This window comes from Agromyces albus, from assembly GCF_004134825.1.
GTDB classification, from domain to species: Bacteria; Actinomycetota; Actinomycetes; order Actinomycetales; family Microbacteriaceae; genus Agromyces; species Agromyces albus.
Map to the genome: position 1 here is coordinate 112952 of NZ_SDPN01000005.1, position 43434 is coordinate 156385.

General features: G+C 69.8%; 44 protein-coding genes (1 of these 44 running past the window's edge). 21 read left to right on the plus strand and 23 right to left on the minus strand.

The features are described from left to right. From ESP51_RS04485 to ESP51_RS04500, 4 genes are all read left to right on the plus strand, one after another. Window positions 1-295 carry the 3' end of a Cof-type HAD-IIB family hydrolase gene (locus ESP51_RS04485; RefSeq protein ID WP_206737203.1) on the plus strand. Its footprint begins 638 nt before the window's first position, so 295 of the gene's 933 nt are visible here — the last part of the coding sequence; the start codon falls outside the window, past its left edge; its stop codon occupies window positions 293-295. Between the two features lie 183 nt (window positions 296-478). Then, window positions 479-1987, plus strand: a complete 1509-nt coding sequence (locus ESP51_RS04490; protein WP_129519690.1) for an ABC transporter permease — start codon at window positions 479-481, stop codon at window positions 1985-1987. Window positions 1988-2018: 31 nt separating this feature from the next. After that, entirely contained in the window at window positions 2019-2687 is a 669-nt protein-coding gene (locus ESP51_RS04495; RefSeq protein WP_129519691.1) for an ABC transporter ATP-binding protein, read from the plus strand. Window positions 2688-2987: 300 nt separating this feature from the next. Then, the gene (locus ESP51_RS04500) at window positions 2988-3746 is read left to right on the plus strand and encodes a class I SAM-dependent methyltransferase (protein ID WP_129519692.1); all 759 of its coding nucleotides are present in this window, start codon (window positions 2988-2990) and stop codon (window positions 3744-3746) included. A gap of 30 nt (window positions 3747-3776) precedes the next feature. Here the strand turns inward: ESP51_RS04500 and ESP51_RS04505 are convergent, their stop codons facing one another. Continuing rightward, the gene (locus ESP51_RS04505) at window positions 3777-4115 is read right to left on the minus strand and encodes a cupin domain-containing protein (RefSeq protein WP_129519693.1); all 339 of its coding nucleotides are present in this window, start codon (window positions 4113-4115) and stop codon (window positions 3777-3779) included. A 72-nt stretch (window positions 4116-4187) separates the two neighbouring features. Here ESP51_RS04505 and ESP51_RS04510 point away from each other — a divergent pair, with 72 nt between their 5' ends. Then, window positions 4188-4913 (plus strand): amidase domain-containing protein, encoded by a 726-nt coding sequence (locus ESP51_RS04510; RefSeq protein ID WP_129519694.1) that lies wholly within the window; start codon window positions 4188-4190, stop codon window positions 4911-4913. Window positions 4914-4944: 31 nt separating this feature from the next. On the opposite strand, the gene ESP51_RS04515 is transcribed toward ESP51_RS04510, so the two are convergent. The 7 genes from ESP51_RS04515 to ESP51_RS04545 all read right to left on the minus strand — a co-directional run bounded on the left by ESP51_RS04515 (window position 4945) and on the right by ESP51_RS04545 (window position 13108). Further along, on the minus strand, window positions 4945-5982 hold the full coding sequence (locus ESP51_RS04515; protein WP_129519695.1) for a sugar phosphate isomerase/epimerase family protein: 1038 nt from the start codon (window positions 5980-5982) through the stop codon (window positions 4945-4947). Continuing rightward, entirely contained in the window at window positions 5979-6848 is an 870-nt protein-coding gene (locus ESP51_RS04520) for a sugar phosphate isomerase/epimerase family protein (protein ID WP_129519696.1), read from the minus strand. Before ESP51_RS04520 ends, ESP51_RS04515 begins: the two co-directional genes overlap by 4 nt. Before the next feature lie 180 nt (window positions 6849-7028). Beyond that, window positions 7029-8234, minus strand: a complete 1206-nt coding sequence (locus ESP51_RS04525; RefSeq protein WP_129519697.1) for a substrate-binding domain-containing protein — start codon at window positions 8232-8234, stop codon at window positions 7029-7031. Beyond that, entirely contained in the window at window positions 8234-9361 is a 1128-nt protein-coding gene (locus ESP51_RS04530) for an ABC transporter permease (RefSeq protein WP_129519698.1), read from the minus strand. The genes ESP51_RS04525 and ESP51_RS04530 overlap by 1 nt, the downstream gene beginning before the upstream one ends. Continuing rightward, window positions 9358-10491 (minus strand): ABC transporter permease, encoded by a 1134-nt coding sequence (locus ESP51_RS04535; RefSeq protein ID WP_129519699.1) that lies wholly within the window; start codon window positions 10489-10491, stop codon window positions 9358-9360. Before ESP51_RS04535 ends, ESP51_RS04530 begins: the two co-directional genes overlap by 4 nt. Continuing rightward, the gene (locus ESP51_RS04540; RefSeq protein WP_129519700.1) at window positions 10488-12002 is read right to left on the minus strand and encodes a sugar ABC transporter ATP-binding protein; all 1515 of its coding nucleotides are present in this window, start codon (window positions 12000-12002) and stop codon (window positions 10488-10490) included. Before ESP51_RS04540 ends, ESP51_RS04535 begins: the two co-directional genes overlap by 4 nt. Then, entirely contained in the window at window positions 11999-13108 is a 1110-nt protein-coding gene (locus tag ESP51_RS04545; RefSeq protein WP_129519701.1) for a Gfo/Idh/MocA family protein, read from the minus strand. The genes ESP51_RS04540 and ESP51_RS04545 overlap by 4 nt, the downstream gene beginning before the upstream one ends. A gap of 117 nt (window positions 13109-13225) precedes the next feature. Here ESP51_RS04545 and ESP51_RS04550 point away from each other — a divergent pair, with 117 nt between their 5' ends. The 3 genes from ESP51_RS04550 to ESP51_RS04560 all read left to right on the plus strand — a co-directional run bounded on the left by ESP51_RS04550 (window position 13226) and on the right by ESP51_RS04560 (window position 16686). Then, the gene (locus ESP51_RS04550) at window positions 13226-14413 is read left to right on the plus strand and encodes an ROK family transcriptional regulator (protein WP_129519702.1); all 1188 of its coding nucleotides are present in this window, start codon (window positions 13226-13228) and stop codon (window positions 14411-14413) included. A 49-nt stretch (window positions 14414-14462) separates the two neighbouring features. Continuing rightward, the gene (locus tag ESP51_RS04555) at window positions 14463-16142 is read left to right on the plus strand and encodes a LuxR family transcriptional regulator (protein ID WP_129519703.1); all 1680 of its coding nucleotides are present in this window, start codon (window positions 14463-14465) and stop codon (window positions 16140-16142) included. A 157-nt stretch (window positions 16143-16299) separates the two neighbouring features. Continuing rightward, entirely contained in the window at window positions 16300-16686 is a 387-nt protein-coding gene (locus ESP51_RS04560) for a cupin domain-containing protein (protein ID WP_129519704.1), read from the plus strand. A 28-nt stretch (window positions 16687-16714) separates the two neighbouring features. Here the strand turns inward: ESP51_RS04560 and ESP51_RS04565 are convergent, their stop codons facing one another. Further along, a complete protein-coding gene (locus ESP51_RS04565) occupies window positions 16715-17929 on the minus strand; it encodes an aminotransferase class I/II-fold pyridoxal phosphate-dependent enzyme (protein WP_129519705.1) in 1215 nt (404 codons plus the stop codon). 289 nt (window positions 17930-18218) lie between these two features. Between ESP51_RS04565 and ESP51_RS04570 the strand changes: the two genes are divergently transcribed. The 4 genes from ESP51_RS04570 (at window position 18219) to ESP51_RS04585 (ending at window position 22548) form a co-directional block, all read left to right on the plus strand. Then, window positions 18219-18788: a YqaJ viral recombinase family protein gene (locus tag ESP51_RS04570; RefSeq protein ID WP_241842979.1), complete on the plus strand. Its 570-nt coding sequence runs from the start codon at window positions 18219-18221 to the stop codon at window positions 18786-18788. 110 nt (window positions 18789-18898) lie between these two features. Beyond that, window positions 18899-19873 (plus strand): NADP-dependent oxidoreductase, encoded by a 975-nt coding sequence (locus ESP51_RS04575; protein WP_129519707.1) that lies wholly within the window; start codon window positions 18899-18901, stop codon window positions 19871-19873. A gap of 78 nt (window positions 19874-19951) precedes the next feature. After that, entirely contained in the window at window positions 19952-20980 is a 1029-nt protein-coding gene (locus ESP51_RS04580) for a nitroreductase family protein (protein WP_129519708.1), read from the plus strand. Next, window positions 20977-22548 (plus strand): phenylacetate--CoA ligase family protein, encoded by a 1572-nt coding sequence (locus ESP51_RS04585; protein WP_241842971.1) that lies wholly within the window; start codon window positions 20977-20979, stop codon window positions 22546-22548. Before ESP51_RS04580 ends, ESP51_RS04585 begins: the two co-directional genes overlap by 4 nt. Before the next feature lie 6 nt (window positions 22549-22554). Here ESP51_RS04585 and ESP51_RS04590 read toward each other — a convergent pair whose 3' ends face one another. Continuing rightward, window positions 22555-23514, minus strand: coding sequence for an ArsR/SmtB family transcription factor (locus tag ESP51_RS04590; protein WP_129519709.1), 960 nt, complete (start codon window positions 23512-23514; stop codon window positions 22555-22557). A gap of 56 nt (window positions 23515-23570) precedes the next feature. Here ESP51_RS04590 and ESP51_RS04595 point away from each other — a divergent pair, with 56 nt between their 5' ends. Next, window positions 23571-25004 carry an MFS transporter gene (locus ESP51_RS04595; RefSeq protein WP_241842972.1) on the plus strand — a complete coding sequence of 478 codons (1434 nt, stop codon included), beginning with the start codon at window positions 23571-23573 and terminating at the stop codon, window positions 25002-25004. Between the two features lie 5 nt (window positions 25005-25009). On the opposite strand, the gene ESP51_RS04600 is transcribed toward ESP51_RS04595, so the two are convergent. From ESP51_RS04600 to ESP51_RS04640, 9 genes are all read right to left on the minus strand, one after another. After that, window positions 25010-25909: a bifunctional helix-turn-helix transcriptional regulator/GNAT family N-acetyltransferase gene (locus tag ESP51_RS04600; protein ID WP_129519710.1), complete on the minus strand. Its 900-nt coding sequence runs from the start codon at window positions 25907-25909 to the stop codon at window positions 25010-25012. A 43-nt stretch (window positions 25910-25952) separates the two neighbouring features. Continuing rightward, on the minus strand, window positions 25953-26564 hold the full coding sequence (locus tag ESP51_RS04605) for a GNAT family N-acetyltransferase (RefSeq protein ID WP_241842973.1): 612 nt from the start codon (window positions 26562-26564) through the stop codon (window positions 25953-25955). A 58-nt stretch (window positions 26565-26622) separates the two neighbouring features. Beyond that, window positions 26623-28320 carry a malate synthase A gene (gene aceB / locus ESP51_RS04610; protein ID WP_241842974.1) on the minus strand — a complete coding sequence of 566 codons (1698 nt, stop codon included), beginning with the start codon at window positions 28318-28320 and terminating at the stop codon, window positions 26623-26625. Between the two features lie 120 nt (window positions 28321-28440). Then, window positions 28441-29763, minus strand: coding sequence for an isocitrate lyase (gene aceA, locus ESP51_RS04615; protein WP_129519711.1), 1323 nt, complete (start codon window positions 29761-29763; stop codon window positions 28441-28443). Window positions 29764-30002: 239 nt separating this feature from the next. Then, window positions 30003-30488 carry a nucleoside deaminase gene (locus ESP51_RS04620; protein WP_129519712.1) on the minus strand — a complete coding sequence of 162 codons (486 nt, stop codon included), beginning with the start codon at window positions 30486-30488 and terminating at the stop codon, window positions 30003-30005. Window positions 30489-30566: 78 nt separating this feature from the next. After that, a complete protein-coding gene (locus ESP51_RS04625) occupies window positions 30567-31046 on the minus strand; it encodes a hypothetical protein (protein ID WP_129519713.1) in 480 nt (159 codons plus the stop codon). A 121-nt stretch (window positions 31047-31167) separates the two neighbouring features. Beyond that, window positions 31168-31737 carry a DUF3618 domain-containing protein gene (locus ESP51_RS04630; protein WP_129519714.1) on the minus strand — a complete coding sequence of 190 codons (570 nt, stop codon included), beginning with the start codon at window positions 31735-31737 and terminating at the stop codon, window positions 31168-31170. After that, the gene (locus tag ESP51_RS04635) at window positions 31734-32165 is read right to left on the minus strand and encodes a phage holin family protein (RefSeq protein ID WP_129519715.1); all 432 of its coding nucleotides are present in this window, start codon (window positions 32163-32165) and stop codon (window positions 31734-31736) included. Before ESP51_RS04635 ends, ESP51_RS04630 begins: the two co-directional genes overlap by 4 nt. After that, window positions 32165-32947 carry a hypothetical protein gene (locus ESP51_RS04640; RefSeq protein ID WP_129519716.1) on the minus strand — a complete coding sequence of 261 codons (783 nt, stop codon included), beginning with the start codon at window positions 32945-32947 and terminating at the stop codon, window positions 32165-32167. Before ESP51_RS04640 ends, ESP51_RS04635 begins: the two co-directional genes overlap by 1 nt. Before the next feature lie 248 nt (window positions 32948-33195). Between ESP51_RS04640 and ESP51_RS04645 the strand changes: the two genes are divergently transcribed. The 6 genes from ESP51_RS04645 to ESP51_RS04670 all read left to right on the plus strand — a co-directional run bounded on the left by ESP51_RS04645 (window position 33196) and on the right by ESP51_RS04670 (window position 38530). After that, entirely contained in the window at window positions 33196-34149 is a 954-nt protein-coding gene (locus ESP51_RS04645) for a TIGR03557 family F420-dependent LLM class oxidoreductase (protein ID WP_129519717.1), read from the plus strand. A 97-nt stretch (window positions 34150-34246) separates the two neighbouring features. Then, entirely contained in the window at window positions 34247-35761 is a 1515-nt protein-coding gene (locus tag ESP51_RS04650; protein ID WP_129519740.1) for a helix-turn-helix transcriptional regulator, read from the plus strand. Between the two features lie 97 nt (window positions 35762-35858). Next, window positions 35859-36773, plus strand: coding sequence for a phosphotransferase (locus tag ESP51_RS04655; protein ID WP_129519718.1), 915 nt, complete (start codon window positions 35859-35861; stop codon window positions 36771-36773). A 65-nt stretch (window positions 36774-36838) separates the two neighbouring features. Beyond that, window positions 36839-37249: a hypothetical protein gene (locus ESP51_RS04660; protein WP_129519719.1), complete on the plus strand. Its 411-nt coding sequence runs from the start codon at window positions 36839-36841 to the stop codon at window positions 37247-37249. Window positions 37250-37340: 91 nt separating this feature from the next. Next, entirely contained in the window at window positions 37341-38003 is a 663-nt protein-coding gene (locus tag ESP51_RS04665) for a hypothetical protein (RefSeq protein ID WP_129519720.1), read from the plus strand. Continuing rightward, a complete protein-coding gene (locus ESP51_RS04670; RefSeq protein ID WP_129519741.1) occupies window positions 38003-38530 on the plus strand; it encodes an RNA polymerase sigma factor in 528 nt (175 codons plus the stop codon). Before ESP51_RS04665 ends, ESP51_RS04670 begins: the two co-directional genes overlap by 1 nt. A gap of 17 nt (window positions 38531-38547) precedes the next feature. On the opposite strand, the gene ESP51_RS04675 is transcribed toward ESP51_RS04670, so the two are convergent. After that, window positions 38548-39336, minus strand: coding sequence for a glycoside hydrolase family 16 protein (locus tag ESP51_RS04675; protein ID WP_129519721.1), 789 nt, complete (start codon window positions 39334-39336; stop codon window positions 38548-38550). Window positions 39337-39478: 142 nt separating this feature from the next. Between ESP51_RS04675 and ESP51_RS04680 the strand changes: the two genes are divergently transcribed. Both ESP51_RS04680 and ESP51_RS04685 read left to right on the plus strand, forming a co-directional pair. Beyond that, the gene (locus ESP51_RS04680) at window positions 39479-40921 is read left to right on the plus strand and encodes an NAD(P)/FAD-dependent oxidoreductase (RefSeq protein WP_129519722.1); all 1443 of its coding nucleotides are present in this window, start codon (window positions 39479-39481) and stop codon (window positions 40919-40921) included. Continuing rightward, complete coding sequence (locus ESP51_RS04685; RefSeq protein WP_241842976.1) at window positions 40918-41277, plus strand: cupin domain-containing protein; 360 nt, start codon at window positions 40918-40920, stop codon at window positions 41275-41277. The genes ESP51_RS04680 and ESP51_RS04685 overlap by 4 nt, the downstream gene beginning before the upstream one ends. 255 nt (window positions 41278-41532) lie before the next feature. Here the strand turns inward: ESP51_RS04685 and ESP51_RS04690 are convergent, their stop codons facing one another. The 3 genes from ESP51_RS04690 to ESP51_RS04700 form a co-directional block, all read right to left on the minus strand. Next, on the minus strand, window positions 41533-42252 hold the full coding sequence (locus ESP51_RS04690; RefSeq protein ID WP_129519723.1) for a winged helix-turn-helix transcriptional regulator: 720 nt from the start codon (window positions 42250-42252) through the stop codon (window positions 41533-41535). Window positions 42253-42264: 12 nt separating this feature from the next. Further along, the gene (locus tag ESP51_RS04695) at window positions 42265-42723 is read right to left on the minus strand and encodes a VOC family protein (protein WP_129519724.1); all 459 of its coding nucleotides are present in this window, start codon (window positions 42721-42723) and stop codon (window positions 42265-42267) included. A gap of 93 nt (window positions 42724-42816) precedes the next feature. Continuing rightward, the coding region (locus tag ESP51_RS04700) for a PucR family transcriptional regulator (RefSeq protein WP_164990402.1) at window positions 42817-43434 on the minus strand (618 nt) is incomplete at its 5' end.

Consider the following 43434-nt stretch of genomic DNA (forward strand, 5'->3'; position numbering starts at 1 on the left):
CAAGGATCTCGGCGCGCGGCGGGCGATCGAGTGGCTCGAGCGTCACGGCACCCTGCCGATCGCGTGGCGCACCGTGGGCGATTCCCGCACGGACTACGCGATGGCGGACTGGCTGCACGAGCACGGCTTCGACGTCGCGCACGTCGACGTGCGACCGGCCGACGGCATTCCCGAGAAGCCCTACCCGGTGCTCACCGCCGACGAGCTCATCCACGACGAGGCGGGCGCCGCATTCCTCTCGCGCTGGGTCGACATGGTCGCCGGGGTCGCAGACCACGACCGCGACGTCGCATAGCGCACGGTCTTCTCGTCCGACGTCGGCAGGAGCCCGGGCGCCCGCGCCCGTCGGATGCCGCGCACACGCCTCCGGAAACGCATAGCGACTCCCGTGGCGCGCCATAGGGCGTGCATAGAGCGGGCTCCTAGCGTCGCGATCGACGCCCCGGCCGGTGCGTCGCCACCGACCCAGAGGACCATCATGTTCATCACCTACCTCCGGCGCGAGCTCGCCGGGCGGCGCAGGCAGACCGCGATCATCGCGATCGGCATGGCGCTCGCGATCGCGCTCGTCATGATCGTGAACTCCGTTTCGAGCGGCGTGCGCGACGCGCAGGCCTCAGTGCTCGAGTCCGTCTACGGCGTGGGTACCGACCTCACCGTGTCCGAAGAGCCGGCGGCGCCAGGCGAGGGCGAGGCCGCAGGCCCCGGCCGCTTCGAGTTCGGCGCCGACGCCGGCACCACCGAGGGCGAATCCACCGAAATCAGCCAGTCGCGGCTCACGGCCGGCTTCGGTGCAGCGACGTTCGACCAGTCGGCGCTCGAGACCGCGCAGGACATCGACGGCGTGTCCGCGGCATCCGCGGCCCTCGCCCTCACGAACATGACGTTCGAGGGCGAGCTGCCCGACTTCGCGCAGCGGGTCGAGGGAGGGCCGAGCGACGAGTTCGTCGAGGGCGGCGACACTGCCGATGCGCCGACCGGCGGCTTCGACGGGGCGGGCGGCAGCGCCTTCGACGTCAACAGCTTCTCGGTGCTCGGGATCGACCCCGCGGCCGATGCGGTCGGCCCGCTCTCGTCGGTGGAGCTCGACGAGGGACGTGGGCTCGAGGCATCCGACGCAGGCCAGGCCGTTGCCGTGCTCGACGCGAGCTATGCCACGAGTGCCGAGCTCGCGGTCGGCGACACGATCGACGTGGGCGGTACCGTCTTCGAGATCGTCGGCACCGTCACCTCGACGTCGGCCGATGCCGCGACCGCGGCCAACGTGTACATCCCGCTCGACCTCGCGCAGGAGATCGCCGGCCTCGACGGCCAGGTGAGCGACATCTACGTGCAGGCCGAGTCGGCAGACCTGATCGACGCCGTGCAGTCCGACCTCGAGGAAGCGCTGCCGGATGCCACGGTGTCGACGCAAGCCGACCTCGCCGCCTCGGTGTCGGGGTCGCTCGCGACCGCCTCGAGCCTCATCGCGAACCTCGGACTCTGGCTCTCGCTCGCGGTGCTCGCGGCGGCCTTCCTCATCGCGATCCTCTTCACGATCCAGGGCGTCACGCGCCGCACTCGAGAGTTCGGCACGCTCAAGGCGATCGGATGGTCGAACCGGCGCATCGTCGGCCAGGTCACGGGCGAGTCGCTCGTGCAGGGACTCATCGGCGGGGCGGCGGGTCTCGCGCTCGGCCTCGCGGGCATCTGGGTCGTGAACCTCATCGCCCCGACACTCGGCGGCAGCGCCGGTGACGGTGCACAGCCCGGGGGCGTCCTCGCAGCAGGGCCGCAGGGCGGCGACGGCGCGACCACCGGCGGGCCGTTCGGCGGGCGCGTCGACACCGCGGCCGCCACCGAGGTCGTCCTGAACGCACCCGTGACCGTGAGCGTCATCGTGATCGCGATCGGGCTCGCCGTGCTCGGCGGACTGCTCGCCGGCGCCATCGGCGGATGGCGCGCCGCCCGTCTCCGCCCGGCCGAGGCGCTCCGCAGTGTCGCTTGAAACCCCCACCGACTTCTCGAGAGGAACCACCATGTACACGCTCGAACACGTCTCGAAGACCTACACGCAATCGAAGCGGCGCGTCGACGCGCTGAAGGACGTGACCCTCACGATCCCGTCGGGCCAGCTCGTCGCGATCCAGGGCCCAACCGGCGGCGGCAAGTCGACGCTCCTGCAGATGCTCGGCGCGCTCGACCGGCCGAGCACCGGGAGCATCATGCTCGGTCAGTCGGAGCTCTCGCACCTGCCCGACCGCAAGCTCGGCGGCATCCGTGCCAAGGAGATCGGCTTCGTCTTCCAGGGCTTCAACCTCATCCCCACACTCACCGCCCAGGAGAACGTCGAGACCGCGCTCGAGCCGCTCGGCGTGAGCGGGGAGGAGCGGCGGCGACGCGCCCTCGAGGCGCTCGCCTCGGTGAGCCTCGCCGATCGCGCGAGCCACGTGCCCGGCGAGCTCTCGGGCGGGCAGCAGCAGCGGGTCGCGATCGCACGTGCGCTCGTGAAGGAACCCGAGGTGCTGCTCGCCGACGAGCCCACCGGCAACCTCGACGAGGAGACCCGTGACGAGATCATGGACCTGCTCGAGGGGCTCTGGCGCGACCGGGGTCTCACGCTCGTGATCGTGACGCACGATTCCGCGATCGCGAAGCGGGCCGAGCGACGGCTGCACATCAAGAACGGCACGGTGTCCGAGCGCTGAGCCGGCTCGCTGTTCATTGCCGCAGAAGCGGCAGACCGGCACCTGAGCGTTTGGGATCGACGCTCGAAAAGCGCCCGCTCAGTGCCGGTCTGCCATGGGTCCCCCACGACCCACAACTGTTCTAACCCGTGGTTCGAGAGGGATGAAACCCCTTGACACGGGATGCCGCGCATGCAGGCCGACCAGCTCCGGTGGACGGTGCCGTCGTCGATCAGCCGGAAGGCGAGGCGTCGGGCGCGAGCCGCGGACGAGTGACGCGCGCTAGGTTTGCCGGCATGGGCATACGGATGCATCAGCGATATGAACGGGGCTGATCCCGACCGGTGGTCGGGCGTCGCCGCGAACTGGGCCGAGCTCTGGGGCGGCTTCTCCGATCCGGCGCGGCGGGCGCTCGTCGAGCACGCCGACGTGGGCCCAGGCACGCGAGTGCTCGACGTCGGATGCGGCAGCGGCGAGTTCCTGGCCCTCCTCGCCGACCTCGGCGCCGAGGCGGTCGGGGTCGATCCCGCGCCGGGAATGGTCGCGGTGGCACGACGGTCGCTTCCGGACGCCGACATTCGCGAGGGTGACTTCAGTGCACTCCCCTGGCCCGACGGAACGTTCGACGTCGTCACCGCCGTGAACTCCCTGCAGTTCGCCGACGACATGGTCGCGGCGCTTCGCGAGGCGACGCGCGTGCTTCGGCCGGGTGGGCGCATCGGAATCGCCAACTGGGCGGAAGCCGCCCTGAACGACCTCGACACCATCGAGGACGCGGTGGCGCTCGCGGCAGGTGAGAAGCCGAGGCGGGGCGGCGACTACCGGCGGGCGGGCGGACTGCAGTCGCTCTTCGCGAGGGCCGGCCTCGAGGTCACCGCCGCGGGACTCGTCGAGACGCCCTGGCGGGCTGCCGACGAGGACACGCTCGTTCGCGGCGTGCTCCTCGGCGACGACGCGGCCAGGGTGGCAGCCGTTCGGGATGTCGTCGTCGAGGCGGCGCAGCCGTTCCGCACGGCCGACGGCGGCTACCTGCTGCGCAATGCGTTCCGCTATGCCGTCGGGCACGATCGCACGACGTGAGCAGGCGTGCGCCCGACGCTCGGCGAGCCGCTATGCGCCGGCGGGGCCGAGGGGCGACCCCGTGACGTCGCCGCCCGTGCGGAGCTCGACGAAGATCACATGCGTCGGGGTGTCACCGATGTTCTCGCCGAAGTGCTCCTGGGCCGGCACCCACGTCACCACGCCGGCAGGCAGCTCGACCTCTCGGGTCATGCTGCCCGACGTGAGCCGGCGGCGGAACGCACTGAGCGTGTACATGACGCTGTCGGGGTGCGCGTGAGGTGTGGTCGCATCGCCCGGCTGATCGGTGTACTCCAGCACACGCACCGACGCGTTCTCGAGGATGACCTTGTAGTGGTCGGGGTTGGTGGCTACGGGATCGAGGTCCATGCCACATGGTAGGCCGCGAGCACCCAGCCTCCGCCAAGGTTGGGCATAGCTTCGCTCCATAGTGTCGTATGGATGTCCCCCTCGCACCGGCTCCCCGTCTCCCGACCGCGTCGAACCCGCCTCATCGTGATGTCTCTCGCCGGTGCCCTCGTGACCGGCGGCGTCGCGACCACCATCGCCGTCACCAGCGCCAACAGCGGCGACGAACCTGCAGCCGCGGGCGCCGGCGACACGACAACCGTCGGGACCCGCCCGCAGCCGACCGAGCCCGAGGCCGCGGCGGCCGCGGCGCCTGCCGGCATTGCCTCCTCCCCCGCCGTGCAGGCGCAGCTCGACTACGTGCGCGAGCACTGGGACGACACCGAGAGCGAGCAGTTCGGCGTGCTCGGCGACACCGATTGCGTGAACTTCGCGAGCCAGTCGCTGCTCGCCCGCGGCTGGCAGACCGACGACGAGTGGTGGTACTCCGACTCGGGCGACCCCTGGGCCCACTCCGACGCGTGGGTCAGTTCGACCGCGCTCATGGAGTACCTCGAGGAGCACCCCGAGCGCGCCACCGCGCTCACCGATGACGAGCGTGCGTCGGTGAAGGTCGGCGACCTCGTGCAGTTCGACTGGGACGACTCGGGCGACCGCGACCACACGGGCATCGTCACCTCGGTGACCACGAACGCCGACGGCACCACGACCGTGCTCTACGCGGGCCACACGGATGCCACGTGGGACCGCTCCGTCGACACCGCGATCACCGAGCTGCACCCGGGCGGCACCGCGTACTACTGGAGCATCCCCGAGTAGCGCCGGCCACGCGGCATCCGCTCGACTGGTTCTACTGGTTCGAGAACGCGGCGTCGAACGACGCGCTCGGCAATGGCCACAGCTTCGAGCGGATGTAGCCCACCGCCTCGGCGGCGCCGTGCAGGCGGTCCATGCCGGCGTCCTCCCACTCGACCGAGATCGGGCCCTTGTAGCCGATCGACTCGAGGGCGCGGAACGCGTCCTCCCAGGGCACGTCGCCGTGCCCCGTCGAGACGAAATCCCAGCCGCGGCGCGGGTCGCCCCACGGCAGGTGCGAGCCGAGCACGCCGGCGCGGCCGTTGGCCGGACGCATCCGCGTGTCCTTGCAGTCCACGTGGTAGATGCGATCTTGGAAGTCGAGGATGAAGCCGACCGGGTCGATGTTCTGCCACATCATGTGGCTCGGGTCCCAGTTGAAGCCGAACGCCGGGCGGCGGCCGATCGCCTCGAGCGCGCGCACCGAGCTCCAGTAGTCGTACGCGATCTCGCTCGGATGCACCTCGTGCGCGAACCGCACGCCTTCGTCGTCGAACACGTCGAGGATCGGGTTCCAGCGGTTCGCGAAGTCCTCGAAGCCCTCGTCGATGACCGACGCCGGCACCGGCGGGAACATCGCGACGTACGGCCAGATCTTCGAGCCCGTGAAGCCCACGACGGTGTCGACGCCGAGCGCACGGGCCACGCGTGCGGCGCGCTTCATGTCGTCGGCGGCGCGCTGCCTGACACCTTCGGCATCGCCGTCGCCCCACGTGTAGGAGCGCAGGATGTCCCGGTGGCGGAAGTCGATCGGGTCGTCGCACACGGACTGCCCCGCGAGGTGATTCGAGATCGCGTACACCGACAAGCCATGTCGCTTCAGGATCTCGCGGCGCTCGTCGAGGTACCCGGGCTCCTCCTCGGCGAGCTTCAGGTCGAGGTGGTCGCCCGAGCACGCGATCTCGAGGCCGTCGTAGCCCCAGCCCGCGGCGAGGCGCGCAACCTCCTCGAACGGCAGGTCGGCCCACTGGCCCGTGAAGAGCGTGACGGGGTGGGTGGCGGCGGGGGTGGCGGGCGCTGCGGCATCCGTCATGGTCGTTCCCTTTCGTCTTGCAGAGCGGAGAGATAGCGGATGCTGCGCTCCGCGAGCTCGTCTTGGCTCGGTGCGAGCGGTCGCCACACCGAGGCGGCCACCGCGATGGTGTCGTTGTCGCCGGTGAAGCTCTCGAGGCCGAGCGGACCGGGGTAGCCGGCGTCGTCGAGCGCGTCGAGGAAGGCCGGCCAGTCGGTGTGGTCGTCGCCGACGGCGCCGCGGTCGTTGCCGCACACCTGCACGTGCGCGAGGTGCTCGCCGGCCGCCCGGATGGCGTCGCCGACGTGCTTCTCCTCGATGTTCAAGTGGTAGCTGTCGAGCGCGAGGCCGAGGCCGGGTCCGAGCATCGGGCCGAGCGCCTCGAGGGCCTGCTCGACGGTGTTCACGAGGCTCGTCTCGTAGCGATTGAGCGGTTCGACGGCGAGACGGATGCCGCTGCGCTCCGCCGCGCGCACGACCGGGCCGAGGCTGCCGACGAGTTCCCGGTAGCGCGACTCGCGCTCCTCGGCATCCATGCGCCAGGTGCGGCCGGTCGCGGCCGTGAACGGACCGGCGACGACGCGCGACCCCAGCCGCTCGGCGACGGCGATGCAGTGCACGAGGTAGTTCTGCGTCGCGACGACCTCCGAGCCGGGCGCGGCGACGAGGTTGCGGCCGGGCGCCATCGCTCCGATGACGATGGGCTGCAAGCGGTGCTCGGCGAGCACGTCGGCCGCGACATCCGGTGACCAATCCCCTGGCTGCTCCACCGGGAGCTCGAGGGCGCCGAACCCCATCGACTTGGCCTTCGCCGCGATCTCCACGAGCGAGTCGTCGTCGAGCGGCGAGGTCCAGACCCACGTGTTGACGCCGATGGTGCGGCGCATGCTGCCTCCTCGTCCCAGTTCCTCTTCAGAATTCAGGAGTCCCATGCTCATCATTCAGGAACACACGGCGTGCCGCGGCCGGTGGCGGGGTGATTCCTGCCATTCCGCGCCGCGACACGCCTCCCGGTTCCTGAATTCTGAACCCGGTGTTCCTGAATTGTGGTGGTGGTGAGGGGTCGGTTACGGGATGATGCGGTCCTGCCAGACCTGCGGGTAGCCCGGAAGGTCCTCGCCGCCGAACTTCGCGTAGTGCCCGTCGGGCATGCCGTCGTTTGCCTCGAGGTACTGGTCGACCTCTCCAGCGGTGATCGGGCTCTGCGGAAGCACCCATTCCTTCGGGATCTCCTCACCGGCGAAGATCTTCTGCGCCGCGAGGAGCGGCGTGCGCCACTGGAAGTTGGAGTACACCGGCGCGAGGCCCGTGAGTCCCGTGTCCTTCCACTTGCGGAGGAAGCTCATCTCGTCTTCGCCCGTCATGACGGGGTAGTCGACGCCGGCGTCCTCGAACGCCTCGATGGCCGCGACGGCGCCGTCACCGGCATCCATCCACACGCCGTGCACGTCGCCCTTGGCGAGCTCGTCGGAGATGATCTTCTTGATCTCGGTGGGGTCGGCTCCCGTGAAGTAGTCGACCGCCTCGATGCCGGCCTCGTCGAACAGCTTCTCGGCGGCAGCCCAGCGCTGCTCGAGCACGTCGACACCCGGGAGGATGCGGAGCGCCACGACCTTGTCGCCCTCTTCGAGCTCGTCGATGAGGAACTCAGCCGTGTCGATGCCCCACGCGAACCCGCCGATGGGGTGGATGAACGTGACGGGGCAATCGGTCTGAACGCCGCGGTCGAACACGACGACCGGCTTGCCGGTGTCGCACGCCCGCTCGACGGCCGGGGTCATCGCCGCGGTGGAGTTCGGCGAGATGATGAAGATGTCGCAGTTGCCCTCATTGATGAAGTAGTCGATGTCGGCGATCTGCGTGTCGTCGGAGTCCTGCGCGTCGCGGGTCTCCATCTCGGAGATGACGCCGGCCTCCTGCAGCACCTGCAGCTGCTGGTTCATCGTGATCCAGCCCGTCTGGCGCCACGGGTTCGAGATCGAGGCGTTCGCGAAGCACGCCTTCTTCGCCCCTTCACTCGCGAATGCCGCCGTGTCGACCATCTCGGCGTTGATGTACTGCAGCCACGGCTGGTCTTCAGGACCCTCGGGCGCGACACCCCGCTCTGCGTCTTGCTTGTCGAAGAGCTCCTGGTCGAACCACTCGACCTCTTCCGCTGCCGGCTCCGTCTCGTCCGTGGGTGAGCCCACGTTCGGATCGGTGGTACAACCGGCGAGTGTCATCAGCGCGAGAACGCCGACCGTGGCGGATGCCACTGTGAACCTGCGTCGCATCACGAACCTCCCTTGGTTTCGTTGTCAGCCCTCGACGTCGAGGGAATGGGTGCAGGACGAGCAGGGTCCTCGGAGGGATCCGGCTCCTTCGCCTCTGGTGCCGGCGAAGTCTCGAGGGCGCGGCCACGACGGCGCGCGCGGATGGTGGTCGCGGCATAGGCGACGGCGAGGATGATGATGGCGCCCTGCACCGCCTCGCGGTAGGTCGAGGGCACGCCGGCGAAGTTCAGCAGGGTGAAGAGCGCCTCGAGCGCGAACGCCCCGGCCGCCGCGGCGACGACCCAGCCGCGCCCTCCGCCGAGCACCACGCCGCCGAGCACGACCGCGGTGATCGCGGTGAACTCGTAGCCGCGGCCCACGCTCGGGTGCACGCCCGCGTACCCGACGAGGAGCACACCGGCGACAGTCGCCGAGAGCGACGAGAGCACGAAGGTCGAGGTCTTCACCCACCAGGTGCGGGTGCCCGAGTAGTGCGCGGTGGTGGGGTTGTCGCCGAGCGCCTTGATGCTGCGGCCGAAGGGGCGTCGGGCGAACCAGATCGCGATGACGAGCAGCACGACGAGGATCACGACCGACCACGGCAGCACCCCGATGACCGGGAGGTCGCGGATGCCGCCGCGACCGATCTGCCGGAACCCGTCGGCCGGGTTGCCGGTGGCTGCGCCGCCCGTCCAGTAGAGCGTCGCCCCGAGCAGGGCGAGCATCATGCCGAGCGTCGCGATGAAGCTCGGCACCTTGAGGAACGACACGATGAGGCCGTTGACGAGCCCGATGAACGCGCCGAACGCGAGCATGAAGAGCAGCACCGGGATCGACTTCGACTCGTCCTGCCCGATGAGGTTGCCGGCGATCACGACTTGCGCGGTGACGACCGAGCCCATCGAGAGGTCGAACTCGCCGCCGACGATCACGAAGTACTGGCCGATCGCCACGATCGCCACCGGCGCGACCCGCTGCACGAATCGCACGAACTGCGAGGGCTCGGCGAACGACGGATTCAGCACGGTGATCGCGATGAGCAGCACGATGAGCAGGAGGAAGACGGCGCCGCGCGGGCTGATGAGCGTGCGACCGAATCCCGCGAGGCGGTGGCCGAGGTGCTGGGAATCGGATGTCACGGCGCTCATGCCCCGGCCTCCTTCTGGGGGTCCTCTACCGGCGAGTCGCTGTGGGCGACGCCGGCGTTGTCGAGCGAGTCGGGCCCGATGCGCTCGGATGCGCCGCCCGCGCCGTCCGGCGTCGGCGACCCCGCGGTGAAGCGCGGTCGGCGCCGTTCGGTGACCCGCGCGGTGTAGACGGCCACTGCGGCGACGATGACGATGCCGCGCACGACGTCTTTCAGGAACGGGTTGACCTGCATCACGCTCATGACGTTGTCGACGACGGCGAAGATCGCGACGCCGCCGATCGTGCCCCAGATCGAGCCGCGGCCACCGAGCAGCAGGGTGCCGCCGAGCACGACGGCGGCGATCGAGAGCAGGTCGTACCCGCCCTGGCTGCCGACCGTGGGGCTGCCGACGCCGAGGCGGCTCGCGAGCAGGAGGCCCGCGAGGGCCGCGGTCATCGAGCACAGCAGGTGAGCGATGATGACCGGCCGCGCCGTGCGGATGCCCGACAGCCGGGCCACCTGCTCGTTGCCGCCGACGGCGAACATGTGGTTGCCGGTGCGAGTTCGAGCGAGGAAGAGCGCGCCGAGCACCGCCACGCCGAGCATGATGAGCGTCGAGACCGGCACCGGACCGACGCCCGTCGCCCCGATGAGCTGGAACTCCCACGGCACGCTGCCGCTCGTGCCCTTGTAGTTCGTGTCGAGGTAGCCCTTGATGATGAGGCCCGTGCCGAGGGTCGCGATGAAGCCGTTCACCTTGAGCTTCGTCACGATGAGGCCGTTGGCCGTGCCGATGAGCGCGGCCACGACGAGCACCGTGAGCACCGCGGCGGGGATGTTGCCCGGGTTGCCGGCCATCATGTCGGCCGCGATGAGGCTCGAGAGGCTCACGACGTAGGGCACCGACAGGTCGAGCGAGGCGCACAGGATCACGAGGGTCTGCCCGATGGCCACGAAGCCGAGCACGCTCATGCCCGTGAGGATGTCGCGGATGTTGCCTGCGCTGAAGAAGTTGCGGCCGACGCTCGCGACGAGCACCGAGCCGATGATGATGACGCCCACGAGCGCGATGCCGACGATGAGGCTCGCGTCGAGGCGACGGCGGCGCGGCCGGCGCACGGGGGCCGGGGCTTCGGTGAGGGTGCTCATGGTTGCGCCCCCGTCTCGAGCTTGAGCGTGCCGGTCGCGGCGGCGAGGATCGTCGCCTCGTCCGACCGTGCCGGCAGTTCGGCGGAGGCCCGGCCGTCGTGCATCACGATGATGCGGTCGGACATGCCGATGACCTCGGGCAGTTCCGAGGAGATCATGAGGATGGCGACCCCTTCTTTCGCGAGCCGGCGCATGAGGTGGTACACGGCGACCTTCGCGCCGACGTCGATGCCGCGAGTGGGCTCGTCGAGCAGCACGACGCTCGGTTTCGTGGCGAGCCACTTCGCGAGCACGACCTTCTGCTGGTTGCCGCCCGAGAGGTATTGCACCTCCTGGTCGACTCCGCGCGAGACGACTTCGAGCGACGAGAGCACTCCCGGCAGTTCGCGCCTCGCCTCGGTCGTGCGGCGTGCGAAGACGGATCGGATCACGAGCAGGGCGTTGTCGGCGATGGACTGGTTGAGCGCGAGTCCCTGGGCCTTGCGGTCTTCGGTGATGAGGGCGATGCCCGAGCGCACGGCCTGGCGCGCCGAGGTGACGTGGATCGGCCGGCCGTCGAGCTGCATCTCGCCGCGAGTGAAGGGCGTGATGCCGAAGACGCCCTCGACGAGCTCGGTGCGGCCCGAGCCCTGCAGTCCCGCGACGCCGACGATCTCGCCGGCGCGGAGCTCGAGGTCGACCCCCTCGACGTAGTCGTTGCCGACCCCCGTGAGCTGGAGGCGGGGCTCACCGAGCACCGTGCCGGGTTCGGCGTCGGGGAAATAGGCGGAGATCGGGCGGCCGACCATGCGCCGCACGAGCTCGTCGGTGTTGAGCTCCGACGCGGGACCGGTCGAGACGAGCGCGCCGTCCTTCAGCACGGTGATGGTGTCGCAGAGGTCGAAGATCTCCTTGAGCCGATGCGAGACGTAGAGGATGGCCACGCCCCGAGCCGCGAGGCGGCGCACGATCGCGTAGAGCAGCTCCACCTCGTGACCGGCGAGCGCAGCCGTCGGCTCGTCCATCTGGATGACGCGGGCGTCGGTCGAGAGCGCCTTCACGATCTCGACGATCTGCTGCTCGGCGACGGTGAGGGTTCGCACCGGGGCATCCGCGTCGATCGTGTCGATGCCGAGCTCGTCGAGCAGCGCTCGCGTCTCACGCTGCATCGCCGCCCGGTCGACGAGACCGCGGCGTTTCGGCTCGCGGCCGAGGAACACATTCTGGGCGACGGTGCGCTCGGGCAGCAGGTTGAACTCCTGGAACACCGTGGCGAGGCCGGCGTGCGCGGCTTGCACCGGGTGGGTGAAGTCGACCTTCTCGCCGCCGAGCGTGATCGTGCCGGCGTCGCGCTCGTAGACGCCCGCGAGGAGCTTCATGAACGTCGACTTGCCCGCGCCGTTCTCGCCGACGAGGCCGTGCACCTCGCCCGGTGCGAGTGTGAGGCCGACACCGCGCAGCACCTGCACTCCGAAGAACGACTTCTCGAGGCCCTTGGCCACGAGCACCGGTGTCGCGTCGGTGTCGTTCATGCGGCGGCCACCTCCACCCAGCCGTCGGAGGCCGCCGAGGCGAGCACGGCCTCGGTGAGGCGCACAGCGCGCAGCCCGTCGGCGAATCGGGGAAGCCCGTCGGGAGCGCTGCCGTCGATGGCAGCGTACGCGTCGGCGACGAAGGCGTTGAAGGCGTCTTGATAGCCCATCGGATGCCCCGCCGGCACGAGCGCGAGGCGCGCCGCGTCGGGGGCGAGCCGGGCCGGGTCGCGTTCGAGCACACTCGAGCCGTCGACCCTGCCGAGCCAGAGCTGCTCGGGTCGCTCCTGCTCGAACCGGATGCTGCCGCTCGCGCCCGAGAGCTCGATCGAGAGCCCGTTCTTGTGCCCTGCCGCGACCTGCGACACGAGCAGCGTGCCGATCGCACCCGACTCGAGTTCGACGACGACGGCCACGAGGTCTTCGGTGGCGATGTCGGCGTGTCTCGAGCGAGCCGCGTACACCGTGCGCGTCGAGGCGTTCAGGCGCACGATGCGCTCGCCCGACACGAACTCGAGCAGGTCGACGAGATGCGAGCCGATGTCGGCGAAGGCGCGCGAGGGCCCGCCGAGCTCGGCGTCGACGCGCCAGTCGTCGTCGTGGGGCTCGGCGAGCCAGTCTTGGAGGTAGGCGCCTTGCACGCTGAGGAGCCTTCCGGTCTCGCCCCGGGCGACGCGCGCTCGGGCCTCTCTCGCCATCGGGTGGAACCGGTAGACGAAGGGCACCGCCGCCACGAGGCCGCGGTCGGCGGCGAGCGCGGTGAGCTCGGCGGCATCCGTCACCGTCGTTGCGAGGGGCTTCTCGCAGATCACGTGCTTGCCGGCCTCGAGGGCGGCACGGGCGATCGCGGCGTGCGTGCTGTTCGGCGTGCAGATGTGCACGACGTCGATGCCGGGGTCGGCGAGCAATGCGTCGACCGAGTCGAAGGCCGCACCGAGACCGAGGCGATCGGCGGCGTCGCGGGCACGGTCCGCCGATGACGACGCGCCGCCCGTGAGTTCGGCTCGAGCTGCCCGTGCAGCATGCGTGTGCACGGCGGCCATGAAGCCCCCGCCGATGATGCCGGCGCGAAGGGTGTTGGCCGGGGCGATGACGTCCGTTGTCATGCTCGCCATACTGACACAGGCCGGGCAACTTTTGCTACCGCTTCGTCGAAAGTCGACTACTACGTGTCAGCATGGTGCGAGATGACCCAGTGAAGATCGTTGTGCTTTACTCAGAACATGGTGGACATCAGCCGCGGATCGGCCCTCGGCATCTCGGGAGCGAGCGAGCTCTTCCAGCTGCTCCGCGACGGGGCGCCGCGCACCCGTGCTTCGCTCGCGCAGACCACGGGGCTGGCCCGCTCGACCATCGCGGCTCGCGTCGACGAGCTCATGCGACTCGGCCTCGTGACACCCGTCGCCGACGCCGCCTCCACCGGCGGCCGCCCGCCGTCGCAATTCGCGCTGAACCCCGCTGCGCGCATCGTGCTCGCCGCCGACCTCGGCGCTTCGCACGCCACGATCGCGGTCACCGACCTGGCGGGCACGGTGCTCGCCTCGCGCAGCGAACCCATGGACATCGCTCGCGGCCCCGAGACCGTGCTCGGCTGGATGGTCGAGGCCGGCCTCGCACTCGTCGCCGAACTCGGCCGCGACCGCAAGGAGCTCGTCGCGATCGGCATCGGCGTTCCCGGGCCCGTCGAGCACTCCACCGGCCGGCCGGTGAATCCGCCGATCATGCCCGGCTGGGACCGCTTCGACGTGCCCGGATGGGTGCAGCAGCACCTCGAGGTGCCCGTGCTCGTCGACAACGACGTGAACATCATGGCCCTCGGCGAGCGCGCGCTCGCCTGGCCGAACGTGGAGCATCTCGTATTCGTGAAGGTCGCTACGGGCATCGGCTCGGGCGTCATCTCAGGCGGGCTGCTGCAGCGCGGCGCACAGGGCATCGCGGGCGACATCGGCCACGTGCGGGTCGCGCGCGGCGCCGACGTGCCCTGCCACTGCGGAAATCGCGGATGCCTCGAAGCCCTCGCCTCAGGCCCCGCGATCGCGCGCGCGCTGCGCGAGCAGGGCGTCGACGTGCAATCGGGCAGCGACGTCGTCGAGCTCGTCAAGCGCGGCGACATCGACGCGATCCAGGCCGTGCGCCAGGCCGGCCGCGACATCGGCGAAGTGCTCACGGCGTGCGTGAGCCTCGTGAACCCGTCGGTCATCGCGATCGGCGGCTCGATGGCACGGGCCGGCGAGCACCTCATCGCCGGCGTGCGCGAGGTCGTCTACACCCGCTCGATGCCGCTCGCCACCGAGCACCTCGCCATCGTGCAGTCGGCCGCGGCGGCGAACGCCGCCGTGCTCGGCGCGAGCATGCTCGCCATTCACCACGTGCTCTCCCCCGAGGGCATCGACGCGCTCGCCGCCCGCTGACCGCGACCGGCCCGGCACCGGTCGGCGCGCGCTGACTAGAGTGGGCATCATGAGCGCGGCTCGTTCATTGGAGCGCGGCGATCGGGCACTCCGAGAGTGGTCCTGGCACGAGGCGCGCGCGGCCTTCGAGGAAGCGCTGCTCGACGACGAGACACCCGAAGCGCTCGAAGGCCTGGGAACCGCGGCTTCATGGCTCGACGACGCCGACACGGCGATCTCCGCCCGAGAGCGTGCGTACCGGCTGTACCGCGGCCGTGACGACGCGGAGGCCGCCGCCAGGGTCGCCGTCAGCCTCGCCGATGACCTCGTGACCTTTCGCGGTGAACGTGCCGTGGCGTCGGGTTGGCTCCAGCGCGCCCGTCGGCGACTCGAGGACCGACCCGACTCGCCGGTGCTCGTCTGGGCCGACGCCGTCGAGGCGTCCATGGCCATGCTGTACGAGCGCGACCTCCCCCGCGCCCTCGCTCTCGCCGAGCACGGGGTGGCCAATGGCCGCCGAATCGGGGACGTCGACGCCGAGATGATCGCGCTGTCGTTGCTCGGCCTGGTGATGGTGTCGTCGGGTCGCCTGGCGGAAGGGGTGCGCGTGCTCGACGAAGCCGCTGCGGCGGCCGTCTCCGGGGAGGTGCGCGACCCGGTGGTGTCGGCCGCCGTATGCTGCGTCTTCGTGACAGCGAGCGCACGGATCCGCGACTTCGACCGGCTCGCGCAATGGTCACGGCACGTGATGCAGGTGTCGCAGGAGTGGACGAACCGTTCGATGTTCACCTATCCACGGATCGAGCACGCTGCGGCCCTCGTCTGGTGGGGCCGCTGGGGCGAAGCCGAACAGGAACTCGCCGAAGCGCTCACCGATATGTCGGCCCGGCCGCAGCTCGCCGCCCTCGCACTGTTGCGACTGGCCGACCTGCGGCGACGGCAGGGGCGGTATGACGAGGCACGGTCGCTGCTCGACGAACTGGATGAGAGTCCGCATGGGATCGCCTACGGAGAGCGCGCCGAGTCGGTGCGAGCCGTGCTGGCCCTGGACTCCGGAGACCTCGTCACGGCGGCCGAGGCGGCCGAGCGCGACCTGCGCGCGCTGCCGTCCGACGACATCGTGGAGCACGTGGACGGACTCGGGGTGTTGGTCCGTGCACGGCTCGGTCTGGGCGATCGTGAGGAGGCGCAGCGGGCTGCAGACACCTTGAGGTCGATCGCCGACGCGACGCCGACAGCTCCGATTCGCGCGTCGGCCAGCCTGGCTGCCGGGCTGGTCGCCGCAGCCCGCGGTGAGCACGCCGCCGCTCGCGGGTGGTTCGAGTCGGCGATCGCGGTCTACCGAGCCGGCGGCGCGACGTTCGAGACGGCCCGCGCCCGAATCGAACTGGCGAGGTCGGTGTCCGCGCTCGGCCAGCCGCAGCGCGCCCTCGAGGAAGCTCGGAAGGCAGTCACCGCCTTCGAGGAGCTGGGTGCTCGCGCCGACGCGGCATCGGCTCAGACGGTCGCGGCCGACCTCGAGTCGAGCGTCCGGCCGGCCCGGCGACCCGGACCGCTCACCGCTCGCGAGGCCGAGGTGCTGCGCATGGTCGCTGCCGGCATGACGAATGACGAGATCGCGGCCGCTCTCGTCCTCTCGGTGCGCACCATCGAGCGGCACCTCTCCAACATCTACGCCAAGATCGGCGCCACCGGCCGGGCCGCGCGGGCCGCGGCCGCGTCGTACGCGCACACGCACGCCATCGCGTAGACGCTCGCGGAAGAAGTGCGTGCCGCGGGCGGCGAAACCTGCGTGCCGGCACGGATGATCCACGACCCTCGACGCCCTACCTTCGGAGAACCGGATCCGGTTGGATGCCGGGGTCCCGGCGCCAGCCGGATCCGGACGAACCGAGAGGAGCGGGCAGATGCCCAAGACATCGAAACAGGACGCCGCCGAGACCGTCGAGATCGTCGGCTACGAGGGGCACCTCCAGGAGCTCGGCGGCTACACCGTCGCCTTCGAGACCTACACCGAGGACGCCGACCTCGCGCCGCTCTTCGCCGGGTTGCCCGACGACCGGTGCCAGTGCGTGCACCTCGGCTACGTGCTGAGCGGATCGGTGAAGTTCACGTTCACCGATGGGCACGAGGAGGTCTACGTCGCGGGCGACGCCTATCACGCGCCGCCAGGACACACCCCGACGCTCTATGCCGGCACCGAGCTCGTCGAGTTCAGTCCGACCGAGGCACTGCAGCAGACGCTCGAGGTCGTCGGGCGCAACTCGGAGGCGGCTACGCCGACCAGTGGGTAGCGGATGCCGTGGGGTCGAGGGAGCCTGCTCAGCGCGCGGCTCCCACGGCGAGCTCCCTCGCCCGTGCCATCGCTGCCTCGAACCGGGGCAGGCTCGCCTCGATCGTCTCCATCGTCGCCGTCAACGAGATGCGGAAGAAGCCGGGCGTCTCGAACATCCGGCCGGGCAGCACCAGTACGTTCTCACGGTCGAGGATCGCGGCGAACTCCGCATCATCGGGCAGCGGTGACTCGGGGAAGAGGTAGAACGTGCCCTCGGGCACGTTGACCCGGTAGCCCATGCCGACGAGCGCCTCCACCATCACGTCGCGCTTCCGCTGGAACAGGGGGATGTCGAAGGCGAGCGTCTCGAGCTGCGGCAGCGCGTACTGCATCGACGCGTTGGGGAAGAGCCATCCGCCGGAGATCTGCAACGCCTCGATGGCATCTCGCAGCGCAGTGCGGTCGGGCATGGTCGGCGGCACCGCGAGGTATCCGATGCGCTCGCCCGGCGAAAGCAGCGTCTTGCCGTAGCTGTAGGCGAGGAAGCTCCACGGGTAGAACTCGACGGGAGTGTGGAAGCGCGCGCCGTCGAAGACGATGCGGTTGTAGGCCTCGTCGGAGATGAGGTAGATGCGGCGTCCGTTGCGCTCCGAGGCCTCTTCGAGCAGCGCAGCCAGCCGTTGGAGCGTCTCGACCGGATAGATCCTGCCGGTGGGGTTGTTCGGGCTGTTGACGATCACGATGCGCGTGCGCGGCGTGATCGCTGCCGCGATCGCATCCAGATCGAGGTCGAAGGTCGTGCGGTCGATCGACACCTTCACCGGCACGAGGCCCGCCTCCAGCAGGATCGGCTCGTAGAGGAACCATGGCGGCAGGCTGTAGACGACCTCGTCTCCCGGATCGCCGACGAGCTTCAGCGCAACCGAGATCGCCGTGAACCCGCCCGTCGTGAGGTGCAGGTCGTCGGCTTCGAAGGGAAGACCGGTGTGCCGCCGAAGCGACTCGGTCGCCGCCTCGATCGCCTTCGGGTCGCCGATCCTGTAGGCGAACCAGAGCTCGTGCTGCGGGACCAGGGCCTCACGCAGGATCTCGACATAGGCAGTGGACGGCGGATCATGCGGATCGCCGAACGTGAAGTCCAGCACGCCCGGCTGATGCCGGCGCTCCTGGTAGCCGGAGCGCCGGTAGAACTCGAAGAGCAACTGGAAGGGCGTTGCGGCGGCGACCGTCGCGACCCGCTCGGAAATGTGATTCTCGTCCATGAGTCCCCCTTGGGGATCGGCAGGGGACCTCTCGCGCGAGGCCCGGTTGCCGCCGCCAGAATACTCCGCTCCGTCTCGCGCCGCGCCCTGTTCATTTCGTCGGTGGAGCACCTGCGAATCGTCATTCCGACGCCTGCCACCGCGATCGCCGAACCGCGTGGCTCGGCAGGCCGCTGTGGTGGGCGGGCGGTACGCTCGGGGGGTGCCCGATACGCCCTTCGCCCTCTTCGATCTCGAGGGCTCGACGGCGGTCGTCGAGGCACCTCCGCGGCACCCTCACGAGACGCGGATCGTGGCCGATTCGAGCGATCGGGTGGCCTGGCTGCGGGCTCGCTCTCGCGGCATCACGGCGACGGATGTCGCGAAGCTCGCGTCACGGGCATCCGTTCGCTCTGCCGCGTGGGAGAAGCGATACGGCTCGAGCTTCGGCGGCAGCCGCTACACCGACCACGGGCGTGAACGCGAGCCCGTGATCGCCGAGTGGGTGCGCCGCACGCACGGCATCGAGCCGTCGTCGCTGCTCTTCCACTCCGCGACCGAGCGCCGGCACCTCGCGACTCCCGACGGGCTCCGCGTCGCTCCCGACGGCGAGCTCCAGCTGTGCGAGATCAAGACCACGTCGAAGCCGTGGCGCGGCATCCCGCGCGGCTATCTCCGGCAGGTGTGGTGGCAGCAGTACGTGCTCGGCGCCGAGCGCACGCTCGTGGTGTGGGAACGCCACGACGATTTCGTGCCCGTGGCCGAAGAGCCCGAGTGCCGCTGGGTCGACCGCGACGACGACCAGATCGCGATCCTCGTGCACCTCGCGAACGCGCTCATCGACGAGCTCCACGCGAGCACGGCCGGCCGCGCTCGATGACCCAGGTCGGGCGCCGGCTGCGACGCGACTGACGGCTCAGCGAATCGCCACGCCGGGCGACCCGGAGTGCAGCATAGTGGAGAGTCAGAATGGTGCTCAGGAGGTAGCGGATGACCGAGACGATGCGTGCCCTGGTGATCGATCGGGTCGGGGGGCCCGACGAACTGCACCTCGCCGAGGTGCCGGTGCCGCGGCGCGTGAGCGACGAGGTGCTCGTGCGCGTCGTCGCCGCGGGCGTGAATCCCATCGACATGAAGACTCGCGCGGGCCGCGGAGTGTCTGCGGCGATCCCCGGCTACCCCGCCGTGCTCGGCAACGACTTCTCCGGTGTCGTCGAGACGGTGCCATACGCGCACCACCCGCTGCAACCCGGCGATCGGGTGTACGGCATGGGTCGCGTGCCGCGACTCGGGGGCAGCTATGCCGAGTTCATGTCGGTCTCGTCGATGAGCATCACGCCGATGCCCGCGACGCTCGGCTTCGTCGAGGCGGCCGCCGTGCCGCTCGCCGCGCTCACCGCATGGGGCGCCGTCATCGACACGGCGCGCGCCCACGACGGCCAGCGGATGCTCATCCACGCCGGCGCCGGCGGCGTCGGCCATTTCGCGGTGCAGTTCGCGTCGTACTTCGGCGCGAACGTGACGGCCACCTGTTCGGCCCGCAACGCCGACCTCGTGCGGGCACTCGGCGCCAGGCACGTCATCGACTACGAGCGCGAACGCTTCGAGCGGGTCGCGCACGACCAAGATGTCGTCATCGACCTCATCGGCAATGGCACGGATGACACGAGCACCCGCTCGCTCGACGCGCTGCGTCCCGACGGTCTCATCGTGACCGTGCCGACCGGGTCGTGGCCCTCGATGGCCGAAGATGCAGCGGCTCGCGGCATCCGTGCCACCGGCTATTCGGTCTCGCCCGACGCGCGCACTCTCGCGGTCATCACGCGGCTCATCGACGACGGAGCCGTGCGCGTGCACGTCGAGCAGGAGTTCCCGCTCGAGGAGGGCGCCGAGGCGCATCGCGTGCTCGAGGGCGGCCACGTGCGCGGCAAGCTCGTGCTGCGAGTCGCGCCCGATCCCGAGTGAGCGATCGGCGGCGGATCGCTCGTCAGCCCGCGTGCCGTCCATGGCGTCGAATCCCGGCCGAGGTGTCAGGATGTCCCCATGACGACGTCGCCGTGGCCTGACCTCATCGAAGAGGCACGGCGCTACCCGTCGCCCCACAACTCCCAACCCATCAAGGTGCGGCCGATCGGCGACCGCGAGGCACGGGTGTTCTACGACCTCGACCTCGGGCTTCCGGCCGAGTCGTTCGGAATTCCGTTCGGCCATGTGTGCGCCGGCGTCTTCCTCGAGAGCCTCGCCACCGTTGCCGCCGGCCGTGGCTTCACCGTGGTCGAAGAGCTCCGGCACGCCGACATGGACTTCGCCGCCGCAGATCGCCGGCACCTGATCGGCACGGTACGTCTCGAACCCGCGCCGGTCACCGCCGAGGCATCCCGCCGGCTGGTGGCCTTTCGCGCACGACGCACCTCGCGGCGGCCCTACGATCGCACCCTCGTTCCGCCCGACGTCATCGCGCGGGTCCGCGACGTCGCGGCTGCGAGCGGGCAGCATTTCGAGACGACCGCCGACGAGCACACGGTGCACGACCTCGTGCACATCAACCAGGCGACCCTGTTCTCCGACCTGCAGAACGACGCGGTGTACGCGGAGATCATGCACTGGCTGCGCTTCTCACGCGCTGAGGCGGCGGCAGCAGCCGACGGGCTGTCGGCCGAGACCATGCTCATGCCCGGCGGCATCCTGAAGCTCGCGATGGCCCACCGCGAGTGGTGGTCGGCGCCCGTCGTCGGGCCGATCATCCGCTCGATCTACCTGAACACCATGCGTGGGGTGCGCCAACTGGGCTGGCTGACCGGCCCGTTCGAGGGCCCCGCCGACTACGTCGAGGCCGGTCGCGCGTTCATGCGGGTGTGGCTGGAGTTCACGCTGTACGGAGTGCGGCTGCACCCGTTCGGCACCGTCATCACGAACCCCGACTCCCACGTGCGATTCGCTGAAGCCGTCGGCGCTGTCGAGACGGATGGACGCATGGCGTGGATGCTGTTCCGGTTCGGCCACTCCGCCGAGCCGCCCTTCGCGCACCGGCGTCCTGCTGCCGCGATGCTCCTTCGAGAGGAACCCGCGTGAAACCGTTCATCTTCGCCTTCGTCTGGGCGCAAGACGCCGTCGTGCGGCTGTTCACCCGCAGCGTGCACACGCACAAGGTGCTGCTCGGTCCGGGAATCGAGCCGCTGCGCTGGACGCTCGGTCGCTGGCGGGCGTGGCGCACCTTCGAGTTCGCGGCACGCCGGGTGCCGGCCTATCGGGCGTTCCTCGGCGAGCGAGGCACGCCGCACAAGCTCCGGCCCAAGGGCGACCTGAGCGCGGCATTCGCGGCGCTGCCCGAGATGGACAAGGACAGCTACATCAAGCGCTGGCCGATTCCCGAGCGCAGCGTCGGTGGACGACTGCCGCGGCGCGGTGTCGTCGTCGACGAATCATCCGGCAGCTCGGGAACGCCGACGAGCTGGGTGCGCGGCCCCGACGAACGCCTGGCGACGAGGCAGCTCCTCCAGGTCGGCTTCTGGCGCACGGCGCGCACGCTGAAGAAGCAGCCGTTCGTGCTCAACGCATTCTCGCTCGGGGCCTGGGCGACGGGCATGAACGTCACGACGAGCCTCACCGAGGTCACGATGATCAAGTCGATCGGGCCCGACCGCAACAAGATCATCCAGACGATGGCCGAGTTCGGCACCGACTACACGTACATCATCCTGAGCTATCCGCCGTTCCTGAAGGCGCTCTTCGAGGACACCCGCCTCGACTGGGAGCAGTACGACATCGTGGCGGCGTTCGGCGGCGAGGGCATCAGCGAGAACATGCGCGCACACATCCTGCGCTACGCGCACAGCGCGTTCGGGTCGTACGGCGCCTCCGACCTCGAGATCAACATCGCGATCGAGACCGATTACACGGTCGAGCTCCGCAAGGCCATCGCCGCAAGCCCGAAGCTCGCCAAGCGCATCACCAAGCAGGCCGAGTACGGGGTGATGCCGATGGTGTTCCAGTTCAACCCGTTCGACTACCTCATCGAGACGAACGAATCGGGCGAGCTCGTCGTCACGATCGTTCGCAAGCAGAACATCAACCCGCGCATCCGCTACAACATCCACGATCGCGGGCACGTCATGCGCATCCGGGAGCTCACGCCGATCCTCGAGGAGTTCGGCCTGCACCGGCTGGTGCGCCAGCAGTTCCTCGACCTGCCGCTCCTGTTCCACTACGGCCGCAGCGACCTCTCGGTCGACTACAACGGTGCCGTCGTCGCCCCCGATGCCCTTCGCGACGTCATCTACGGAGACCCGAAGCTGCTCCAGGCGGTCGAGAACCACCGGCTCATCAGCTTCGAAGACGAACGCGGCGACCGCCAGCTCCACATCGCCCTGCAGTTGACGGATGCCGCGACCGCCGTGCCGATCGACGAGGCCGCGTACCGCACCCACATCATCGCCGAGCTTCGCGCCCTGAACGCGGACTTCAACAACGCGATCCTCACCGCCCCCGATCACACGATGCCGACCGTGGCGTTCTACCCGCACCGCACGGGGCCGTTCTCCGGCGACGGACGCAAGCTGAAGAACGAGTACGTGTGGCAGCTCGAGGCCGCCGACCTCGCCGAGTGGGACGTCGACCTCAGCCACCCCGCCGAGCGCTAGTCGATCTCAGCCGGCGCGTGAGGTGAGCAGCGCCGTGCCGAGCTCGCTGCGGAGGTAGAGCACACTGCGCCCGTAGCGAGTGCTCACGAGGAGGCCGGCGTCGCGGAGCACGCGCAAGTGCTGGTTGACGGCCGACGCCGTGACCCCGAGGCGCACGCCGAGCTCCGTCGACGAAGCGGGGTCGCCGAGGGCGGCGAGCAGGCTCGCCCTCGTCTCGCCGAGGATCGCCGCGACGGCGGCAGGGTTCGCGACCCGCTCGGTCTCCCAGAGTGCGCCCTGCCCGCGGGCGGGATACAGGACCATCGGCGGGCCGTCACCGACCGGAGCGGAGCCGCGTCTCGTGAACATCGTCGGCACGAGGGTCAGGCCATCGCCGCCGACGGCACGCACTCGTGGCCGCGGGTCGGCCATCCGCATCTCGATCACCCCGTGGTCGTACGAGATCCGCGACGTCAGCCCGTTGAGCATGGCCGAGAGCCCCGATTGCGACACCTGCCGGCCCCGGTAGACGATGTCCGCCTCGAGCACGGCGCGCATGCGCGGCCAGTACGGCTCGAAGCACGTCTCCCACAGCTGGCCGAGGGCCGCGACGACGCGACGAAGGGCCCTGGTCGTCGAACCCGCGAACACGTCGGGCACCTGCCCGAACACGGCGACGAGATCATCGCGGAACACCTCCGCCGGCATCGCGAGCAACGCCGCGAGCTCGTCGTCGAGGCGCGTCAGCGGCGAGCTCGGGCGCGGGTTCAGGAAGTCGGGGGTCCACCCGCGCTCGTCGATGAGGGCCAGGAGCGCGACCTGATCGAGTCGCTCGCGGGCGGCCTCGGTGCGGCGGAGCCAGCCCACCTGCAGGGGGAAGCGCGAGGGGTCGGCGATGGCGCGGATCGACAGGCCGAGCTCGCAGAGCGGCGAGATGCCGAAGCGCACCGCGCCGACGTCGTCTTCGGTCAGCAGGTAGCGCAACATGAAGCACTACGCTACATCGATTTCGACGCCGCACTGCCCTCTGACAGAACTGAGGAGTGAGCACCAGCCCTGACACCGGAACCCTTCCGATCATCGATCCCGAACTCGACGGCGCCGCAGCGAGCTTCGACGAAGCGGATGCCACGGATGCACCGGATGCACCGGATGCTGCGGCCCCCGGTACCCCGAACGGCCGTCGACCTGGCCTCGGCGCCCGCCTTGCGGCATCCGTCGCCGATCCGGTACTGCGCATCCTCGTCACGGCCACGCTCATCAGCCGGGTGGGACGCGGCGTCTTCCTCACCGTCACCGTGCTCTACTTCACACTCATCGTCGGGCTCGCACCGCACGAGGTCGCGATCGTGCTCGGCGCCGCGAGCGCCGCGGGCGTGCTCTCGTCGCTCGCGGGCGGCTGGCTCGCCGATCGCCTGAGCGCCAGGCGCCTGCTCCTCGTGCTCACGACCCTCGAGGCCATCGGCCTCATCTGCTACGTCTTCGCGGGCGACTTCACGAGCGCCCTCATCATCGCCGTCGCGGTCGGGGCCATCGGGCAGGCCACGAACTCGACCCGCATGGCGATCATCGCCCGAGCCTTCGACGCCGACGCCCGGGTGCACGCCCGAGCCGTGCTGCGCACGGTGACGAACCTCGCGATCGCCGTGGGCTCCGGCATCGGGGCGATCGCCCTGCTCGCCGGAACCGCCGAGGCCTACCGCTGGATCATCGTCGGCGCCGGCGTCATGTACCTGCTCGGCCTCGCGCAGCTCGTGAAGCTCCCGACCTCCGTCGACGCGTCGACGCCACCTGCCGCGCCGCCCGTGACGACCGAGACCGGGTCGACGGATGTCGCGGCATCCGCCGTCGCCGAGCGCCGTGCCCTTCGTCGCCACTCACCCTGGCGCGACCCGCGCTACCTCGGATTCACCGTGCTGACCGCGGTCTTCGGCATGCAGTTCGGACTTGGCGAGGTGGGCGTGCCGCTCTGGATCGCGAACGAGACGGCCGCGCCCGAGGTGCTCGTCGCGGCCGTGCTGATCCTCAACACGGTCATCGTCATCATCTTCCAGGTGCCCCTCTCCCGGGGCACGCACGATTTGCGCCGCGCGGGCCGGGTCTCGGCGATCGCCGCGTGGCTCATGGCGGCCGCGTGCCTCGTCTACGCCGCCGCGGCCGGCCTCCCTGTCGGCTTCGCGATCGCGATCATCGTGCTCGCCGCCGTCGCGCACGCGTTCGCCGAGGTGCTCTCGCAAGCCGGCGCGTGGGGGCTCAGCTTCGAACTCGCCGACCCCGTGCGCGCCGGCACCTATCAGGGCGTGTTCTCGATGGGCTACTCGCTCGGCGCGATGGTGGCGCCCCTCTTCGTCACCTCGACCGCGCTCTCGCTCGGCTTCGGCGGGTGGGCGATCCTCGCGGGCGTGTTCCTCGCCTCGGGGCTCGGCACGTGGGCGATCGCGCGTGGTGCGGCGCGCACCGCGGCTGCCGCCGCGTAGGGCACCTATTCGAGCGGCTTCTCGAACCAGTGGTCGGCGTAGAACTCGTCGTTGAACGGGAGCACCTCGACGTACCCGGCCGCGCGGTACATCGCGATCGCCTCGGTGAGGCTCGCGTTCGTCTCGAGGGTCACGGATGTCGCGCCATGCTCGCGCGCGGTCTGCTCGAGCGCCTCGAGGATGCGCCGGCCCACCCCCATGCCGCGCACGTCGTCGTCGACCCACATCCGCTTGATATACGCGGGTTCGGAGCCGTGGAACAGCACGGCGCCGCATCCGATCGCCCGGCCGTGCAGGCGGGCAACGAGGAACCGGCCGCTCGGCTCGGCGAACTCCCGGGTGTCGGGGTGGAGGCTCTGCGCCGGGTCGAAGCCGCCCGGGAAGCGCCGGGCGAGCTCGGCGTAGTAGGCCGACAGGCACGCGCGAGCGTCGTCGGACGCGGCATCCGCTGGCTCGACGGTCACGAGGCCCGCCTCGAGCAGGCGCATCGCCGTGCCCATCGCCTCGACGAGTCGCTCACGCTGGCGAGGGCTGAGGGGTGCGAGCAGGGATGCCGCGAGCTCGTCGCTGCGCCGGTCGAGCTCGGCCCGCTCGGCCCGGCCGGCCTCGGTCGGACGCGCCGTGCGCACGCGGGAGTCGGCAGCGGATGCCGCGAGGCCGACGAGGCCCTCCCGCTCAAGAGACCGGAGCAACCGGCTGAGATAGCCGGAGTCGAGCTCGAGGCGCTCGCGGATCTCGCGCACGTCGACGCCGTCGTCGTGCACCTCCCAGAGCACGCGGGAGGCGCCGAGCGATCGAGCGCTGCCGAGGTACTCGTCTTCGAGGGCTCCGATCCGCGCCGTGACGGCGCGGTTGAAGGCGCGGACGCGATCGATCGAGGCGCGGTCGAGCTGCTGGTCGGTCATATCTCTGACCGTAGTCAGCTATCTGGCTGACGGCAAGAGCGTTTCAGTCGAGCGGCAGCTCGAGGACCCAGTCGTCTTCGACGCGGCCGCCGACCGTGAAGTGCTTGCGCCCGACCTTCGCGAAGCCGTGCTTCTCGTAGAAGCGGATCGCTCGGGCGTTCTCCTCGTTCACGCCGAGCCACACCGCCGATGCGCCGGTGGCCGCCGCGGCGCCGAGCGTCGCCGACATGAGCGGCGCGGCGACTCCCGTGCCGTGCGCGAGCGCCCGAGTGTAGAACTTGCTGAGCTCCACGACCGGCCGGCGGGTGAGCGCGGCCGCAGCGTCGGCGTCGCCCGGCTCGCCGCTGATGAGCATCGAGTAGCCGACGAGCCGGCCGTCACCCTCTGCGACGAGGATCGACCGGCGCTCGTCGGCGAGGTGCGCCTCGAAGCGGGCGACCGTGAAGTGCTCGGCGATGAACGCGGCGATCGCCTCAGCGGTCGTGCGGGGCGGGCATGCGAGCGGAAACGTCTCGGCGGCGAGCTCGGCGAGCGCCGCGGCATCCGCTCGCCCGGCCGCCCGAATGGAGATCACTTGCACGATCATCGATTCTTCCAGACGCATCGGCAGCCCGGCGGGATGATCCCGCAGCGCGAGCGCGTCGATTCGCGACATCCGAGCACCGTATCGTGCCCGACGTGTCGCAAATCGACGCGCTCGCCCCTCAAGGGTGTCAGAGGTACCGCGCGTACGCCCCCAGCGTGAGGAACGTCGGGAACTCCGGCTCGAGCGCGACGTGCCGGAACACCTCGATCGCGTCGTCGAAGCGGTCGCCGTCGAACCGCGGCAGGCCGGCGATGACGGATGCCACGAGCCCCTCCATCCACGCGTGGTCGATGCGGGTGCCCTCGGCCGTGATGGTGTTCTCGTTGAGCCACTGCCAGATCTGCGAGCGCGAGATCTCGGCCGTCGCGGCATCCTCCATGAGGTTGTCGATCGCCGCGGCACCGGTGCCGCGCAACCACGACTCGATGTAGCGGATGCCGATCGAGACGTTGTCGCGCACGCCGCCCTCGGTGACATGCCCGCCGATCGACGGGATGTCGAGCAGTTGCGCCGCCGTCACCTCGACGTCGTCGCGCAGGCGGTCGACCTGGTTCGGCCGCTCCCCCAGCACCGCGTCGAACTCCGCCCGAGCAGTCGCGATGAGGTCAGGATGCGCGACCCACGTGCCGTCGAAGCCGTCGGATGCCTCGCGGCGTTTGTCGGCGGCGACTGCGGCGAGCGCGCGCTCGGTCACCTGCGGGTCGCGCCGGTTGGGGATGAACGCGCTCATGCCGCCGATGGCATGTGCTCCCCGCTTGTGGCAGGTTGCGACGAGCAGCTCGGTGTAGGCGCGCATGAACGGCACGGTCATCGTGATCGACTTGCGGTCGGGCGTCACCCAGCGGCGGCCGCGCGAGCGGAACGTCTTCACGATCGAGAAGATGTAGTCCCAGCGGCCGGCGTTCAGGCCGGCGCAATGGTCGCGCAGCTCATAGAGGATCTCGTCCATCTCGAATGCGGCCTGGATCGTCTCGATGAGCACCGTGGCACGCACCGTGCCCTTCGGGATGCCGAGCCGCTGCTGCGCGAAGACGAAGATGTCGTTCCAGAGCTTCGCCTCGCGGTGCGACTCGAGCTTGGCCAGGTAGATGTATGGCCCCCGGCCCGCGGCGATGAGCGCCTGCGCGTTGTGGAAGAAGTACAGGCCGAAGTCGACGAGCGATCCCGAGGCGTGCATGGCGCGTCCCGCCCGGTCGTGGAACCTCAGGTGCTTCTCCGTGAGGTGCCAGCCGCGGGGCCGCATCACGATCGTCGGGGTCTCCTCGGCCGTGACGCGGTATTGCTTGCCCTCTGGGCTCGTGTACTCGAGCTCGCCGTGCAGGAAGTCGAAGAGGCTGAGCTGGCCTTCGATCACGTTCGCCCACGTGGGGCTCGTGGCATCCTCCTGGTCGGCGAGCCAGACCTTCGCGCCCGAGTTGAGGGCGTTGATCGCCATCTTGCGGTCGGTCGGGCCGGTGATCTCGACCCGGCGGTCTTCGAGGCCGGGGCCGGCGCCCGCGACGCGCCATGAGCGATCACTTCGGATCGACTCGGTCTCGGGCAGGAACTTCGGATCACGGCCGTTCGCGGCGTCGACGCGGGTCTGCAGGCGAGCGGCGAGCAGTTCGTGGCGGGTGCTCGCGAAGCGGTCGTGCAGCTCGGCGAGAAACTCGAGCGCTTCGGGAGTGAGGATCTCGGCGTATCGCGGGCCGAGGGGGGCGCTCACCTCGATGCGGGGTTCGACGGTCTGGAAGCTGCCCGTCGCGGGATGTGCAGCGTGTGCTGCACGCGCGGCGATGGGCGTGGCATCCGTGCGTTCGATGGTCATGCTGGGCGTGGTGTTCATGGTCGTGTCTCCTTCTCGTCCGCCATCCCGGGTTTGCATGACATTTGGGCATTTGCATGACATCTGCAGTCGTAGACGTCATGTAATGCGGCCGAAGTCATGCAAATCCGGGGTGAGCGTTCAATGGCTGAACTGTTCTTCCTCGGTCGATCCGACGAGGGCGAGCGTTGCGCTGTTGGGGTTCAGCGCGGTGGCGATGCGGTCGAAGTAGCCGGTGCCGACCTCGCGCTGGTGGCGCGTGGCGGTGTATCCGGATGCCTCCGAGGCGAATTCCGCCTCTTGGAGCTCGACGTAGGCGCTCATGTGCCGCTCGCTGTAGTCCTTCGCGAGCGTGAACATGGAGTGGTTGAGGGCGTGGAAGCCCGCGAGGGTGATGAATTGGAACGCGTAGCCCATCGCCGCGAGCTCGCGCTGGAAGGTCGCGATCTGGGCGTCGTCGAGGTGGCGCTTCCAGTTGAACGACGGCGAGCAGTTGTAGCTCAGGCGCTTGCCCGGGAACTTCGCGTGCACGGCCTCGGCGAATCGGCGGGCGAGGTCGAGGTCGGGCTCGGCCGACTCGACCCACAGCAGGTCGGCGTACTCGGCGTAGGCGAGGCCGCGGGCGATGACCGGCTCGATGCCGTTCTGCACCTCGTAGAAGCCCTCGGCGGTGCGCTCCCCTGTGACGAACGGCCGGTCGCGCTCGTCGTGGTCGCTCGTGATGAGGGTCGCCGCGAGCGCGTCGGTGCGGGCGATGATGATCGACGGCACGCCGGCGACATCCGCCGCCAAGCGCGCCGCGTTGATCGTGCGGATGTGCTGCGACGTCGGCACGAGCACCTTGCCGCCCATGTGGCCGCACTTCTTCTCGCTCGCGAGCTGGTCCTCCCAGTGCACGCCGGCTGCGCCTGCCTCAATCATCTGGCCCATGAGCTCATAGGCGTTGAGCGGCCCGCCGAAGCCGGCCTCGGCGTCGGCGACGATGGGCGCCATCCAGTCGCGGTCGTCGGTGCCCTGCTCGATCTGACCGGCGCGCAGCAGCGCGTTGTTGATGCGGCGCACGACGGCCGGAACCGAGTTGGCGGGGTAGAGCGACTGGTCGGGGTAGGTCTGGCCGCTCAGATTCGCATCGGCCGCGACCTGCCAGCCGCTCAGGTAGATCGCCTGCAGGCCGGCGCGCACCTGCTGCACGGCCTGGTTGCCGGTGAGGGCGCCGAGGGCAGCGGCCCACTTCGGGTCGGCCTGCGGCGTGAACGCCGTGCCGGTGTTCTCCTGGACGAGCTGCCAGAGCTTCTCGGCGCCGCGCTTGGCGAGCGTGCGCTCCTCGCGCACCGGGCCGCGGAGGGCGATGACGTCGGCGGCGGTGTAGTCGCGGCTGACGCCGTCCCAGCGGGCGTCGGCGTCCCACTCGAGTTGCAGCTCGGCAGCGGTCTGGGTCTGGTCTCCGGGGCGGACGGTGCTCATCTTCGTGCTCCTTCGGTGGTGCCGGTCGACCGCCTGGTGCGGCGGCCTCGGTGGTCTGCCTCCCACTCTGCGGTCGGCGGAGCACCCCGATCCGACGATCCAGGGGGTGAACTTCCCGGGTTCTTCCGCGTTACAGAACTTCGCGGCTCGAAAGCGCGCTTCGTGTCGGATTGGCTGGTCTATTCCGACACGGCGCGCCCTCTCGGCGCATCACTCGCACGCCGACCGGAGCGCGTGCGTCAGTTGCGCCGGGCGTGCCGTTCGATGAGCACGCGCACCTCGTCGACGAGCTCGTCGACCGGACCCTCGACCGCGAGCCCAGGTGCGACCGTCGTGATCGGCAGGGTCGCCACGGGCGAGCGTGCGGCTCCTACTGCTGCGCGCCACGCCGTGATCTGGTGGCCAGAGGCGACGTACACGATGCGGCCCAGGCCGACCCAGGCATGCGCGGCCGAGCACATCGCACAGTGCTCCCCCGAGGTGTACACCGTCGCGCTCGCGCGTTGCTCCGGCGTGAGGTGGGTGACCGCCCATCGCACGATCTCGAACTCCGGATGCCGAGTCGGGTCTCCAGTGCTCGCCTCCCGATTGCGGTCGGCGAACCGTTCGATGCCGGCGGCGTCGACGAGCACCGACCCGAACGGGCCGTCACCCGCGTCGGCGGCTTCCCGCGCGAGCTCGACGACGCGGCGAAGATGGACGAGGTCGGACTCGGTGATGGCCATGACTCGAGTCTGCCTCGCAGTGAGGAGTGGCGATAGCCACCCCTCACGCGTGTTGCGGCTGTTGCAGCCGAGAGCCGATCAGGCGGCGCAGACCTCGGTCAGCGCGATCATTCCGTCCATGAGAATCTGAATCTTCTCCCCCATAACCGACGTGTCGGCGTTCGCCGGGTCTTGGGCCATGGTCCGCACGTAGCCGAAGTAGTCGGTGGCCGCTGTGGTGAACTCGGTCGCGCCCGGCAGCACCTCGGCGTTGGTCACCTCAGCAGCGCTCCCGACGAGCGCGGCCTCGGCGGAGCCGAGCAGGGCGATTCCTGCGGCTGGATCGGAGGTGAAGGTCGACATCGTCTCTGGGGTGTTCAGAGCGGCGAGCTCCTGCGTGCCGGCGGCCATGATGTCGCAGGCCTCCTGCTTGGTCTGCTCGACGGCCACGGGAGCTTCCGTCTCGACGGTCGCAACCTCTTCGGCCTTCTCAGGGGCGGGGCTGCTCGCGGCGCAGCCGGCGAGCAGCAACGCGGAGAGGGCAAGGGGGACGAGGGCGATGATTCGGCGTTTGGGCACGGTCTTCCAGTTCGATTGAGGCCGCGGCCACTCCGCGAACGTCCACCCGCTATCCAAGCATGACGCGCGGCATGGCGCGCTCCTCTTCGAGCGCGCCATGCCGGTGCCATTGCCAGCCGCTTCACTCCATCCGTCGCTCGGCCGCGTGCTTGGCCTCGCTCTGCACTTCGGATGCCGCGGCGCCGCCCTCTTGCTTGACGGTGTCGACCGCTTCGGCTGCACGCTCCTTCACGGCGTCGACGGCCTCACGTGCCGGCTCCTTCAAGTGGTCGGCCGACTCCTTCGCCACGTCGCGCACCTCGTCGACGAGCGGGGCTGCCGCTTCCTTCGCCTTCTCGGCGACGTCGCGCTCGGGCTTCGAGGCCGGTACGAGCGACGAGAGGAGCCAACCGACACCGAAGGCGATGAGGCCGGCAGCGATCGGGTTGCCCCTCGTTGCCGAGGTCACGCGTTGCGGTGCCTCGGCGACGGCTTCACCGGCGGTGTCCATCGCGTCGTGGGCCGACTCGGCGACATCCGAGGCGGTGCCCATCACCCGATCGGTGACTCTGCTCACCGCACGTCGCACCTTGTCGGTCTGGCGGTGCGCCATCTTCGCCGGATTGACCTTGTCGGCGAGCGCGTCGACGTCCTGGCCGAGTTCTCGTCGAGTCCGCTCGATGTCGGAGCGGATCTCACTTGGGTCGCTCATCGGTTCTCCTCATTCCTTTTCAACGTGTCCGGGATCTTCTTTATGCTGTCGACGGTCTTCGGCATGCCGTCGACGGAGTCGAACTCCCTCTTGCCGACGAGCGCGAGCACGACCGCGACAATCGCCCAGATGGCCGCGACGACCACGGCCGACCAGGCGTTGCCGATGAGGTAGCCGAGGCCCCACCACACCGCGATCGAGAGGAAGAGCGCGGTGAGCAGTCCGGCCACGCCGGCTGCGCCGTACATCCCGGCGCCCTTCCCGGCGCGGATCGCCGTCTGCCTGATCTCGGCCTTGGCGAGTTCGACCTCTTGCCGCATCAGTGTCGAGACGTCGCTGCTGACCTCGGCGATGAGGTCGCCGAGCGACGTGTTCGCGGCGTGTTGCTCCGACGGGGTCGGCAGGTCGGCGTCCAAGTTGTTCGTCATCACAACCCGCCTCTCGGTGGAGTGGAGCCCGTTCCGCCGAAGCGCTCTCCGGGGAACGGCGCCGTGGCGGCATCCGTGTCCTCGGTGAAGATCGGCGTGCTCGGGCTCGTCGGCACTGCGGCGCGGGGGCGCGCCGTGCCCGTTGGCAGGCCGCCCCGTGATGTGCCGCTCGTGAGCTCATCCTCGGCGGGGGCCGTGAGGGCCCGGGTCATCCGGCCCGCGATGACACCGGCGCCGAGGGCGATCGCGAGGAACACGCCCGGACGGCGCCGGGCGAACCCCTTGACCTCTTCGAGCAGGGATCCCGGGTCGCGGGCGTCGAGCCATCGGGCGACCTCATCGGCGCTGTTGCCAGCTTGCCGAACGATATCGGTGGCGTACCCCGACTCCGTGGAGCTCTCGGCCATCTGGGAGAACTGGCTGCCGACGGCTCGCAAGCCGCTCGCGACGCGTCGCTGTTGCACGGCGGCCTGGTCGCGGAGTTCGTTGCTCGCCTGGTCGGCGAGCTGCCGAGCCTGACGGCGCGTCTCGGAGGCGACCGACTTCGTCTCCTCCTTCGCGACGTCGGCCACGCGCCGGCCTGCTTTTCCGGCGTCTTCCGCGAGCATCGCCGCTTCCTCGCGCAGCTCAGGGGTAGTGCCGACGGGCGGCGTTCCCGCGGTCGTGCCGGCGGGAGGCATCGTGCCGGCGGGTTGCATGGTGCCCGTCGGCGGCGTCGTGCCGGTGGGCGTAGTGCCGCTCGGTGGGGTTCCGGTGGGAGGCGTGGGGGCGTCTGGAGACATGCTGTTCGTCATCGTCGACTCGCTTTCTCGGGTTGCCTGCGCCCGCGGCGAGGCCGCGGAACACCGGTAGGTACCGACACGGTAGGTCGGCGGTCCTCGCTGGAGAAGGCCCTTGCGAGTTCGAGAACCGCGGCGTATAACGCAAGCGGATCGCGGCGCATTGTGGCGGCATCCGACCCCGCATGCAACCGCTGCCGGCACGGATGCCGCGGGCGTAACGTCGCCCCTGTCGAAGGGAGACGACCATCATGCAGTACGGCTACAAACTCTCGGCAGAAGGCTTCGGACCGCAGGAACTCGTGCGTCAGGCACGCCTCGCCGAGGAATCGGGGTTCGACTTCGTCGAGATCAGCGACCACTACCATCCGTGGCTCGACTCGCAGGGGCATTCCCCGTTCGCATGGACGGTGCTCGGGGCCATCGCCGCGACGACGGACTCGCTCGGTCTCGCCACCGGGGTGACCTGCCCGACGCTGCGGTATCACCCGGCGATCATCGCCCAGGCCGCGGCGACCCTCTCGCTCGTCTCGGACGGCCGGTTCACGCTCGGCGTCGGCTCCGGCGAGCGCTTGAACGAGCACGTGGTCGGCAGCGGGTTCCCGGCGGTCGCCGAGCGCCAGGCGATGCTCCACGAGGCGCTCGAGATCATCCGGTTGCTGTGGTCGGGCGGCTACCACTCGTATCGGGGCAGGTACCTCCGCCTCGAGGACGCTCGCGTCTTCGACCTCCCCGAGGAGCTCCCGGTGATCGCGGTGGCTGCGGGCGGACCGGATGCCGCGAGGCTCGCTGCCGAACTCGGCGACGGCCTGTTCGGCAACGAGGCGAAGCCCTCGATCCTCAAGGCGTATCGAACGGCCGGCGGCGACGGACCGCGCTATGGCGAGGTCGGACTCGCGTGGGCGCCCGACGAGGAGTCGGCGGTGCGCGCCGCCCACGAGTCATCCCGCTGGTCGCTCACCGGCTGGAAGGTCATGAGCGAACTGCCCAACCCGGCGAACTTCGAAGCCGCGTCGGCGCTGATCCGAGAAGAGGACGTGGCTGCCAAGTTGCCGTGCGGACCGGATGCCGCCAAGCACCTCGAGGCGATCGGCGAGTACGAGCGCGTGGGCTACGACCACGTCGTGCTTGCGAACTCGGGCCCGGATGTCGACGGCTTCATGGACTTCTTCGCCCGGGAGCTCAAACCCGCACTGAGTGGGTGAGCGCGGCGGCGCTCGGCGGCCGGTCGCGTCGCCGTCCGCAGAACTTTCGCCGTTCTTCTGTTTGCGGCATCCGCTCACCCGTGTGACCATCGGAGACATGGTCATCGCCGATCGCACCACCCAGACGGCTCTCGCAGCCGCCCCTGCCGCGCCTTCGGGTGCCGACGGCCATGAGCCCGACGAGGTCGACGCGCTCACGCTCGGCCGGCGCATCCGCGAACGCCGCACCGCGCTCGGAATGACGCTCGGCGAACTCGCCACGGCGATCGACCGCGCCCCCTCGCAGGTCTCGTCGATCGAGAACGGCAAGCGCGAGCCGCGCCTCTCGATGCTGCGCACGATCGCCCTCGCGCTCGGCACGAGCGTCGATGAACTGCTGCGAACGGATGCCCCGAGCCAGCGCGCCGCACTCGAGATCGCCGTCGAGCGCGCCCAGCGCGGGCCCGTCTTCGCCGCGCTCGGACTCGCGCCGTTCCGCGTCGGCAAGGCGTTCAACGACCAGACGCTGCAGACCATCCTCACGCTGCACAACGAGATCGATCGCCTGCACCGCGAGCGTGCCGCGACGCCCGAGGAGGCACGTCGCGCGAACGCCGAGCTGCGTGCCGAGATGCGCGCTCGCGACAACTTCTATCCCGAGCTCGAGGCGAAGGCGGCCGAATTGCTCGAGGCCGTGGGGCATGCGGGCGGGCCGGTGTCGCACCAGCTCGTCGCAGACATGGCGAGCCACCTGGGCTACTCGCTGCACTATGTCGGCGACCTGCCGCACTCGACGCGATCGGTCACCGACAAGCGCCACGGCCGCATCTACCTGCCCACGCAGCAGTCGCCCTCACGCGACTCCCGCTCGCCGATCCTGCAGGCGCTGGCGAGCCACATCCTCGCCCACGAGGAGCCGAGAAACTACGGCGAATTTCTGCGCCAGCGCATCGAAACGAATTACCTCACCGCGGCGATCCTCCTGCCCGAGCAGGCCGCCGTGCGCTTTCTCACCGAGGCGAAGAACCTGCGGCGCATCTCCATGGAGGAGCTCCGCGACGCGTTCGCGGTGTCGTACGAGACGGCCGCGCACCGCTTCACGAACCTCGCGACGGCTCGCCTCGGCATCCCCGTGCACTTCATGAAGGTGCACGAGTCGGGAACGATCATCAAGGCGTACGAGAACGACGCCGTTCGCTTCCCGTCGGATGCGTTGGGTGCAGTGGAGGGCACGACCGTCTGCCGCAACTGGACGGCGCGCACGGTGTTCGACGTCGAAGACCGCTTCAGCCCCTGGTACCAGTACACCGACACACCCTCGGGCACGTTCTGGTGCACGTCGCGCATCGAGAAGGCCAAGGAGGGCGAGTACTCGGTGTCGGTCGGCGTGCCCTTCGAGCACGTCAAGTGGTTCCGCGGCCGGGAGACCTCGCACCGCGCCGTGTCGCGCTGCCCCGATGAGACCTGCTGCCGCCGCGCACCGGGTGCGCTCGCCGAGCGGTGGGCCGATCAGTCCTGGCCCGCTGCACGCACCCCGACCTCGCTGCTCGCAGCGTTGCCGACGGGCACCTTCCCCGGCGTCGATCAGACCGAGGTGTACCAGTTCCTCGAGGCGCACGCGCCGCGCGGATGAGGAGCTGTGCCGGCTCGCGAAGCGGGCGATAGCCTCCCGCTATGGGATCAATGAGCCATTTGTACGCTGTCGTGCCGGTCACTGATCGAGCTGAGTGATGCATCAGATCGAGTTCCCCAAGATCCTGGCCGAGTACGGCCTCCACGCAACCGGTGATCCGAAGCCGCTCGAAGGCGGCGAGGACAACGGCAACTTCCGCATCGCGACCGACAAAGGCGAGGTGGTGCTGCGGGAGTACCGGGTGTCGGGCATCGAGAAGATCCGCGCCGAGCTCCGGCTGGTCGCGTTCCTTGGCCAGAACGGGTACCCGACGCCGGCACCGTTTCACACCGCCTCAGGTGAGCTGGTGATCGAGGCCGCTCGCCCGATCGCCGTCTTCCCGTGGGTGCCCGGCGACGTCCCGCCCGAGATGACCGCGCCGCTGGCAGGGCAGCTCGGTGGGCTGCTGGCCCGGATGCACCTCCTCACCGCCGACTGGACCGACGAGCGGATTCCGGTGATCGACCGCCTCGGCCTCCTCCACCAGGGCTTGGCGTCCCGGCCCGAGCTCGACGGCGTCGACGACTGGCACGATCGCGTACGGGACTTCCTCGAAGGCCGAAGCGAAGAGCTGGAACGCTTGCACGAGCTGCCCTCCGGTCCGCTCCACCATGACCTACACCGCCAGAACCTCCTGGTCGCCGACGGGGAGGTGACCGCAGTGCTGGACTTCGACGAGCTCAACCACGGTCCGCTCGTCATCGACCTGGCGCGCGTCTTCCACTACCTCGCCGTCGACGACCCCGACCGGCGGCTGCCGCGCGATCTCGCCGACGCTGCGGTAGCCGGATATGAGCGGACGAGGGCCCTGTCCGATGCCGAGCGCGAGCTGCTGCCGGTCGCCTTCGACCTGGCGGGAATGGTCGACGCCGCAGCCTTCATCATGTGGGCCGCACCCGCCATCGGTCTGACGCATGTGGACGAATGCAACAGCTGGATCGCCTACCTGCACAACGTCGACGCGCTCTCCTGACGACTCGCCGAGGCGCCCGCTGAGCCTGAGTCAGCATTCGTGACATCCGTGGCAGTATCTCGACTGTGTCAGCGTTGAAGCTCGCGTCGGTCGTTGCCGTTGTCCTGCTCGCAGGAATGGGGCTTGCCGGCTGCATCAGTCCCGCATCGGGATTCGCCGTCTTGGATCGCGCGGCGGAAGCCGGCGACGCCCTCCCGAAGGATCTGCCGGACTACGCCGATGACAGCCTGGATCCGACGACGAGCCGCTTCGTGGGCGAGCATGACGGCGATCGCCTCTACTTGGCAAGAGGTGACAACTCCGCGATCTGCCTCGTGATCTACCCGAACAACGAAGAATGGGTCGTCGGATGCGGCGAAGGTGGCGGACTCACGGCCGTCAGCGGGCCGTCGGGCACGTATGAGATCCGGCCAGATGGCGCCCCGGCACCGACCGGAGCCGAGGAGATCTCGCCGAACGTGTTCACGGCCGGCTAGAACCTGGAGTCACTCGACGAATTAAGAATCCGCCCATTCCGGACATGTCCTATATGAGGACACTCCGCGAAGGGGCAGGCTGATGGATTGGTTGGATGAGGCGGTGCGGGGCGCTGCGCCGCGGGCGCTGGGCGCCGAGCAAGCCGCCGCGGACAAGGCTGAAGCCGTGGCGCGCGCCGTGGTTGCAGGATCTCGCGAGCGCGCCCGGGTATCGCGTCTCCGGAGGTTCCTTACCGGCGCTGCGCTCGGGATCAGCGTTGTCGGGCTCGGCGTCACGGCTGCGACGGCAGGGCCGGCTGTCTTCGACTGGCTGGGTTGGACACCGGATGTCGTCGCGCAGCGCAGCTTCGAGTTGAAAGACGGTACGGAACTCGGACTGTGCGAGGTCTTCTTCAGCGTGCAGCCCTACTATCGCGACCACGACGTGTCGGACGAGGAAGTCGACCGGCGCACCGAGGCGGCGCGGAAGTTCCTCGCGGAACACGACTGGGATCCGCTCATCGCATCCATCACCAGCGCTGAGATCGAAGTCGAGTACGAACTCGAGGTCGAACGACGCGCCGCATTCACCGACCCAGCGAGCATCGCATCCGGTGCCACCCCGCCGCCCCCAACCTATTCAGTGGCGGCCACACACGTGATGGGCGAGCGCATCTCTGCCGAATTCGAGCAGGCGGGCCACCTCACGCACGGCGTCGGACTGGAAGTAGCAGCACGGCCGTGCGACGGCGCGACCGAAGGCCCGGCACAGTGATGCGGCGACGGCGCCGCTCAGCGCAAGAAGATCACATCGAGAGCGCCTACCTGGCCAACGCCGCCGACCTGCTGAGCTACTTCGGCCGCCGAGTACAGATTCCAGCCGATGCCGCAGATCTGCTCAGCGAGACGTTCCTGGTCGCGTGGCGGCGAGGCGACCGGATGCCGGCAGAGCCCGAGCAAGCAAGGATGTGGCTGTTCGGAGTCGCCAGGCGCGTGCTCGCCAACGCCGCCCGCGGCGCCATCCGTCATTCCGATCTCACCCACAAGCTGCGCGCACATCTCGAGACGCTTCCCACCGAGCACGTCGACACGGAGACCCTCGACATCCGCGCCGCGCTCGACGCGATCCCGGCCGATCAATCCGAACTCGTACGACTCGTGCTGTGGGACGGATTCACCCTGCCCGACGCAGCCACGATCCTCGGGATCAGCGAATCGACCGCGCGCGGCCGCTACCAACGCGCCCGGACTCAGCTCCGCGAACTCCTCCGCGAGCACGAATACGAATGGAGGACACCATGAACGCAGGATGCAAGCGCTCAGCGCCTCCGGAACCCCCGTACCCGCTGCACGCGGAACTCCTTCGGGTATGCGCCGGCGTCGGCGCCACCCGCCTCGGGCGGGAAGTCGAAGATGTCGAGCATGAGCTGCATCGGGTAGTCGGGCGACTGGGTCGTCGAACGCACGAGCTGACCGTCGATGAAGAAGCGCACGCCGCCGGGCGTCCACTCGATGGCGTAGTCGTGGAAGTCGCGCACGTCGAGCTCGACGGGAACCTTCTCGAAGTCGTCGGCGATCGTTGGGTCGTTGAAGGGATGCACGCCCATGCCGACGAGCGCCGAGGCATCCGTCACCTCGCTGCCGAAGATCTCCATGACGCAGATCTCGGCGGAGTGCTCGGGCACGTCTTCGATACCGATCATCCAGAGGGCGACCATGCTGTCGGGGTCGGCACTGGCGGCCGCGCGCACCTCGATGATGCCGTACTGCGGCGTGTACAGCCGCTGCTCGCGCTGCGCTTCGCGCACGACGAGTCCGTCGCGGAACGGATGCTGCCCCTCACGGCTGCCCACCGGCCCCGATCGCACCCCGGTCTGCAGGTTCGACACCCGCACGATGCCGTCGTACTCCGCCGACCACGGCGGCTGGTCGGCGTCGACCCGCAGGGTGAGCAGTCCGTCGCCCACGTCGTAGCGTGCGCGAGTGGCGTCGCGGCTGCTCCACTGCGGCAGGTAGTGCGGCAGCCACTGGGCGGGGTCGAGGTCGGGGCCGGAGAAGTCGGCGTCGAACTCGAGTTCGTAGCGGGCGTAGTCGATCGTCTCGGGCACACCTCATCGTGCCAGGTGCCACCGACACGGGGCATCCGGCCACCCTGTCCGGCGGCGAGCGGATGTCGGGACACCGCGCCGCTGGCGCGTCCGCCTCGCCGCGCGGGAGGATGGAGTACCAGACCGCGATGGAGTGATCCCAGTGGGAACGACCGTATTCGAACGGCGCCGGCCAGCGGCATCCGTCGTGCAGCACTCGCTCGAGCACACCGCGCAATCGGTGTTCTGGCTCGACGACCTCGGCCGCGTTCCCGCGCGCCCGAAGCTCTCGGGCGAGCGGGTCGCGCACCTCGCGATCGTCGGCGGCGGCTACACCGGGCTCTGGACTGCGGTGCTCGCCAAGCGCCGCAACCCGAACGCGCACGTCGTGCTCATCGAGGCGAAGACGATCGGCTGGGCGGCATCCGGCCGCAATGGCGGCTTCTGCGAGGCGAGCCTCACCCACGGTCGCGAGAACGGCCTCGCCCGCTGGCCCGATGAGCTCGACACGCTCGACCGGCTCGGCCTCGAGAACCTCGATGCGATCGAGGCGGCCGAGGCCGAGTACGGCATGGACTTCGAGTTCGAGCGCAGCGGTTCGCTCGAGGTCGCCGTCGAGCCGCACCAGCTCGAGTGGTTACTTGAATCGGCAGCGGATGCCGCGGCGCGCGGTGACGCGACCGTTCGGTTCCTCGACGAGGCCGAGACCCGCGCCGAGGTGGACTCGCCCACCTATCTCGGTGCCGCCTGGCATACGCGCACGAGTGCGACGCTGCACCCCGCGAAGCTCGCCGTCGAACTCGCGCGGGTCGCAGAGGAGCTCGGCGTCGAGATCTTCGAACGCTCCCCCGTGCGAGGCATGGACACGCCGGGCTCGACGGGAGCGGTCACCCTTGTGACCGACGGCGGCCGGGTGGTCGCCGAGCACGCGGTGCTCGCGACGAACGTGTTCCCCTCACTCCTCAAGCGCAACACGCTCATGACCGTGCCGGTCTACGACTACGTGCTCATGACCGAGCCGCTCTCGGCCGATCAGCTCGCGGCGATCGGCTGGTCGAACCGCCAGGGCATCGGCGACATGGCGAACCAGTTCCACTACTACCGGCTCTCGCGCGACAACCGCATCCTCTTCGGCGGATACGACGCGATCTACCACTACGGGGGTCGCGTGCGCGACGAGTACGAGCGCCGGCCCGACACGTTCGCGCGCCTCGCGAGCCACTTCTTCACGACGTTCCCGCAGCTCGAGGGCTTGCGCTTCAGCCACCAGTGGAGCGGTGCGATCGACACGTGCACGCGCTTCTGCGCGTTCTACGGCACGGCACGCGACGACCGCGTCGCCTACGCGGCAGGATTCACCGGACTCGGCGTCGCCGCCACGCGCTTCGCCGCCGAGGTCATGCTCGATCGCCTCGAGCGCCGTGAGACCGAACGCACGCGACTCGAGATGGTGCGCGATCGGCCGCTGCCGTTCCCACCCGAGCCGGCCGCCGCGCTCGGCATCAACGCCACCCGCTGGTCGCTCGACCGCGCCGACCACACCGGCGGCAAGCGCAACGTGCTCCTGAAGACGCTCGACGCGCTCGGACTGGGGTTCGACTCGTGAACGGCGAGATCCGGCTCGACGCGGGCACGGTGACGGATGCTGCAGCCATCGCCCTCGAGCACGAGCCCGTGCCGGCCGAGCAGGTCGTCGCGGGTGGGCCCACCACTGGACTTCACGTGCTCGATTCGACCGACGGCCGGATCGTCGGCGTGTGGGAGATGACGCCGGGCGCGATGCGCGACATCGAGGCCGACGAGGTGTTCATCGTGCTCTCAGGTGCTGCGACGGTGGAGTTCCAGCATCCGATCGCCGACCCCATCGTGCTGGCGCCGGGCTCGGTCGTGCGGCTCGAGGCGGGCATGCGCACCCTCTGGACGGTGCGGCAGACCCTGCGCAAGCTCTACGTCACGCCCTGACCCGCCCCGGTGGTCGAGTGCCGCCGCCGGAGGCGACTCTCGAACCCGGTCGGACGCATGAGTTCCCGATTGCTCATGTCAATCCCGCCTCACATGAGGCGGATCTCACACGAGACTCGGTGAACACATACTCCGGTGGTCGAGTAGCGCCGCCGACGGCGACGCGTATCGAGGCCACGCTCGATCGCTCGGGTGGTTTCGATACGGCTGCTTCGCTGCCTACTCAACCACCGGGGCGAACCATCGAGGGGCGCCTCAGGCGGCGGATGCCGCGGCGGCCTCCGTCGGCGGACCGGCCGGCTCGATGCGGAAGGTGCGCGTGAAGCGCACCAGCGCCTCAGTGTCGCCGGCGAGGATCGACACGTCGCTCGGCTCTAGCGCGCCGGAGATCAGATCGCGGAATCCCGCGGGATGGATCATGAGCTCGAGTTGCGACTCGAACGCCGCTTCGGGCGTGCGCTTGCGCTGAGGCTGCGGCAGCGCGCCCGGGCCGATCGGCACGACGTCGAGTGTGCCGTCGACGACGACCGCCACCACGGAGACGTCGCCGACGTGCAGCACGTACTCGGTCGGCGGCATCCCGGCTGCGGCATCCGCCCGGAACGCCGCTCGGAGCGCCACGGTCAACGCGTCGCGGGTGATCAGGTCACCTTCGGCCGGCTCGCCGAGCACCGACCAGCCCCACCGCTCGAGGGCGACGACGACAGGTTCGAGTGCCTGCCCGAGGGCCGTGAGCTCGTACCCGCCCCGCACCGTCGGCACGCGCCGGATGACGCCCGACTCCTGCAGCTCTTTGAGCCGGTCGCTGAGGATGTTCGTGGGGATGCGCGGGAGCCCCGACTTCAGGTCGCCGTACCGGCGCGGGCCGACGAGCAGGTCGCGAACGATGAGCAGCGCCCACCGATCGCCGACCCGCTCGAGCGCCCGAGCCGTGCCGCTGTACTGGCCGAAGCCGCGTGCCCCGCGAGTGGCCACGTGGTCGACGTGTCAGGCCGAGGCCGACGAGGCCGTAGCGCCCTGCTCGGCCAGGTAGGCTTCGGGGCCCTTCTCGGCGGCCGCGGGCTCCATGAAGAGGAACCCGAGGATGTTGCCGTCGGGGTCTTCGAGGTCGCGCGAGTACATGAAGCCGTAGTCCTGCGCCTCGCGCGGCTCGCTGCCGCCGGCGGCGAGTCCCTTGGCGAGCACCTCGTCGACCTCGTCGCGGGAGTCGCGGGTGAACGCGAGGCTCACCTGCGCGTGCGTCTTCGGGTCGATGATCTGCTTGTCGGTGAAGGTGCCGAGGTACTCACGAGTGAGCACCATGAAGTAGATGTTGTCGTCGAGCACGACGCAGGCCGCGTTCTCGTCGGTGAAGAGCGGGTTGATGCTGAACCCGAGCGAGGTGTAGAAGTCCTTCGACCGCTCGAGGTCGGTCGTCGGCAGGTTCACGAAGATTGAGGTGGGCATCAGTGACTCCAGTTCGAATCGGTCGGAATTGGCGTTGCACGAATTAGCTTGCTCTTTGCAAGTGCACTTGTCAATAGCAAGTAACTTCGCGGCCTACTCGACCACCGGGGCGCTGCGCCGCACGAGCAGCGCGAGATGCAGCGCGGTGAGCGTCTCGCCGTCGTCGAGGTTCACCCCGAGCAGGTCGCCGATGAGCCCGAGCCGCTGGTAGAACACCGACCGCGAGAGGTGACTCGCGGCGGCGGCTGCGGTGCGGTTGCCGGGGTGGGCGAGCATCGCGCCGAGCACGTCGAGCAGGTCGCCGCCGCGCGCGAGGTCGTATTCGATGAGCGGCGCGAGCATGCGCTCGCCGTGCCGCTGCAGCCGGTGGTCGTCGCGCAGCGAGGTCACGAGCCGCATGAGCGGGCGGTCGTCGGCGCGGCGCAGCACCGGGCCGCGCGTGCCCCGCGCGACCGGGCCGCGGGCGAGGTCGATCGCCTCCTGCACCGAGCCGAGCAACTCGTCGAGACCGGCAGCGGGCGTGCCGATCGAGAGCACGAGACGATCGGCGGATGCCGCATCGCCGTCCGTGAGCGAACGGGCGAAGCCGCGCGCCGCGGCGTCGTCGAGCTCCACGCCGCCGGGCAGGGAGAGCAGCACGATGCACGCGGGCGCGGGCAGGATCCGTTCGGGCGCGGCACCGGCGACGGCCCGGCTGCCGAGCGCGCGGGC

What these genes read in the sequence shown, in the direction of transcription:
- ESP51_RS04540 (WP_129519700.1), bottom strand. Translation starts at nt 12,002, where the DNA reads ATGAACGACACCGACGCGACACCGGTGCTCGTGGCCAAGGGCCTCGAG.
- ESP51_RS04555 (WP_129519703.1), top strand. Translation starts at nt 14,463, where the DNA reads ATGAGCGCGGCTCGTTCATTGGAGCGCGGCGATCGGGCACTCCGAGAG.
- ESP51_RS04500 (WP_129519692.1), top strand. Translation starts at nt 2,988, where the DNA reads ATGAACGGGGCTGATCCCGACCGGTGGTCGGGCGTCGCCGCGAACTGG.
- ESP51_RS04600 (WP_129519710.1), bottom strand. Translation starts at nt 25,909, where the DNA reads ATGACCGACCAGCAGCTCGACCGCGCCTCGATCGATCGCGTCCGCGCC.
- ESP51_RS04580 (WP_129519708.1), top strand. Translation starts at nt 19,952, where the DNA reads ATGACGACGTCGCCGTGGCCTGACCTCATCGAAGAGGCACGGCGCTAC.
- ESP51_RS04530 (WP_129519698.1), bottom strand. Translation starts at nt 9,361, where the DNA reads ATGAGCGCCGTGACATCCGATTCCCAGCACCTCGGCCACCGCCTCGCG.
- ESP51_RS04505 (WP_129519693.1), bottom strand. Translation starts at nt 4,115, where the DNA reads ATGGACCTCGATCCCGTAGCCACCAACCCCGACCACTACAAGGTCATC.
- aceA (WP_129519711.1), bottom strand. Translation starts at nt 29,763, where the DNA reads ATGAGCACCGTCCGCCCCGGAGACCAGACCCAGACCGCTGCCGAGCTG.
- ESP51_RS04510 (WP_129519694.1), top strand. Translation starts at nt 4,188, where the DNA reads ATGTCCCCCTCGCACCGGCTCCCCGTCTCCCGACCGCGTCGAACCCGC.
- ESP51_RS04655 (WP_129519718.1), top strand. Translation starts at nt 35,859, where the DNA reads ATGCATCAGATCGAGTTCCCCAAGATCCTGGCCGAGTACGGCCTCCAC.
- ESP51_RS04575 (WP_129519707.1), top strand. Translation starts at nt 18,899, where the DNA reads ATGACCGAGACGATGCGTGCCCTGGTGATCGATCGGGTCGGGGGGCCC.
- ESP51_RS04590 (WP_129519709.1), bottom strand. Translation starts at nt 23,514, where the DNA reads ATGTTGCGCTACCTGCTGACCGAAGACGACGTCGGCGCGGTGCGCTTC.
- ESP51_RS04495 (WP_129519691.1), top strand. Translation starts at nt 2,019, where the DNA reads ATGTACACGCTCGAACACGTCTCGAAGACCTACACGCAATCGAAGCGG.
- ESP51_RS04645 (WP_129519717.1), top strand. Translation starts at nt 33,196, where the DNA reads ATGCAGTACGGCTACAAACTCTCGGCAGAAGGCTTCGGACCGCAGGAA.
- ESP51_RS04545 (WP_129519701.1), bottom strand. Translation starts at nt 13,108, where the DNA reads ATGACAACGGACGTCATCGCCCCGGCCAACACCCTTCGCGCCGGCATC.
- ESP51_RS04605 (WP_241842973.1), bottom strand. Translation starts at nt 26,564, where the DNA reads ATGTCGCGAATCGACGCGCTCGCGCTGCGGGATCATCCCGCCGGGCTG.
- ESP51_RS04515 (WP_129519695.1), bottom strand. Translation starts at nt 5,982, where the DNA reads ATGACGGATGCCGCAGCGCCCGCCACCCCCGCCGCCACCCACCCCGTC.
- ESP51_RS04635 (WP_129519715.1), bottom strand. Translation starts at nt 32,165, where the DNA reads ATGACGAACAACTTGGACGCCGACCTGCCGACCCCGTCGGAGCAACAC.
- ESP51_RS04560 (WP_129519704.1), top strand. Translation starts at nt 16,300, where the DNA reads ATGCCCAAGACATCGAAACAGGACGCCGCCGAGACCGTCGAGATCGTC.
- aceB (WP_241842974.1), bottom strand. Translation starts at nt 28,320, where the DNA reads ATGAACACCACGCCCAGCATGACCATCGAACGCACGGATGCCACGCCC.
- ESP51_RS04525 (WP_129519697.1), bottom strand. Translation starts at nt 8,234, where the DNA reads ATGCGACGCAGGTTCACAGTGGCATCCGCCACGGTCGGCGTTCTCGCG.
- ESP51_RS04520 (WP_129519696.1), bottom strand. Translation starts at nt 6,848, where the DNA reads ATGCGCCGCACCATCGGCGTCAACACGTGGGTCTGGACCTCGCCGCTC.
- ESP51_RS04630 (WP_129519714.1), bottom strand. Translation starts at nt 31,737, where the DNA reads ATGAGCGACCCAAGTGAGATCCGCTCCGACATCGAGCGGACTCGACGA.
- ESP51_RS04670 (WP_129519741.1), top strand. Translation starts at nt 38,003, where the DNA reads ATGCGGCGACGGCGCCGCTCAGCGCAAGAAGATCACATCGAGAGCGCC.
- ESP51_RS04550 (WP_129519702.1), top strand. Translation starts at nt 13,226, where the DNA reads ATGGTGGACATCAGCCGCGGATCGGCCCTCGGCATCTCGGGAGCGAGC.
- ESP51_RS04535 (WP_129519699.1), bottom strand. Translation starts at nt 10,491, where the DNA reads ATGAGCACCCTCACCGAAGCCCCGGCCCCCGTGCGCCGGCCGCGCCGC.
- ESP51_RS04640 (WP_129519716.1), bottom strand. Translation starts at nt 32,947, where the DNA reads ATGTCTCCAGACGCCCCCACGCCTCCCACCGGAACCCCACCGAGCGGC.
- ESP51_RS04565 (WP_129519705.1), bottom strand. Translation starts at nt 17,929, where the DNA reads ATGGACGAGAATCACATTTCCGAGCGGGTCGCGACGGTCGCCGCCGCA.
- ESP51_RS04695 (WP_129519724.1), bottom strand. Translation starts at nt 42,723, where the DNA reads ATGCCCACCTCAATCTTCGTGAACCTGCCGACGACCGACCTCGAGCGG.
- ESP51_RS04650 (WP_129519740.1), top strand. Translation starts at nt 34,247, where the DNA reads ATGGTCATCGCCGATCGCACCACCCAGACGGCTCTCGCAGCCGCCCCT.
- ESP51_RS04620 (WP_129519712.1), bottom strand. Translation starts at nt 30,488, where the DNA reads ATGGCCATCACCGAGTCCGACCTCGTCCATCTTCGCCGCGTCGTCGAG.
- ESP51_RS04490 (WP_129519690.1), top strand. Translation starts at nt 479, where the DNA reads ATGTTCATCACCTACCTCCGGCGCGAGCTCGCCGGGCGGCGCAGGCAG.